Raw genomic sequence first — 56,519 nt, 5'->3', positions numbered from 1 at the left:
GGTGATCATCGTGGACAATTCGACGACACGATATCCCTTGAGCGGAACGGTCATTGCGGGGGTCTCCTTGAGTGGTCGGCCGGGCGGCGGGCGATCATTCCTGGCCGGTGACCAGGGCGATCAGCGCATCCCGCGCCTCGAAAGTGGGAAAATGGCCGATGCCGGGCAGACGCACCGGTTCGACCGAAAGGTGGGACGCCAGCGCCGTGACGGCATCGGGCGGGGCCACGGGATCGGCATCGCATCCCATCACCTGCACGGGGATCGTGCCGGGGGACAGCAACGCGGGCAGGTATGTGGCGCACAGCATCTCCCAGGCCTGAAGATAGGCGCTGGCGGAGATCCCGGCCATCGTGGCGATGATCCGGGACAGATCCCCGGGTGTGGCGTCGGGCCCGACAATGGCGCCGGTCCGGGCCTCCGCAAAGGCGGCCATCCCGCCGTCTCGAATTTCCGTCAGGCGGGCGGTGCGGATTTCCTCCCGCACGGGCGGGGGCAGCTGGCCCGCTCCGATCACCGGGCAGACAAGGCTGAGGCGGGACGCCCGGTCCGGCGCCAACTGCGTCAGCGCCGCGACCACCACGGCCCCCAGCGAATGACCCACCATATGCGCCGGTCCGACGTCGCGCTGATCCAGGAAATCCAGCAGCCGCAGCGCGTAATCCGCCGCCGCCGGGCTGGCAGATGGCAGCGGCGCGGCACCGTCATATCCCGGAAAGCTCCAGGCCAGCACGCGGCGCCCGCGCGCGAGCGGCGCCAGCACCGGGCGCCAGTTGGCCGTCGTTCCGCCGATCCCATGGATCAGTACCAGCGGCGGACCATCGCCGGCCTCCAGCCAGCTATGCCCGCCCCCGGTCTGCAATTCGACATCCTGCATTGTCTTCTCCTACAGCAGCCAGGACCGGTACCAGGTCACATGGATCACCTGGTCGAAGATGCCCCACAACAGCAGCGTCACCCCGGCGGTATAGGCCAGCGCGATCACCGGCTTCGCCCGCGCCTTGATCAGCAGGAACGCCAGGGTAAAGAGTGGCAGCGCGATCATCTGGCCCACGGCCATCGTCACCAGCACGATCCCCGCCATCCAGACCACGAACTCTCCCATCACCCGCACAGGAAACGGATCGGACCGTCCGTCGTCCAGGTCGCGGCGCTTCCAATCCGCGATCCCTGCCAGCACCACGCACAGCAATCCCGGCGCGGCCATCGCAACCGGGAAGGCCGCCAGCGTCGAGGGCCAGTCCCGCGCGCCCCAGAGCGCAAAGCCAAAGACCACCACCATGAACGCCGCGAAGACAACGCCGAACCGTGCAGAGCCGGCCTGCTCCGCGATGGTCATCTGCCGGGCTTCGGCCAGCGGCGCGGCCCGGTCGCGGGCGGTCTGGCGCATCGTCTTGCGTACCGACAGCAGGATCGTGAGGACCGCGACAGCCAGCAGGATCAGCACGATGGGACGCCCCAGCCAGGCATAGCCATAGGATTGGCGGGAAATGTGCAGCGCGTTTTCCAGGATCGGCGCAATGATGAAACCCAGGATCAGCGGCGGGCGCGGCCAGGCGGCGCGCTTCATCGCGATGCCAAGCGCCCCTGCCCCGAACAGCGCGATCCAGTCGCCCAGCTGAAAGGTGCTCATCCACGAGCCCATCAGGGTAAAGACGGTAACGGCGGGCACCAGCAGCAGCGTGGGGATGAAGATCAGCCGGGAGATGTATTTCGACAGGAAGAACAGCAGCCCCGCCGCCACCACATTGGCAATGACCAGCGTCCAGATCAGGCTGAAGGTCAGCGACAGGTTGGTGGTCAGCATCGCCGGGCCCGGCGCGACGCCCTGAATCAGGAAGCCGCCCAGCAACAACGCCATCGGCGGGCTGCCCGGAATGCCGAAGGCGATGGTGGGCACCAGCCCGCCGCCCTTGACCGCGTTGTTCGCCGCCTCCGGCGCGATGACGCCGCGCACGTCGCCCGTGCCGAATTTCGGATCCTTGCGCGTGGTCTGCACCGCATGGCCGTAGGCGATCCAATCCGCGATCCCGGCACCCAGGCCGGGCAACATGCCAATATAGACACCCAGCAGCGAACAGCGCAGGGTCAGCCACCATTCACGGAACGCGTCACGCATACCCTGCATCAGACCACTGCCCTTGCCCGGCGCCGCCGCAACGTTGGAAATACCGCCGCCGCCCTTCATCAGGTCCAGCAGTTCGGGGATGGCAAATAGGCCCAGCACCACGGGCATCAGGGGCAGGCCGTCGATCAGGTACAGCACGTCGAACCAATAGCGCGGGATCGCCACCTGTTCGCCGTAGCCGACGCAGGCGATCAACGTACCCAGGGCCGCGGCTGCGATCCCCTTGGTTATCGACCCGCCGCTGAGCGATCCGACCATGGTCAGCCCGACGACACCCAGCATGAAGAATTCCGGCGAGGAAAACGCCATGATGATCGGTTGCAGGATCGGGATCGACAGGACCACCGCGATGGCGCCGATCACGCCGCCGATGGCCGACACGGTGAAGGCGGCGCCAAAGGCGCGCTCCGCCTCGCCACGCTTGGCCATCGGGTGGCCGTCCAGCACCGTGGCCTGTGAGGCAGCCGTGCCGGGTATCCCCAACAGGACCGATGATATCGTGTCCGCTGTCGATGTGACGGCATACATGCCCAGCAGGAAACACAGGGCCGGCACGGTTTCCATGGTAAAGGTGAACGGCAGCAGGATCGCCATGCCGTTCAGTCCGGACAAGCCGGGGATCACCCCGAAGACGATCCCGATCATGATCCCGAGAAACAGGAACCCGATTGCAGGCCATACCAGCAGCTGGGCCGCGCCCGCCATCGCCTGTTCCAGCATCTTGATCGTCTCCTGTTGGCGTCGAGAAAGCGTGGGGCGCGGCACCGGGACGCCGCGCCCGATGGTCTTACTGGTTCACGTAGGCGGTAAAGCCGTCAACGAATTCCGGCGACAGATCGCCCAGTTCGTTGATGATCTGCTGGCCGGTGGCGCCCACGGTCATGCGCGGTTCGATCCCCACGGTCTTGGCGTAATCGGCGATGAAATCGGGATCTTCGGACAGGGCCTGAAACGCGGCGCGCATCGTCTCGACCGCGCCATCGGGCGAATTCGGCGGCATGAAGACCGAGCGGTACATCGCCTCCATGATGTTGTTGATCAGGCGCAGCGCCTCCCAATTCTCCCCGGCGGGCACCGCATCGGCTCCGTGCTTGGCCCGGTAGAGATCCAGGAAGGTGACAGTGTCGTATTGGTCGAGCAGCGGATCCGCGCTGAACTCACCGTCCTTTTCCACGTCGAAGTGGAACAGCGGCGTGGCGACTTCCGGTTCGATCAGCAGCGGGATGATGGCCGAGGAATAGCTGGTCAGCGATCCGTTTGACAATTGCACCTCGTCCTGAAGGACGGCGGTGGCGATGTCCTTCAGGCCCTTGTAGCCACTGACCAGTGTATACGGCACCTCCAGCAGGTCCAGCGCCAGGCGTGTCCGCACTGTCTGGTGGATCGTCGGCGACAGCGTACCGGCCTTGAAGCCTTCGGTCTTCAGCAGGTCTTCGGGGGCTTCGACACCGGGCGCCACGTCCTTGCGCATATAGAAGATCGTCGGCTGGGAGATCCCGGCGACGAAATCGAAGTCGTTGTATTTGATCATCAGGCCGGGCGCGTCGATGATCTGGTCAATCGGGTTCCAGGTGAAGAAACCAACCGTCATCCCGTCCGCCTTGGCGGAGGTGCCCAGGTAGTTCGACCCGATATTGCCACCACCACCGGGCATGTTCTGCACGATGATGTCCGGGTTGCCGGGAATGTGCTTGCCCAGGTGGTTGGCGATCAGCCGCCCCTCCACATCGGTTGAGCCGCCGGCGCCGTAATTGATCAACAGCGTGACCTGTTCGCCCTCGTAGCTTGTCTGCGCCACCGCCGGGCTGAGGCCGGCGAGCAGCATCGCCGTGCCGGTTGCAAGTGTTTTCAGTACATTCATTTTCTATCCCCTGTTGGCTTGCATGTTCTGTGGGTGTTACTGCGCGTAGTCCTTCAGGATCTTCTGGGCGAGAGAGCCGCGCAGGATCTCCTCGGGTCCTTCGGTGATCATCATGCTGCGCTGGTCGCGCCAGAACTTCTCGATCGGCAGGTCGGTGGTCAGGCCGGAACCGCCGTGCAATTGCATGCACCGGTCCATTGCCTCGAACGCCATGCGGTCGCCCTGCATCTTGACGATATAGGCGTCGTGGCGGACGTCCTCCCCCCGGTCGTAACGCTGTGCGGTCTCATAGACCATCAGGCGCAACGCCTTGAGATCAAGGTAGGAATCAACCAGCTTCCATTGCACCGCTTGGCGCTCCGACAGCGGTTTGCCGAATGTCTTGCGCCGGTGCGCCTGCGCGACGGCCAGTTCAAGGCTGCGTTCGATCACGCCGATGGCGCGGGCGCCGTGGCGGATGCGCCCCTGATTGATCCAATCCTGCGCCAGGGCAAACCCCTTGCCCTCCGCTCCGATCAGATTTGCGGCGGGCACACGCACATTGTCGAACGACAACTCGCAGGGCCGATCGCCCATCATCGTGTGCTGTTCGCGGGCGATGGTCAGACCGGGCGTGTCCATGTCCACCAGGAAGGAGGAAATCCCGCCTTTGCGCCCCTTCACCGGATCTGTCACCGCCATCACCTGCGCAAAATCAGCCGATTGCGCCCCGGTGATGAAGATCTTGTAGCCATTGATGACGTAGTCGTCCCCGTCACGCACGGCGGAGGTGCGGATATTGCCCGGATCGCCCCCCGCATCGGGTTCGGACAGGGCGAAACAGGTGGTCTTCTCCCCCTTCATCACCGGGATCAGGTACTTTTCCTTCTGCTCCGGCGTCAGGTTGAACAGGATGGGCGACACCTCGGGTCCAAAGATGCTCTGCTTGCGCGGGGCACAGGCGATGGTGCGGCCCATCTCCTCCCACAGCAGCACCCGCGCCATCAGCCCAAGGCCCAGCCCGCCCTGTTCCTCGCTCAGCTCCACGAACCAATAGCCCAGCTCGCGGGTCTGCGCCTCGAAACGGGCGCGGTATTCCGGTTTCATGTCGAAGCCGTCGGTAGCTTCGCTTTCCACCGGAATGATCTCCCGGTCGACGAAGCGGCGAACCTGATCCTTCAACATGCGCAGATCGTCGGAAAGGTCCAGTGTCATGAGGTTTGGTCCTGCTCTTTGGTGTCAGTGTCTTCGACAGAGGTGTAGGAGGCCTCCGCCGGGCGGTAGCTTTTCTCGTCGACGAATTTTCGGATCGCGCTGTCCTGCGCGCCGGTTCCGGCGCGCATCCGCAGCTCTCCGATCTTGGCGGCCAGGTAATCCTCCGCCTCGCGGACGGGGATGTTGCGAACATACCGCAGCGCGTGTTTCGTGGCCCGGTAGGCTTCGGGATCCTTGGCCATCAGCAATTCGGCCAGCGCGCGCGTGCGGTTACGAAGATCGGCCAGCGGCACCGCCTCGTTGACCAGGCGCAGGCGCGCGGCCTCGACCCCGTCGAACTTGCGTCCGGTCAGACACAGATCCAGCGCGTCGCGATAGCCCAGGGCCTCCGTCAAGACCCGGGTGACCAGGCCGCCGGGAATCTGGCCCCAGTTGATTTCCGACAGGCAGAAGGTCGCGTCTTCAGCCGCGATGGCAAAGTCGCAGGCGATCATCTGGGTAAACGCGCCGCCAATGCAGACACCTTCGACCATCGCGATGGTCGGCTTGTCAAAGACCTCAAGCCGGTGCCAGCGCCATTCGTTGGCCGCCCGCTGCGCCTGTTTCTGCGCGATCGGATCACCGGACAGATCGCGAAAGAATTCCTTCAGGTCCTGTCCCGCGCTGAACGCGCCACCACGTCCGGCAAGCACCACGCATCCGACGCCGGTATCGGCCTCCAGCGCATCCAGGACATCGCACATCTCCCGATGCAGCGTCGGGTTCATCGCGTTCTTCTTGTCCGGACGGTTCAGGAACACCCATGCGACAGGGCCGTCGCGTTCGACCTCCACGGTGGTCAACTTCTCATACGGCATTGGTGCACCCCCCTTGTGTCCGGCCGGCGCGTCGATCCCGACGGGCGCGCTCCGCCGTCATGTCCGGGTCTGGGCAATCGATCTGGCGCATCGGAAATCTCGCATCATTCTAATATTTCACAAGTGTTACACATCGCGGCTTCTCTACGTCAACAACCTTGTGGGCGAGAGGGCTACTCGCATGAATGATCTGATGAATCCGAAGGCAATTGGCAGGGCAGAGATCTTCAAACCCATATCATGCCTTATAAATCAGTTGGATATGAGCAAATTTAGGCCACCCGCACCATTCAGGCAGGTTTATGGCGAGAAAATCGGGCAATACCCTTGTGAAATTTCACAACCCGCATAAAGATAATGGGGAATGCCTCTATGCGGTGCGCCCGCCCTGCGGTGCTGACCACGACCCATGGGCCCGGCCCAAGAAAGGACAGCTGACATGACCCAACTTTCGGTGCGAATCGACAGCTTGGACGGCACGACTGAAACCGACATCCCGATCGACAAACTGGTCGTCGCCGGCTGGACCGGCCGCCAGAAGGAGGCGATGGAGCACCATATCGCCGAGCTGGAGGCGCTCGGTATCAAGCGCCCGGCCGCCACGCCGATGTTCTACCTGCTGTCGGCCTCCCGCCTGACGCAATCCGACACGATGGAAGTGATCGGCGACGGCTCCAGCGGGGAGGCGGAATTCGTCCTTCTGGGCACGCCCGAGGGGCTTCTGGTCGGCATTGGCTCCGACCATACCGATCGCGAAGCGGAGACGGTCGGCGTCACCCTGTCCAAGCAGATGTGCGACAAGCCCGTCGGCGGCACCTTCTGGCGCTTCGACGATCTGCGCGACCATTGGGACCAGATCATCATCCGCAGCTTTGCCACCATCGACGGCGCGCGGGTGCTCTACCAGGAGGGGACAATCGCCGGGATGCTGGCGCCGCAATCGCTGATCGCGGAATACGAACATGATGCCATCGCGCCGGGCACCGCCATGTTCTGCGGCACCTTGCCGGCCATCGGCGGAATTCGCGGATCCTCGGATTTCACCTGCGAGCTGGAAGACCCGGTCCTAAACCGCAAGATCACCTGCCACTACGCAATCAAGACACTGGAGGTGCGCGGCTAAGCCCGGCACCGGGGAGGTCAGAATGAACCTGCACGAGGTCATCGCCGACGGGCTGGCGCAATTGGGGGTCAGCCATCTGTACGGGCTGATCGGGGACGCCAACCTGTTCATGGTGAACAGCTATGTTGCCACCGGCACCGGCCGCTACATCGCCTGCAATCACGAGGCCAACGCCGTGCTGGCCGCCATCGGTCATGCCCAGGTGACCGGTCGGACCGGCGTGGCGACCATCACGCACGGCCCCGCCCTGACCAACGCCGCCACCGCACTGGCAGAGGCCGCGAAAGGCGGTATCCCGCTGGTGGTCCTCTGCGGTGACACCGCGCCGGGGGATCTGCAACACATCCAGAACATCGACCAGCGCGAGGTCGTGCGCGCGACCGGGGCGGAATTCATCGACCTGCGCGGACCGGATACCGCGCTGACCGATCTGGAGCGCGCGTTTCGCCTGGCCGGCCACAATCGCCGCCCCGTGGTGCTGAACATGCGCGTCGACCAGCAATGGGCGGAGACAGAGCCCCAGACCATCGCCTTTGGCCTGCCGGAGGTCACGTTGGCACCGGCCTCCGGCCCCCTGCTGGAGGAAGCCGTGGGCATGCTGGCCTCCGCCAAGCGTCCGCTGATCCTGGCCGGGCGGGCCTGCATCGATCCGGACGCGCGTGAGGCGCTGATTGCCCTGGCCGACCGGATCGAGGCGCCGTTGGCCACCACGCTGAAGGCACAGGCCCTGTTCGAGGGCCACCCCCACAACATCGGCATCAGCGGCAATCTCAGCCATCCAACCGCGACCGAAGTCATCATGCAGTCCGACTGCATCCTCGCCTTCGGGGCCAGCCTGAGCAAATACACCACGGAAAACGGCACCTATACAAAGGGCAAGCGCGTGGTGCAGGTTTTGCCCGACGCGCTGGAAACCCCGCGCATGGACCCGCCGTCGATCCGACTGATCGGTGATATCGCGGGCACCGCCCAGGCCATGACCGCCCTGCTGGATCTGGCCGAGATCCCGGGCAGCGCCGCCGCCGATACCGCCCTGGCGGAACGGCTGGCGGCAGAGGCCACGGCACAACGCGTCCTGCCCCCGGCCCAGCCGACAGCGCCGGGCACCGTGGATATCGTGCCCGCCCTGCGCCGTTTGCACCAGGCTTTGCCGCGCCGCCGCGTGCTGGTCGCCGACCTGGGTCGGTTCGTCTTTTCCGCCTGGCGCAACCTGCCGGTCACCGATCCGCGCGACCTGGTCTTTACCGCGCATTTCGGCGGCATTGGCTGCGGCATGGGGCAGGCCATCGGTGCCGCCACGGCGGTGGATGACCGGCCCACGGTACTGGTTGCGGGGGATGGCGGCTTTCTTCTGTCAGCGATGGGAGAACTCTCGGCGCTGCGGCGCGAGGGTGCCGACATGGTCATCATCCTGTGCAACGACGGCAGCTACGGTGCGGAGCATGTGCAATTTACGAACCGCCGGATCGCGCCTGACCTGTCGATGATCGCACCGCCCGATTTCGCAGCCGTGGCGCGGGCCAACGGGCTGGAGGCGGTGGCCGTCACCGACGCCAGCAGCCTCGACGCGGCCTGCGCCGCGATCGGGGCCCGGCGCGGCCCGCTGCTGATCGACCTGCGGCTGGACCCGGAAAAGGTGTTCAAGTAGCGGCCCTGCCCGCCCGCTTCCGTTTTCCCGACAGTGACAGGACTGGTTTGCCCGGATGAAGAAACTCACGGATGCGCCCGCCCCGGCCGGTCCACGCCTTTCCCTGCGGGACCAGGCTTACGACACGTTGAAACGGCGCATCCTGAATTGCGAACTGCGCCCCGGAGAGGCGGTGACCGTGGCGGAGCTGGCCGCCGCCCTGGGCATCGGGCGCACCCCGGTGACACAGGCGGTGGATCGGTTGATGCTGGACGGATTGGTGCAGGTCATGCCGCGCAAAGGCGTGGTAGTCAGCCCCGTGTCACTGAATCACCTGGTGGAGATCATCGAGATCCGCCTGCTGAACGAAGTTCAGGCCGCCCGTTGGGCGGCGCGCAACGCAAGCAAGGGACAGATCCGACACCTGCGCGACAATATCCGGCGGATGCACAAGGCCTCCGCCACCCGTGACGTGGCCGAGCTGATCACCCTTGACGGTGCCTTTCACCGCCTGATCGCCGAGGCCGCGCGGAACACCATCCTGATGGAACTTCTGGGCAACCTGCATGACCGATCGCTGCGGTTCTGGACCCTGTCCCTGCGCGTGCCGCACCGCAACGATCGCGTCTGCGAACAGCACGAAGCCATCGTCGATGCCATCGCCACCGGCGATCCCGACCGCGCTGAACAGGCGCTGAGCGATCATATCACCGATTTCCAGGCCAATATCATCGGCCAGATCAGCAGGTTCTGAGGCACGGGTCCGCTCCTCAGCCGTACAGCGCCTCTATCTCGGGTTTGTACTTCTGGGCGATACTGGCGCGGCGAACCTTCATGGTGGCGGTGACTTCGCCGTCGTCGTGGTCCAGCTCCTTGGTGAGCAGGTGGAACTTGCGGATGTTGGAGACCTTGGCCAGCCGGGCGTTGCCGGTGGCGATCTCGGCCTCGACCAGCGCACGGATGCGGGGATGTTCCGCCAGGCTGCGGAAGGTGGTGTAGGCGATGCCTTCGTCCTCGGCCCATTTGGCCGTGGTCTCGTAGTCGATCTGAATCAGGGCCGAGACGAATTTGCGCGCCTCCCCGATGACGATGCATTCCTTGATGTAGGGGCTCGCCTTCACCGTGTTCTCGATCTCCGACGGGCTGAGATTCTTGCCACCCGCCGTGATCATGATGTCCTTCAGCCGGTCGATGACGCGGTATTGGCCCTCCTCCACGGCGAAGACATCGCCGGTGTGCAGCCATCCGTCGCGCAGGGCCTCCTGCGTGGCCTCCGGGTTCTTGTAATAGCCGGCAAAGACCAACCCGCCGCGCAGCAGCAGCTCCCCGCTCTCTGCCAGCCGGACCTCCGCATTGGCCGCAGGCTCCCCGACAGAGCCGGGAACGCGATGCTCCAGTCGCTGGCCGATCACCACGCCCGAGGTTTCGGTGGCGCCGTAGACCTCTACCAGCGGGACGCCGATGGTGCGGAAGTACTGCACGATATCGGGCGGAATCGGCGCGGCGCCGGTCATTGCCATCCGCGCCCGGCGCAGCCCGATGAAATTCTGAAGCGCGCGAAAGACCAGCAGGTACCACATGTAATATCGCAGCCGCGCGCCCAGCGGACGGGCGGCGGGCGCAACATTGGCCAGCGGGCCGCAATCGGCCAGCGCCCGGTCATAGAGGCGCCGCCGCCAGCCGCCGGCCTCGATCATGCCGATATGGATGGCGGCGTGCAGTTTTTCCCAGATCCGGGGCACGCCCAGGAAGACGCTGGGCGCGACCTCCCGCAGATCCTCCTGAACGGTGCGCAGGGATTCCCCGAAATTGACCAGGCTGCCGTGATAGGTCGGCACCATCACCGTCGTCATCTGTTCGGCGACATGGCACAGCGGCAGGTAGGAGAGGTGGCTGTCCTGCGGGCCAAACCCCAGGCGTTCCGTCGCCGCCACCGCCTGGGCGCGCAGGTTGCCATAGCTCAGCATCGCACCCTTGGGTTTGCCGGTGGAGCCCGAGGTATAGATCATCAGCGCGATATCGCTCAGTGTCTGGCGGGACAGGACATCGGTCACCTGGTCGGGATTGGTCTGCCGGTCCGCATGCCCGCGTGCCTCCAGATCGGCAAAGGACAGGACAAAGCCATCCGGCAGCTCCCCCGCGTAGCTGCGCATCCCCTTCGTCTCGATCACCACGATGCGGCGCAGGGCGGGCAGCTGGTCGCGGGTTTCCAGAACCTTGTCCACCTGCTCCTGATCCTCGCAGATCACCAGTTCCGCATCGGAATGACCCAACACATAGGCCACTTCGGAGGCCGGAGAGGTCGGGTAGACCCCCACCGTGATCGCCCCGGCCAGCCCGGCGCCCATCTGGCCCAACACCCACTCGATCCGGTTCTCGCTGAGGATCGCGACATGCCCGGCCGCCGGCACGCCCAGGGTGCGCAGCCCGTGCGCCACGGCACAGGCCCGGTCGTGGTAGCCCTGCCAGGTGGTCACCTGCCAGATGCCGAAATCCTTCTGCCGGATCGCCTTGCGATCGGGATCGTGGCGGGCATGGTGACGCAGCATTTGCGGCAGGGTCAGATCGGGAAATTCGGGTAATCTGGTCATCAGGACAGCCAACGTTTGCGACGTTTGTAATGTTTGATATTGCGGAAACTGCGTTCCGCCCCCCCGCCGGTGCCCAGGTAGAATTCGCGCACGTCCTGGTCGGACATCAACCGCGCGGTTGGGCCGTCCAGCTGGATCTTGCCATTCTCCATCACGTAGCCGTATTGCGACACGGCAAAGGCCACGGCGGCGTTCTGTTCCACCAGCAGCATGGACACGCCGGTCTGGCGGCTGATCTTGCCGATGATGGTGAAAATTTCCTCCACCAGCTGCGGAGACAGACCCAGAGACGGCTCGTCCAGCAGGATCAGCTTGGGATCGGCGACCAGCGCGCGTCCGATGGCCAGCATCTGCTGTTCGCCACCCGACAGGTAACCCGCCAGTGACCGGCGCCGTTCACGCAGGCGCGGGAAATAGTCGTAGACCATGTCGAAATTCGCCGGCGCGGCGCCCGCGCGCCCGGTCAGGGCAAAGGTGGCTGCGGTCAGGTTTTCCTCGACCGTCAGGTCTTCGAAGACACGGCGGCCTTCCATGACGTGGAACAGCCCCCGCCGCACCAGCGCGTGCGGGGACTCCCCCTTTGTGTCGGTCCCGTCAAAGCGGATGCGCCCGGCCGTCACCTCGCCATCCTCCAGCGTCAGAAGGCCGGACACGGCCTTCAACGTCGAGGATTTGCCAGCGCCGTTCGACCCCAGCAGGGCCACCACCTGTCCGCGCGGCACCGTCAGGGACAACCCCCTGAGCACCTGGACAGAGCGGTTGTAGACCAGTTCGATATTCTCGATCTCCAGGATCGCATCCGCTTCCATGGGGATTACTCGTCCAGCTCGATCCAGTCGGAGGTCGCTTCCATCTGTCCGCTCTCGGCGTTGTAGACATAGACCCGTCCGAACGGCACGGCGTTCTCCTTGACCGAAACGGGCACACCGAAGATGCCGCCGGTGTCGAAATCGGTGATCGTGGACAGCGCCGCCTTCAGCGTGTCGCCGGTGATCTCCTCGCCGTTCTTCAGCACGCGTTCCGCCGCCTCCGCCATCAGCATCGCAGTGAAAAAGCCCTGCATGTAGCCTGTCGCCTGGTATTCCGGGCGCATCTCGCGGATGCGCTCCAGCATCGGCGCGGCCTCGTCATCGTAATAATAGCGGTAGGGCATCACCCCCATGAAACCGTCGGCGGCCTCGCCCACGCTTTGCCACAGCGACCCGTCCATGGACCAGAACGTGCCCATGAACTTCGCATCCAGGCCCAGTTCGCGCACCTGGCTCATGAATTCGGGGATCGGCGACAGGACGTAGCCGTGGAAGATGATGTAATCGGGCCGCGCGCGGCGCAGTCGCAGAACCTCGGTCGAGACGTCGGCGGCACCAGGCGGGGTGATGATCTCTTCGGCGATCTCCAGACCCAATTCGGCGGCGCGCGCTTTCGTCGCCTCGATCGGGTCACGGCCGAATTCGGTATCGGAATTCACCAGCGCGATGGAGGCCCCCGGAGATTCCTCGGCGATGTATTCCAGCAGAATGCCGACCTGCTGGATGTAATCCGGCCCGGCGATGAAGGTGTAGGGGAATTCCTCCGCGTTGTTGAGCTCGGACGCAAAGGAGGCGCCGCCCATGATCATTTCCCCCCGGCGGGCCAGTTCGGGCGCGATGGTCTTGGCGAACCCGGTGCTGTCGCCGTAATAGAGGTCGATCTCGTTCTGGCTGGTCAGCTTGTTGAACACGCCGACCGACTGGTTCACCTCATAGCCGGTATCCTCGTAGACGAACCGCAGCTGCCGCCCCTCGATGCCGCCGGCGTCATTGATGATCTGGACGTAATCCGACATCCCCTTTTCCACCGCGACGCCCGCAAAGGCAAAGACCCCGGTCAGCGGCAGAGAGCCCCCGATCACGATCTCCTCCTGTTGGGCGGCGACCGGCGTGGCCAGCAGGCCCACCGCCGTTGCCCCGGCCAGAACGGCCCGGCCGGTCCAGTTTCTCATGTTCATGTCTTCTCCTCCCTTGGTTTTTGTCAGTTCCGGAACGGCCACAGCCGAAAGAACCGGCGCAGTCGCGCCACGATCTCGGCCAGGCCCTGCGGTTCGAATATGAGAAACCCGACGATCAGCGCCCCGAAGACGATGGTCCGCACCGGCGACAGCAACGTCGCCGCATCCGGCACGAAGGGAGAGGCCAGTTCCACGATCACGCGCAGCACCTCTGGCGTGAGGGTCATGAAGACCGCGCCCAGGATGCCGCCCAGGATCGTGCCCATGCCGCCCACGATGATCGCCGCCAACAGGAAGATCGAGGTCAGGAACGGAAAGCTCTCCGGTGTCACCACCCGGAACACATAGGCCCAGAGCCCCCCCGCCACGCCCGCGTAGAAGGACGCGATGGCAAAGCTCATCAGCTTGTACCGCAGCAGCGGAATGCCCAGCACCTCGGCGGAGATGTCGCGGTCGCGGATCGCGATGAAGGCCCGGCCGATACGGCTTCGGAACAGGTTCGCCGCGCCTGTCACCATCAGCACCGCAAATGGCATGATCACCCAGTACAGCCGCCCATAGGTCGCCAGCTCGATGCCAAAGAACGTCGCCGGCGGCACCGTGGCGCCGGAATTTCCGTTGGTCACGGCGGTCCAGTTGACGAATACGAAATGCAGGATGAACGACGCCGCGATGGTGGCGATCGCCAGGTACAGCCCCTTGACCCGCAGGCTGGGCAGCCCGACGACCAGACCGATGGCCGCCGCGATCGCGCCCCCCGCCGCGATGTTCAGCAGAAAGGGCGTGCCCAGCGTGCGCTCCATGTAGGCGACGGTATAGGCCCCCACCGCCATGAACGCCGCCTGCCCCAGGCTGACCTGCCCGGTAAAGCCGGTCAGCACGTTCAGCCCCGTCGCCGCGATCACGTTGATCAGCGCCAGGCATGCCAGGTACAGCCAGTAGTTGGACAGGGCAAATGGCGCGACCAGCAGCCCGGCCAGCAGCAGGACCATCCAGACCCGTTGGGGCCGGGTGGTCAGCAGCGCCTCGTCGGCGGGGTAGGTTTCCTTGGCGGTGCCGATGATCATGGTGTCACAGCCTTTCGATCTCGTGAGTGCCGAACAGGCCATAAGGGCGCAGCATCAGCGCCAGGATCAGGATGCCAAAGGTCACGACGCTGGTGTATTCGCCGCCCAGATAGGTGCTGGTCCAGGATTGGATCATCCCCAGGGCCAGCCCGCCGATCAGCGCGCCCAGCACGGAATCGAGGCCCCCGACAATCACCACGACCAGCGCGGACAGCCCGAACACCCCCATCGACGGCGAAATCCCCCCGATGGCGCCCAGCAGCACCCCTGCCCCGGCCGCCGTCGCGCCGCCGATGATCCATGCGGCGGAAAAGACACCGGGCACGTTGATCCCGCAGGAATAGGCCGCCGCCTGGTCCGTCGCCGTGGCGCGCAAGGCTACGCCGCCGCGCCAGAACCGGAACAGCATCAGGAACACGCCGATCACCGCTGCCGCCACGACAAAGGCCACGGCGATCTTGCGTGAGACATAGGCCTCCCCCAGGAACAGCGGCTTGGTCGAGATGAAGGCCGGCAGGGCACGCGGATCGGTGCCCCAGAACAATTCCACCGTGCCGACAAGGATCGACCCCAGCCCGACGGTCACCATGAAGATGGAGATCGGGTTTTCCCCCAGCATCGGACGGATCATTCCGCGTTCCACCACGGCGCCGACCAGCCCGCCGCCGATCACCGCAAGCGGCAGCGCGATCCAGGCGGTCAGACCCCATCCGGCGGCAACGGAAAAGAAGAAATAGGCGCCCAGCATCAGCATCTCGCCCACCGCCAGATTGACCACCCGCGTCGCCTTGTAGATCAGCACATAGGCCAGTGCGGTCAGCGACAGTAGCGCCCCCGATCCCAGCCCGGCGAGGGTGACCTCCAGAAAGAACAGCCATTCGCTCATGCCGTCATCTCCCGTTCGATCCGGTCCACCAATGCCTGCGGATCGCCACTGCCCAGATAGGCCTCGGCGACAAGCGGATCGTTCTGCACCTGCGCGGGCGCGCCGCTGGCAATCACCTGTCCGAAATTCAGTACGGTCACGTGATCGGAGATATCCATGACCAGTCCCATGTCATGCTCCACCATCACGATGGTGACGCCCCATTCCTCCTTCACGTCGAGGATGAAGCGGGCCATGTCCTCCGTCTCCTCGCGGTTCATGCCGGCGACGGGTTCGTCCAGCAGCAGAACGCGCGGGCGCATGGCCAGGGCGCGGGCCAGCTCCACCCGTTTTTGCAGCCCATAGGACAGGACGGCGACGGGCTGGTTGCGGATGTGGTCGATCTCCAGGAAATCAATGATCCGCTCCTCGACCTCGCGGCGCAGGGCTTCCTCCTCCCGCGCGGCGGGCCCGGCATACAGAAACGCCTGCAACAGGTTGGTGCGCATGTAGGCGTGGCGGCCCAGCTTGATATTGTCCAGCACGGTCATGCCGCGAAACAGCGCGATATTCTGGAACGACCGCGCCAGCCCCAAGGCCGCGCGGGCGGGGGGGCGCATGCGGGTGAGGTCCTGCCCGTCCAGCAGAATGCGCCCGGTGGCGGGCCGATAAAACCCCGATATGCAGTTGAACAACGACGTCTTGCCCGCGCCATTGGGGCCGATCAGGGCGCTGATGCTGCCTTTTTCCGCCTGAAACGACGCATCGCGCAACGCCTTCACCCCGCCGAAGGTCAGGGTGATGCCGTCGACCTCCAGCTTGCCGGCCTCACGCGCGGCCCCGGCGGTATCTGCGACACTGCCCGCACTCATGAGAGTATCCCGCCCAAAGGCGCCGGGCAGACGCATTGCGCCTGTCCGCCAGAAATAGCCATGATGTTCCTCCCTGCGCGGGAAATATCCGCGCCTCCACCTCGACGTTACTCAATGGAATTCGAGCGAAGCAAGGAAAGAATTTCGGCGTATCCTCAATATTTTGCGTAGGAAACTTTTCGGAAGATCCACGATCGTATCATGCCGCTGAATCGTGTAATTCAGTGCAACCTTCCCCTGTCGCATCGACCCGCGGCCTCTGAAACTCCGGGCCCGAATTCACGTCCCGCGAACGGTGCCGCAGGTCGGATTGCACCGGGTCACGACCGGCACAATCCGCGTTGGTTCTCGTCAGACGGCCTCGACAATCGTCACATTTGCAATCCCGCCGCCCTCGCACATGGTCTGCAAACCGTAGCGGCCTCCGGTCTGGCGCAGACCTGACAACAATGTCGTCATCAGCCGCGCGCCGCTCGCGCCGAGAGGGTGCCCAAGCGCGATTGCCCCGCCATTCACGTTCAACCGGGCCGGATCTGCACCCGTTTCCTTGAGCCAGGCCAGTGGCACCGGGGCAAAGGCCTCGTTCACCTCGTAAAGGTCGATATCGTCAATCTTCATCCCGGCCCGGTCCAGCGCGCGGGCGGTGGCGGGGATCGGTTCCTCCAGCATGATGACGGGGTCACCGGCGGTCACGGTCAGGTTCACGATCCGCGCGCGCGGGGTCAGCCCGTGGCGTTTCAGCGCCGCCTCCGACACGATCATCACGCCCGCCGCGCCGTCGCAGATCTGCGAGGCATTGGCGGCCGTGATCATGCCGCCATCTTCAAGCGTGCGAACGGCGGAAATCCCGTCAAGGGACGCATCGGCGCGGATCCCCTCGTCGCGATCATGCAGCCCGTCCCCGACAGCCAGCGGCAGGATTTCTTCGGCAAAGGCGCCCGCCTCGGTCGCGGTCTGGGCGCGGCGATGGCTTTCAAGGGCGAACCGGTCCAGTGTCTCCCGGTCAAGGCCGTGTTTCCGCGCGATCATCTCCGCGCCTTTGAACTGGCTGAACTCCGTGGTGCCATAGCGCGCACCGATCCGATCGCTGAACGGACCGCCCAGGCCCGCCTTCCGGTGCAGCGTCACGTTGGAGAACATCGGCACACGCGTCATGCTTTCGACGCCCATGGCGATCACCACATCCTGCGTGCCGGACATGACGGCCTGCGCGGCGAACTGGATGGATTGTTGCGAGCTGCCGCATTGCCGGTCGATGGTCACCGCCGGCACGCTTTGCGGCAGGTTCGATGCCAGCACGCAATTGCGCCCAAAGGCAAAGGCCTGTTGCCCGGCCTGCGTGACGCATCCCACGATCACGTCATCCACCGCAGCCGGGTCGATGCCGGTGCGATCGACCAGCGCGTTCAGGATCTCTCCGCCCAGATCGGCGGGGTGCCAATCCCTCAGCGCGCCGTCACGGCGGCCACCGGCGGTGCGAATGCTGTCGACGATATAGGCTTCAGTCATGGTCTCCTCCATTCACGAAATCGGGTTTGCGTCCGGCCAGGTAGGCGCTGACGCCTTCGCGCCCTTCTGCACCCGCCCCGGCGGCGGCGATGGCGCGGGTCTCCGCTTCCATCTGCTGGGCAAAGCCGGTGGCGTGGGAGGCATGCAGCAACCGCCGCGCCTGCCCCATCGCGCCCACGGCGCCCCGCGCCATCCGGTCGGCGATGCGGGCGCCCTCCTCCTCCAGCGTGCCGTCGTCGACCACGCGGGAGATCAGGCCGATCCGGGCCGCCTCCTCCGCCCCGACGCGGGTGTTGGTCAGGATCATTTCCTGTGCGCGGCGCATCCCCACAAGGCGCGGCAGCAGCCATGTCATCCCGCCGTCCGGCGTCAGCCCTATACCCAGATAGGCCGGGGTGAAATGCGCATCGGGAGCAGCCAGCACCACGTCGCCGGAAATCGCAAGGCTGAGGCCCGCGCCCGCCGCAGGGCCATTGACCAGCGTGATCAAGGGTTTGTCCATCGTGGCGAAATGGCCCAGGGCCACGTGCACCACACCCGCCAGCCGGGTGAGAAACGCCGACACGTGATCCCCCGCTTCGGCAAAGGTATCGACATCGCCACCGGCACAGAACAGCCGTCCGGCGCCGGTCAGGACCACGGCCCGGACGGCCCGGTCGGTGGCGACGGACAGCGCCGCCTCGGCCAGCGCATCGGCCAGTGGCTGGTCCAGCGCGTTGCCTTTGTCGGGGCGGTTCAGCACCAACCGCGCCACCGCGCCGTCGCGCTCGATCGTCAGGCTGTCGGTCATCTGCAATCCTTTGCGGCGTCCAGTGCCAGTTCCACCAACCGAGGAAACGCCTTGGCCCGTTCCTGCGCATGGGCAGAGGCGGCATTGCCGCGCATGGCCCGCCCCTTGATCCCATGGAAAATCGCCGCCAGGCGGAAGAGGTTGAACGCGATGTAGAAATTGTAATCGGGAATGGCCGCGCGCCCGGTGTTGCGGCAATAGGCGGTCAGGTAGGCGTCTTCGTCCGGCAGGCCAAGCGCGCGGGGATCGCTGCCACCCAGTCCCGCCACGATATCGGGCGGCATCCGATACATCATCGCGTGATAGGCAAAATCCGCGACCGGGTGGCCCAGGGTGGACAATTCCCAATCCAGAACCGCCAGAACGCGCGGCTCCTGCGGGTGAAAGACCAGATTGTCACAGCGGTAATCGCCGTGGATCAAGGCGGTCTCGTCCTCCTGCGGAACGGCACCGGGCAGCCATTCGATCAGCGCGTCCATGCCAGCGTCGCGACCCGCATCGGGATCGGCGTGATAGCTTTTGGTCCAGCGCGCGATCTGGCGGCGGACGAAATCGCCCCGGCGCCCGTAGTCTTCCAGCCCCACAGCATCCAGATCGACCCGGTGCAGACGCGACAGCACGCTGTTCATCTCGTTGTAATAGGCGGTGCGGTCGGTCTGCGGTACCTCGGGCAGGGTCGCATCCCAGAAGATCCGCCCCTCCACCATGTCCATGACGTAGAACCAGCTGCCGATGACGCTGTCGTCGGTGCACAGCGCATGAATGCGCGCGACAGGGAAATCGACGGTGGCCAGTGCCTGCTGCACCCGGGCCTCCCGATCGACGGCATGGGCGCCATGGGCGACCCGGCCCGGCGGCTTGCGCCGCAGGACGTAGGATTTGCCGGGTGTAATCAGCCGATAGGTCGGGTTCGATTGGCCGCCGCGGAACTGCGTCACCTCCAGCGGACCGCGAAACCCGTCCACATGCTGCGCCATCCAATCCGCCAGCCGCCCCTCGTCAAAGTGGAAACCGTCACGCACCGCGCCGGCGCCCTGGTTCGCCGCCGCGCCGGTGGCGGGACTGTCCCCGCCACCCGTGGTCGATCCCGCCGTTGCGCGGTCGGTCATGAGGCCTCCTGCGCCTTGGTCCAGCTGCGCTTGATCCGCTTGGCCAGGCTCCATTTATGGACCTCCGTCGGGCCGTCGTAGATGCGGAAGGCCCGGACCTCCCGGAAGACCTGTTCCACGATGGTGTCGCGGGTGACGCCCTGCCCGCCCATCACCTGCACGCAGCGGTCGGCGATGCGCATCAGCGCCTCGGATACCGCGACCTTGGCCATGGAGCTTTCGGTGGTGCCCTGCGCGCCGGTATCCAGCACGCCCGCGCACCAGTAGATCATCTGTTCGGCCTGCCGCAGGTCGATCTGGTTTTCCGCCAGCATGAAGCCGACGCCCTCGTGGTCGATCAGCGCCTTGCCGAAGGCGTGGCGCCGATTGGCGTAATCGGTGGCGATCTCGTGGGCACGCAGACAGGCGCCCAGCCAGCGCATGCAATGGGTGAGCCGCGCCGGGGCCAGACGGATCTGGGCATAGCGGAAGCCCTCACCGCTTTGCCCCAGCATCTGGTCCGCGGGCACGCGCAGGTTGTCGATGGTGATTTCGGCATGGCCGCCGGGCATGGAGCTGTCGATCGTGTCCATCACCCGGTCGATGCGGATGGCCGGATTCGGCAGGTCGACCAGGAACATGCAGGCGCCGTCATCGGATTTCGCCATGACGATGCCCATGCCCGCCCCCTCGGCCCCGGTGATATAGGTCTTGCGCCCGTTGATCACCCAATGGTTGCCGTCGGGGCGGCAGGTGGTCTGCATCATCATCGGATCGGACCCGGCGCCGTTCTCCGCCGCCGGTTCGGTCATGAAAAAGGCCGAGCGCATGTCGCCCCGGACCAACGGGGTAAGGAACCGTTCCTTCATCTCCGGCGATCCGACATGGCCCAGCAGGAACATGTTGCCCTCGTCCGGCGCAGCGGTATTGACCGCAATCGGACCCAGGGGCGACAGGCCGGACCGCATCAGAACCGCCGCCGTTTCCAGATGCGTCAGGTGATCCCCGTCGGGCAGGATATGCGGCGTCAGCACCCCGGCCTCCCGTGCGAGGCCTCGCAGCTCTGTCACCAGCGCGTCCGAAGGGCCGTGATCGCCGCAGCGTGGGTCGTGCTCATAGGGGGCGACGGTGTCGCGGACGAAGGTTTCCACCCGCGCGGCAATTTCCTGCGCGCGGGGCGAGATCCGGGAATTGTCAAGAAAATCTGTCATTTCGGAGCCATTCGGATCGCGCCGTCCAGGCGGATCGTCTCGCCGTTCAGCATGGGATTGTCGATGATGGCGGCAACCAGGTTCGCGTATTCTCCGGGCGCGCCCAGGCGACTGGGAAACGGCGCCTGTGCGCCCAGGCTGTCCTGGGCCTCCTGCGGCAGGCCCTCCAGCATCGGGGTCAGGAAGAGTCCCGGCGCGATGGTCATCACGCGGATGCCATGGCGGGCAAGTTCCCGCGCGATGGGCAGAGTCATGCCCGCGACACCGCCCTTGGACGCGGCATAGGCCGCCTGCCCGATCTGCCCGTCGAAGGCCGCGACGGAGGCGGTGTTGATGATCACCCCGGCCTCTTCGCCCGGTCTTTCGGTGCCATGCAGAGCGGCGGCGAATTTCGACAGAACGTTGAACGTTCCGATCAGGTTGATCTGAACCACCTTGGCGAACGCCGCCAGCGGCAGAGCCTCTCCCTCGCGGGAGACGACCTTGGCCGGCGGGGCGATGCCGGCGCAATTGACCAGGATGCGGGCCTTGCCGTGCAGCCCCTCCGCCTGGGCGATAGCCTCCTCCACCGCGCTTTCGTCAGTGACATCGACCTTGAAGAACACGGCGCCGGTGGCCCTGGCCCTGGCCTCTCCGGCCTCGGCGTTCATGTCGAAAATCGCGACCTTGGCCCCGGCGCCGGTCAGCATCTCCACCGTCGCGCCGCCCAGGCCCGAGGCCCCGCCAGTCACGATTGCGGCCAGTCCGTTCACTTCCATCTCAGTCTCCTCATTCCGTTGCGGCCAGGCCGCGAAGTGCATGTCATCTCTCTTGTCCCGCATGGGCTGCGAATGCCGGTAGGGCCGGCCCGCCGGAAACCGGGCCGAGCCCGGTTCAGCTGTCGGGCTCATAGGTGATCGTCGGGTCGATGCGGGCGTCGGGCTGCATACCGGCCAACGCCCAGCCGCGTTCGAAATCCTTCAGGTGCCGCTCCATCCACCGGCGCGCGCCGGGCGCATCGCCGGCCTTCACCAGATCCACGATGTGCCGATGTGCCGTCAGGTTCCGGGCGGAGGCTTGGGCGATCCGGGGGCGGATGACCTCGAAGGAGCGGAACAGCAGCAGGCTGACCGGCTCCCGCGACAGGAACAGCACGCGGTTATGGGTGCATTCAGCCAGCAACGCGTGAAAGCGCAGGTCCACCTCCACCGTGTCGCCCCCGGAGGCGATCGCCTGTTCCAGTTCGATCAGATTATCCTCCAGCGCGGAGATCTCCGCCGGGGTGGCGCGGTGGGCGGCCATTTCCGCGGCCATCGGTTCCAGGACCATCGCCACGTCCACCAGTTCCTGGAACGTGACCTCGTTCATCACCATGGCGCGGGTGACACGCGGCGCAAGGTCGCCCGAGCTGGGCACCGACACGACCAGCCGTTTGCGGCTTTCACGGACCACCAGCCCTTCGGCTTCCAGCTGCCGGATGCTCTCCCGGACGGTGGAGCGGTTGACCGCGAACCGCTCTGCCAGGTCGGTTTCGGTGGGCAACGGGTCACCCGGCTTCAGGATCCCCGACATGATATAGCGCTGCAATTCCGCAAAGATCGCCTGATAGGCCGGTCGCGGCTTGAACGGCTGGATGGCGAGGTCGGGCAAGGGTCACTGCTCCTGCGACTGCGGACGACGCGGAGCGCCGGAAATTATTTGTCGGACAATCCGGCAGACCGACAGGCTTGTCAAGCGGCCAGCCCAGAAGCTCCGCCAGGAAAGCAGGCGCCACGCGTCGCACGGCGTTCGCCGCGATTCTCTGAAACCGGGGGATCCATGCCGGAACGCGGCACGATCCCTCACGCCTCGCTTCGGATCAGCAATTTTCCGGGGTGACTGGTCAGCCGTGATCGACAGCCGCCATGCGGTGAACGCTGGCATGGCCCGCAACCGCGTCAGCCATGGTGCGACCGGTCGGGGCTATGCCCCTTCCAGCACCTGTCCGATGTCGTCCAGTTCCCGTTGCAGGGAAATCCGGGAAAGCGACGCGAAAGGCAGCGAGACAAAGGCCTTCAACCGGCGCTCCATCGTGGCATAGGCTTGCAGAAAGGCCAGCGCGCGCTCCGCCTCTCCGCCCGTGGTCCTGCTGGGGTCCGGCATTCCCCAATGGGCGGTGACCGGCTGGCCCGACAAGGGCGGGCATTCCTCGTTTGCGGCGTGATCGCAGACGGTAAAGACGAAATCCATGCGCGGGGCCGTGCCGTCATGAAAGATGTCGAGACCCTTCGGGTGGAATTGCGCCGCGTCATGCCCCTTGGAAAGCAGCACCTCGACAGCCATCGGCTTGAGTGTCTCACGCGGGTTCGTCCCGCAGGAGAAGGCCTGAAACCTGTCACCGCCCTCGGCTTTCAGAATAGCCTCGGCAAAGATCGAGCGCGTGGAATTTCCGGTGCAGACAAACAGGACGTTGAATGTCTTCGACCGGGTGGCGGGAATGTCCTTCTGGCCCTCGGACAACAGGGCGGTCAGAAGTTCCGGCCGACCCCGGCAACAATCGTTCACAAGATATTCGATCAGGGAAGCCGTGAGGGCAAGATCAATGCCGTAGTGGAGCGACCGTCCCCGGCGTGTCTGCTGGATCAGCCCGGCCCGCGTCAGAATGCCCAGATAGACCGAAAGCGTGCTGGGCTTGAGGTCCAGCGCGGCGGTCATCTCTCCGGCCGGGACCGTATCGGGGGTACGCCGCGCCAGAAGGCGAAAGACCGACATGCGGCCGGGGTGCGCAAGGGCAGCAAGCGCCGCGATGTTCGCCTTTTCGTTCACGTCTTACCGGTTTCGTGCCTGAATGATGCCGCAGGATCAGGGCTATCTGACGACCGACCGTGGCCGCCGCACCCTGCCCGATGCGTCTAGCACTTTTTGCAACGCCCCGCCAGCCGCGCGCCACGGTGACAAGCAGCCCCCCGGATCAGCCCAGGGCGTAGCCCACACCGCGGACCGTACGGATAGGGTACTTGTTGTCCGTCTGGCCCAGGGCCTTGCGCAGACGCGCCACGTGGACATCCACGGTCCGGCGATCGATCTCGGCGTCCTGTCCCCAGATCCGGTGGACCAGGGCCGTGCGGTGCCAGACCGTGCCGGGGCATTCGATCAACGTGGCCAGCAACTGAAACTCGGTCGAGGCGACATGAACGGCCACCCCTCCGCGCCGAATGCGCAGGCAATCGACCTCCAGCAGGATGTCGTCGAATTCCAGCAAGCTGACGCTGGGACCGGTCTTCAGCGCCCAGCTCATGACAGATCCTGCCCCGAGCGCGTCGCGCCCGGGGGCATGCCGCGCGACACGAACAGCACTTCTTCGGCCAGGTTGGTCGCATGGTCCCCGATCCGTTCCAGTGCCGTGGCCACGAACAGGCGCCCGACATGCTGCCGTGCCTGCGCCGGATGCTGGCGCAGGGTCACCATCACCCCGTCCAGGATCGCATCCTTGTAGGCGTCCACGCGTGTATCGGTGGTGATCACCTGCTTGGCGGCTTCGGTGGCGTGCTCCACCATCGCGATCACGGCCTGGTCCAGCGTACGCACGACAAGACCGGCCATATCCGCGATCTGCCGGGCCTCTTCGGGGCGGAGTGTCAGGCCCGGGGCCGCGATCACATGCCGGGCGATGTTCTTGGCGTGGTCGCCCGCCCGCTCAAGGTTCCCCACCGCGTGTTCGATGCCCATCACCAGCCGCAGATCACGGGCCATGGGCTGAAACCGCAGCAGCAAGTCGAAACAATCGGCGCGCAGCTGTTCAAAGGCCGCGTCGATGTCGAGGTCGCGGTTGACCGCCTCCAGCGCGCGTATCTCGTCGGCGTCGAGATAGGCGTTGGTGGCCAACGTGCAATTCTCGGCCGTCAGCTTGCCCATGCGACGAAAGGCGTCAAGCAGGTCGGCAAAGGCCGCGTCGAAGGATTTCAACAGGTGGGGATTGGACGTCATTGGCGCCACTCACCCGTAGCGCCCGGTGATGTAACTTTCGGTCCGGGGATGTTTCGGGCTGGTGAAGATCTGGTTGGTGTCCCCGAATTCCATCGCCTCCCCCATGTACATGAAGGCCGTCCGGTGCGAGATCCGCGCCGCCTGCTGCATGTTGTGGGTCACGATGACGATGGTCACTGTCTCGGACAGCTCCTGCACCAGGTCCTCGACCTTGGCCGTCGCGATGGGGTCCAGCGCCGAGGTCGGCTCGTCCAGCAGCAGGATTTCCGGGTTCGGCGCCAGGCCACGGGCGATGCACAGCCGTTGTTGCTGTCCCCCCGACAGGTCATAGGCAGAACCGTGCAGCTTGTCCTTCACCTCGTCCCAGATGGCCGCGCGGCGCAGGGCGGTTTCCACCGCCTCGTCAATCACCGCGCGCTTGCGGATACCGCGCACCCGCAGTCCGGCGGCAACGTTCTCGTAGATCGACTTGGGGAACGGGTTCGGCTTCTGGAACACCATGCCCACACGCAGACGCACCAGCACCGGGTCGGCCTCCGGGCCGATCAGGTTCTCTCCCTCCGGTTCCAGGATCACCCGGCCCTCGTAACGGTTGCCGGGATAGAGATCATGCATCCGGTTCAGGCTGCGCAGCAAGGTGGACTTGCCGCAGCCGGACGGGCCGATGATCGCGGTGATCTTGCGGTCCAGGATCGGCATGTCGACATGTTTGATCGCCTGGAAGCCGTTGCTGTAGAAAAAGCTGAAATCTTCGATCCGGGCGCGCAGCGGGTCGCGTTCGGCTGCCGGTCTGATCGCGGGGGGCGCTTCCGATTCCGTGGTGGTCCGTGCTTCGGCCGGGGTCTTGTCTTTGGATATCTCGTCCATGAAAATGTTCGTCTCGGTCATGGGTCAGTTCCTGTAGCCTTGGCGCAGCCGGTACCGGATCCAGATGGCGATCCCGTTGAGCGTGAATGTCAACGCGATCAGCACCACGCCCGTGGCGGCGGCGGCGATGTGAAAGTCTGCCTGCGGCCGGGACAGCCAGTTGAACATCTGGATCGGCAGCACGGTGAAGCCGTCGTTCAGCCAGGCAAAGGAGATGAAGGGGAACTCTGCGCTGACCGGCGGCGGCGGCAGAAAGGCGATGAAGGTCAGCGCGCCGATGGTGATGATCGGGGCCGTCTCGCCGATCGCGCGGCTCAGCCCCACGATGGCACCGGTCAGGATGCCGGGGCGGGCGGCGGGAATGATGTAGGACCACATCACCTGCCATTGATCCGCACCCAGCCCATAGGCGCCTTCCTTGATGATGCGGGGAATGGCCCGAACCGCCTCCCGAGTGGAGACGATGACGATCGGCAGGATCAACAGCGCAAGCGTCATGCCCGCGACCAGGATCGTCTTGCCGAAACTGAAGCCGTAAACGAACAGGCCAAGCGCCAGCAGCCCGTAGATGATCGACGGCACGCCCGCCAGGTTGGATACGTTGATCTCGATGAAGTTCGACAACCATCCCTTGCGGGCGTATTCCTCCAGGTAGAGGCCGGCGCCGATGCCGATGGGGATCGCCAGGACCGCTGTCACCAGGATCACGAGGAGAGAGCCGACCCAGGCCGACAGGATCCCCGCGCGCTGCGGCAACCGGGAGGGGTAGCTGGTCATGAAGTCGTAGGAGATCCGCCCGGCGCCTCGGATGACCAGATCCCCGATCAGCGTCAGCAGCAGCGTCATCGCGATGGCCATGACCACCAGCCCGCCGGTCGCGAACAGGATGTCCTTGCGCTTGGCCCGGCGGACAGCGTCAAAGGCCTGCTGGTCGGTCTTCACGGCGGTGCCGAGGGTTCCCTGTGTCGTGGTGGTCATCTCAATAGGCCTCGCGGAATTTGCGGCGCAGGTAGAAACCGATGATGTTGAACCCCAGCGTGATCACGAACAGCACCAGCCCGACGGCAAAGATCGACTGGTATGCGACAGAGCCATGCGAGACGTCGCCCAGGCTCATCTGCACGATGTAGGCGGTGATCGTGGCCGCGCCCTCGCGCGGGTCCCAGGTCAGGTTCGGGTTCTGACCTGCGGCGACCGCCAGTACCATGGTCTCCCCCACCGCGCGGGACATGCCCAGGATGAAGGCTGCGGTGATACCGGAAAAGGCGCCCGGAATGACGATGCGGGTGGCGACCTGCCATTTGGCCATGCCCAGCCCGTAGCCGCCTTCGCGCAGGCTGTTGGGCACCGCGCGCATCGCGTCCTCGCTGACGGAAACGACATAGGGCAGGATCATGATGCCCAGGATGATGCCCGGGACCAGCAGGTTGATCCCCTTCAGGCCGGGGATGATCCCTTGCAGGAATGGCGTCATGACCAGAAGCGCGAAATAGCCGTAGACCACGGTTGGCACGGCCTCCAGCATCTCCAGCGCGGGTTTGATTGTTTCGCGTACGGCGGGGCGCGCATATTCGCTGAGGTAGACCGCCATGATCAGGCCGAAGGGGACGGCGATGATCATGGCGAGCCCGGCGGTCTGCAACGTCGCCGTCAGCAATGGCAGGACGCCGAATTGGGGATTGGCGAACACCGGGGTCCACATCGTACCGAAGAGGAAGTCGAACAACGGCACGTTGACGAAAAAGCCCCAGGAGTCGCGCAGCAGGACAAAGACGATGGCGGTGGTCACAAAGACCGACAGCGCCGCGCAAAGGAACAGGAAGATCTTCATGCCACGCGCGATCCAGCGCCTGCGGCGGACAAAGCCGCTGCGGATCAGCTCTGCCGAAGTTGGAATGGAAGTGTCGGACACGATGACCTCGCTTGGCCGAAAAGGGGGCGGTGGGTCCGAAGTCCCACCGCCAGTTCGCAGGGGGGGCTTAGTTTGCGGCCAGCAGGTCGGCAGGCGTCACGCCAACCTTGGAGCCACCATCAAAGAAGGAGCCGGTCTTGCGCGCGGCAATCTTCTCTTCCGCAGCGGTGAAAGCCGCTTCGGGCAGTGCCAGGTAGCCGGTGGAGGCGACCAGATCGATGGCATGGGCCGGGTCGAAGAAGAACTTGGCGAAGTCTTCGACGTTCTGCTTCTCGTCCAGGTGCGCCTTGTTGACATACATGAACAGGGGGCGGGTCAGCGGCTGGTAGGTGCCGGATGCGGCATTGTCGGTGGAGGGTTCGACGCATTCGCCGCCGTTGTAGGAAATCTCCAGCGGCTTCACGCGGCCACGGTTCTCCTCCACATAGGCCAGGCCCAGAAAGCCGATGGCGTCGGGGTCGGTGGACACGCCCTGGATGGTGATGTTGTCGTCTTCGGTCGCGGTGAAATCGCCGCGCGATGCGCCCTCTTCGCCGATCACGGCAAAGGTGAAGTAGTCATAGGTGCCGGAATCCGTGCCCGCGCCGAACAGGGTCAGCGTCTGGTCGGGGTAATCGGCGTTCAACTGGTTCCAGTTGTCGATCTTGCCTTGCGCCTCGGTCTCATAAGCGGTCTTCAGCTCTTCGACGCTCATGCAGGTCAGCGGATTTTCCGGGTTCACAATGACAGCCAGAGCGTCCATCGCGACGGGCATCTCAAGGAACTCGATGCCGTTTTCGGCGCAAAGCTCGGCCTCTTCGGTCTTGATCGGGCGGGACGCGCCGGAGAAGCTGGTTTCGCCGCGGCAGAATTTCTTGAACCCGCCGCCGGTGCCGGACACACCCACCACGACACGGTTGCCGGTGGCAATCTGGTATTCTTCGGCAAAGGCTTCGGAGACGGGGAAGACGGTGGACGAACCGTCGACCTGAACGGCGTCCTGCGCGAGGGCAAGACCGGGCAGAACCAGCGCAAGAGCGGTAAGGGCGGGGGTACGCATGAGCAGATATCCTTCTGTCAATGTGGGTAGCTCGCGCCCCTGTTAGTCGCTCAATGTAAAAGATTCGTGACTTCATGAAATGATAAATTGAATGGCGCCCACCGGTTCCGGCCACCTGTCGGACTACTGCTGCCGAAGGGGTCTGTGCCTTCGGGATACAGGTTCCGCCACCCGGCGCGCCGCGCAGATCGCAATCTGCGCGGTCACGCATCGGTCTTCTGTAGGTGCCGGCTGTCTGGCCCGTCCCGCAATGGCCCTGGCGCAGCCTGGCCCCCGTGCGCCAAAGCCGCGCCACGCGGGTCCGCGACAGGCATTCCGCGCAACCGGCGCAGGGCGCGGCGATTGGGTTACGCCGCCGCCTCGGCCCGGCGCCACGCCGGGAACGGGTCCGGCAGATCCGGCAGGGCATCAGGCCCGGAGGCCGCCACCTGCGGCAGCAGCGCCGCATCCAGCCGGGCCTTCAACGCAGGCCAGTCGATACCCGCCCCGATAAAGACGATCTCCTGCCGCCGATCGCCCCAGGGCTCCTGCCAATGCGATTTCAGATAGCTCCGGGCGCCGTCGTGATCCGGCCAGCGTGCCTTCGGGACCGCAGCCCACCACGTCCCCAGCGGCGTGACCGAGGACAGCGCCCCGGCAAGCGAGAATTCCGCCACCCATTCGGAGCGGGTGGCGATCCAGAAATGCCCCTTGGCCCGGATCACACCGGGCAGGTCACCGTTCAGCACCGCCATGATCTGTTCCGGCACAAAGGGCCGCCGCGCCCGGTAGACATAGCTGGCGACGCCGTATTCCTCTGTCTCCGGGACATGTTCGGCAAATCCGTACAGCTCCTTGGCCCACATCGGATGCTCATGCGCCTTCTCGAAGTCGAACAACCCGGTGTCGAGGATCTCTGCGCTGGCAACGTCGGAATGGTTGGTTTCCACGATGCGCGCATCCGCGTTCAGGCTGCGGATGATCTTGCGCGCCGCATCCGTGCGGTCCGGCCCGGCATCCGCGACCTTGTTCAGAACCACCACGTCGGCGAACTCGATCTGCTCCACCAGCAAGTTGACCAGGGTGCGCTCGTCGTCCTCGCCCTGGGTTTCGCCCCGGTCGCGCAGGAAATCGTGACTGGAATAATCGTTCAGCAGGTTTACCGCGTCGACCACCGTCACCATGGTGTCGAGGCGCGAGACATCCGACAGGCTGGCCCCGGATTCGTCGCGGAAATCGAAGGTGGCGGCAACTGGCAGTGGCTCGGAAATGCCGGTCGATTCGATCAGCAGGTAATCGAAGCGCCCCTGGTCGGCGAGGCTGCGCACCTCCTCCAGCAGATCATCGCGCAGGGTGCAGCAGATGCAGCCGTTGGACATCTCCACCAATGTCTCGTCCGTGCGCGACAGCTCGGTATCGGCGCGCACCAGGTCGGCGTCGATGTTCACTTCGGACATGTCGTTGACGATCACAGCGACGCGACGCCCCTCGCGGTTGTTCAACACGCGATTGAGCAGCGTCGTCTTTCCCGCCCCGAGAAAGCCGGACAGGACGGTGACGGGAAGGCGGGTGTCTTTCATGGGATGGATACCTTTCGTTGCATGGGCTTACGGTGGCGCAGTGGCAGTTTGCACGGTCTCCCGCCTGGCTGAGCTGCGCGATGGCTCTTTGGGAGCTGGAGGCTTGTTATGTTATAACATAACCAAATGCAAGCTTCCCGTTGGCCCTCCCGCGTTCCTCTCGCGCGGTTCGGCGCATTCGCTGTCGGCGCCAACCACGGGCCTCTCCACCCCTACCCCACGGAAAATTCCTTGTGGTGCAACAGCAGATCCCCTACACCTACCCCACGGATTTATTTTCGTGGGGTAGTTCTGTGAATCATCTGTCGCAAGTCGCACGCAGCGCCTGGATCGACCTGTTGCGCAACCTGAAGGACGGCACCGTCTCGGGCGTGATCGGAACGCCCAAGCGCAAGACCGTCGGCGCGCGGCAATATTGGTACGATCACTACCGCATGGGCAGCCGCACCATCGACCGCTACATCGGCGAAGACAGCGCAGAGCTGCGCCAGCGGTTGGACCGCCAGAAAGAACTGGCCGCCCAGGACAAGGCACGCGAAAGGGAGCGCGCCCGCCTGATGCGCATCCTGCGGGCCGAAGGGCTGCGCACGGCGGATGTAAACACCGGCCAGATCGTCACTGCCATGGCCCGCACCGGGGTGTTCCGGCTGGGCGGGACGCTGGTCGGGACCAACGCCTTCTTGTGCTACGAAGGGGAATTGGGGACGCGCATCGGCTTCGACGCCGCCGCCCTGACCGACGATATCGACATCGCCAGTTTCGAACGGCTGTCCATCGTTCTGGAGGATCGCGTGGACACGCCGCTGGCCGATGTATTCCACGACCTGAAATTTGCGCCGGTCCCCTCGCTGGACGCACGGCATGTCTGGCGTTGGCGGCAGACGGACCGGCAGACCATGGTCGAATTCCTGACCCCGTCGTTCGACGCGCAGGAGGGGCTGCGCCCCCTGCCCGCCCTGGGGGTCAGCGCCCAGGGGCTGCACCATCTGAACTACCTGATCGCCGAACCGATCCAGGTGCCGTTCCTCTATCGCTACGGCGCGCTGGTGCAAGTGCCGCGCCCCGAACGGTTCGCGATTCACAAGCTGATCGTCGCCGACCGCCGCCGCGACGGTGCCGATAGCGCCAAGGCCGAGAAAGACCGCGCGCAGGCCGCCTTCCTGATCCGGGTTTTGGCGGAGGAACGCCCGATCGAGTTGGCCGACGCCTATGCCGCAGCACAGGAAAAAGGTCCAATCTGGCGCCGTCGCATCGCCGCCAGCCTGGACCGGATGCCCACGACCCGCGCACTGTTGGAGGGGCTGTAGACCTGCGTCAGGGCCGCGGCGGCATGTCAGGATGACGTACCGCCAGTCGCCTCCCCCCCATCTGCCGCCCGACGCGCCGCGATGGTGGCATGGTTTCGGGCGGCCCAGTCTGCAAGGTGTTTCAAGAGGTTCATCAATTCTCGCCCGATGTCAGTCAGGGTGTAGAACACCGCCAGCGGCGGCCCGGCCTCCACTGTCCGGGTCAGGTAGCCGTCCCGCTCCAGCCCGCGCAGATTGTCGGTCAGGACGCGTTGCGTGATATCCCCGATGGTCCGTTTCAGCGCGCCGAATCGCAGTGCGCCGTCCTCCAGCGCGAACAGGATCAGCATTTGCCATTTACCGGTCACCTTGGACAAAACCTGACGGATCGGGCAATGCGCCGCGTCTTCGGCCGACAGGGCGGTGAGGTTCAGCATATCTGGTTCCTTTTAAGTGCGTAATTGATACTTGGTATCCATTGTATACGTATTGCGCCACAAGTCCCCCAGGAACGGAGCCTCTCATGACCCTCACCGCCCCGACCCCCGAAGAGAACACAGCCAACGCGCGCGCCTTCTACGACATGATGTTCAACCAATGCCGCCCACGAGAGGCAATCGCGCGATATGCGGGTGCGGAGTACATCCAGCACAACCCCCATGTTGGCGACGGAAAACAGGCCTTTATCGACTATTTCGACCGAATGGCGGCGGATTATCCCGGCAAATCCGTAACGTTCAAACGGACCGTCGCACAGGATGATCTGGTCGTCCTGCATTGCCATCAGGTCTGGCCGGGCAGCAATGATTATGCCGGGATCGACATCTTTCGGTTCGATGCGGCGGGCAAGATCGTCGAACATTGGGATGTGTTACAGGTGATCACCGAGGGGTCCGCCAATGACAACGGCCTGTTCTGAGATCAATCACATATGGTTATACCTCTTAAGGTAATATGTATTGATATATGATCCCTGCTCCTCGAGATTGCCTGCCACGTCAGGGGAGCAGACCGAAGTGACCGAAACGCCGCAGGATTTCCACGAACTCTACCGCAGCAGCCGCACGGCCTTCCGCGCGGCGGCGCAGGCACAGGGCTGGACACTGGACCACCTGCCGCATCCGCTGACTGGCGCGGCGGGGCTGGAATTCGGCGTGGATGTCGCGCGACTGGGACCGGATCGGCCGCGCCATGTCCTGTTCGTGCTGGCCGGCGTCCACGGGACCGAACTGGAGGCCGGGGCCATCGCCCAGTTGGACCTGATGCAGACCCTGCCCGGGGCGCGGCCTGCGGATTGCGCGATCGTGTTGATCCACGCGGTCAATGCCCATGGCGGCGCGCATCTTTCGCGCACCGATGAAAACAACATAGACCCCAACCGCAACGTCCGCCGCGATCTCGCCCTTGCCCCGCGCAACACCGCCTATGACGCGCTGCATTCGGCCCTGTGCCCGGCGGATTGGGACGGCCCCGCCCGTGCCCGCGCCGAGGCCGAAATCGCCGATTTCATTGCCCGCAATGGCCTGCGCGCCCTCACCCAGGAGGTGCTGAAAGGCCAGTACGATCATCCCGAAGGGTTGTTCTATGGCGGCCGGACGGTGGGCTGGACAGTGCAGACCCTGCAAGAGCTGCTCAGCCAACACGGCGCGGGGGCAACGCGGCTGGCGGTGCTGGACATCCACACCGGCGTCGGGCCGAAAGGCTGGGGAGAGTTGATCCGCCTGGACCGCCCGGCGGTCGAAGGTGCGGAATGGGCCGGGATCGGCGGCTGCGTCTGCGATCTGGCCGACCACGTGCCCGCGACCGATCCGGCGATCAAGATCATCCTGGAATTCGGCACCCGCGAATTCCCCCAGGTTCTGACCGCCCTGCGCGGGGACAATTGGCTGCGCCATCACGACGCGACGCCCGCGCAGGCGGCTGCGATCAAGGCCGATCTCTACCGCGCGCTGATCTGCCGGAACCCGGAATGGCGCGCCGGGGTGATCACCCAGACCCGCGCCGCCGCATGCGCGATGCTGCGCGAACTCGACGGCGCGCGCAGCGATACCGACATCGCAGTCGATGCATTTGGACAGAGGCTCAGCCGGGTGACCGCGCCCGGACAGGCCTATGCGGCATTGCAGGCGCTGGCCCAGCAGGTCATCGGGGCGCGGCTGTTCACGGTGATGGAGCTGGTGGACCAGAGCCGCGCCGGACAGCGCATCCATTCCAACATGCCGCAGGCCTATCCTGTCTCCGGCGTCATCGCGCTGCGCGACAACCTTTGGTACGACACCGCCGTGCGGCGACAGGTGCCCTTTGTCGCCAATGACGCCGCCGGGCTGGCGGAGGTCTTTGCCGATCACGCGCTGATCGCCTCGTTGGGCTGTGCCTCGGTGCTGAACCTGCCGATCACGCTGGATGGCACGCTGCGCGCCACGATCAACCTGCTGGACGTGGCCGGCCATTACACGCCCGACCGCGTGGCGCTGGCGCAGGAGATCCTGACCGAACCCGCCCGCGCCGCGCTGCGCACCGAATTGACCCTCCGGTCCGGGGCCATGCCCCAACCCGACCGCAACAACGAACCCGCCTGAACAGGAGAGACCCACATGACCCTTGCCCCCCGTACCACTCTTGGCGCCCTGGCCCTTGCCACTCTGGCCGGCCCGGCGCTGGCCCAGACCACGCTGAACCTGGCCAATGAATACCAGGCAACGACCTTCGCTGCCGTGGCCGATGAGTTCTTCATCGACCGCGTGGCCGAGCTGACGGAAGGATCGGTGACGATCAACTACTACCCCGGCGGGTCCCTGGGGTTCAAATCCATCGACCATTTCGACGCCGTCACCGATGGCGCCATCGACATCGCCGACACCTATATCGGGCAGCTGTCGGGGATCGATCCGGTGTTCTCCATGCCCTCCCTGCCCTTCCTGACCACGTCCAAGGACGAGGCGCTGAAACTGGAAACCGTGCTGCGCCCCGCCTATGACGAGATCTTCGCCAAGGCCGATCAGGTCTATCTGTTCACCCTGCCCTGGCCGCCGTCGGGCATCTGGACCAACGAGGCGCTGACCGGCGCCGCCGACCTGGCGGAGATGAAGGTGCGCGTGCCCGACGTGACCGCGATGCAGGCGTTCAAGGCCGCGGGTGCCAACCCGCTTCAGGTCAGCTGGGCCGATATCGTGCCGCAGCTGTCCACCAATGCGCTGGATGCCGTCATCTCCTCCGCCGAGGGCGGGACCAACATTTCGCTGGGGGATTTCCTGCCGCAATACACGGCGCTGGATTACGTGATCCCCGTCAACGTCGTGCACATGAACGCCATGGCGCTGGAAAATCTGACCGAGGAAGAGCAGGCCGCCATTCGCCAGGCCGCCGCCGAGACGTCGGACTTCATCTGGGGCAAGCTGGAGGAACGTCTGGCCAGCACCTATGACGACCTGGCCGAACTGGGTGTGAAGGTGGATCGCGACGTCTCCCCCGAGGTGATGGAGACGCTGAAAGCCTCCTCCGGTACCGCGATGCAGGATTGGCTGGAGAAATCCGGCGACCAGGGCCAGGCCCTGCTGGACGCCTACCGCGCCGCCGAGTAATCCCCGGCCCGCCTGCCCCCACCCCGGGGGCAGGCGCAGACAGGAGAGACGATGCACACCGCCCTGACCCGTTACACCCGTCTGACCAGCGCCCTGTCCTGGGTGGCGGCGCAGATTGCCATGCTGGCCGTACTGGCGATGGCGCTTCATATCCTGCTGGAAATCCTGTTGCGGGCGGTCTTCCAGACCTCGACCTTCGTGATGGATGAATTCGTCGGCTACGAAGTCGCGGCAATGACATTCCTTGGCCTCGGCTCCGCGTTGGATCACAAGGTGCTGCTGCGGCTGAACCTGCTGCTGGTGCGCCTGTCGGGCCGGGCAAGGGCTGCGGTGGAAATCGTGAACGCCACGCTGACCCTGACGATCTTCGGCTTTCTGCTGTATTATCTGGCCAAGCTGGCGCTGCGCAATCATGCGCGCGGCACCACCTCCATCTCCGTGCTGGAGGTGCCGGTGTGGATCCCGCAGGCGGTGATCATCGCCGGGATCGGGATCTTCTGCCTGCAACTCACCGGGGTGATCGCCAAGGCCCTCACCGCCCCCGAGACATTGGATTGACCCCCGCATGAGCCATATCGAAATTACGCTGATCGTCTTCGGCCTGCTGCTGCTGTCGTTGGGGGGCGGGCTGTGGATCATGTCCTCGCTGCTGCTGGTGGGGTTGGCCTCTCAGGTCATCATCGCCGATTTCCCGCTGTCCAAGATCGGGTCCATCGCCGCCACTGTCGTGGCACGCAACGGCATGGGCTGGGAGTTGTCGGCCATTCCGTTGTTCATCTGGATGGGTGAATTGCTGATCCACACCCGCCTGTCGCGCATGATCTTCGAGGGGCTGTCGCCTTTCGTCGCCTGGATCCCCGGACGGTTGCTGCATACCTCGGTTCTGGGCTCGACGATGTTCGCTGCCGTCTCCGGGTCCAGCGCGGCCACCACAACCACCGTGGGCCGGATCACGGTGAACGAGCTGATCGGCCGGGGCTATGACAAGTCTCTGACCATGGGTTCGCTGGCCGGCGCGGGGACGCTGGGGCTGATGATCCCGCCATCGATCATCCTGATCATCTACGGCGTCATGGCCGAGGTTTCGATCATTCGCCTGTTTGCCGCCGGCATCATCCCCGGCCTGCTGATGGCCTTTCTCTACAGCAGCTACATCGCGGCGCGGACCATTGCGAACCCTGCCCTCGCCCCGGCAGAGCCCGTGACCTATACCGCCCGCGATTACCTGCGCGCACTGGTCAAGCTACTGCCGATCATCGCGCTGATGGCGATCATTCTGGGTGCGATCTACTCCGGCCTGGCCACCCCGTCCGAGGCGGCGGCAATCGGGCTGGCGGCGACCATGGTCATCACCCTGCTGATGGGTCAGCTGTCGCCGGGCGTGATCTACAATTCGCTTCAGAACGCTGTGCGCATGTCGGCGATGATCGTGTCGCTGATCGTCTGCGCGGCGGTCCTCGCGTCCTCCATGAGCTATGTGCGCCTGCCCCAGTCGATTGCCGAGATCATCACCGCGCTGGACCCCACCAGCCTGCAACTGATCCTGATGCTGGCCGGGTTCTACATCTTCCTCGGGTTGTTTCTTGACGGGACGTCGATCACGGTGATGAGCTTGCCGATCACCATGCCGGTGGTGCTGGCCAGCGGGATCGACCCGATCTGGTTCGGCATCTTTCTGGTGGTGATGATCGAACTGGGCCAGATCACCCCGCCCGTGGGGTTCAACCTCTACCTGCTGCAAAGCCTGACGGGTGCGTCGCTGGGTCGGGTGGCGGCGGCGGCGTTCCCGTTCTTCCTGCTGCTGTGCCTGGGGGTGGTGATCCTGTACCTGTTCCCGGCGCTGGTGACGTGGTTGCCCGATCTGATCTACGGCTGACCCGGCGGGGTTTCCGACCTGCCCCGCCGGACCCGGTCAGTCCTGCGCCAGTTCGGGACAGCGCCGGGCCTCCTCGATCAGGCATTTCTCGAAATATTCGAGTTCGGGTCGAAAGCTGCTGCGCATCACCGTGGCGGAGTGGAAAGTGGTTTCCACCGCCGGCAGGAATGGCCGGATCTCGATCCCCTGGTAGCGCCAGATGCGCGCGGCAAAGGGTTCGATGATGGCCAGCGCCAGCCCCTCGCGCACCACGGCATAGGCGGCCAGCGACGTGTCGATCTGATAGGATTGCCGCGTTGTCACCCCGGCGGTGCGCAGCATCTCGGTAGGTGTGTTCCATTGCGCCGGACCGTCCGGCAGGATGGAGACGATATCCTCTCCTTCCAGATCCTCGGGCCGGATGACCGCGCGGGCACAGAGCGGATGGCCACGCGGCAGCGCGCAGACCTGCCGGGCAGTGCCGATATGACGGCGGCGGACATTGTTCATCGCGGGCAATTGCGCGGCCACAGCTATATCCACTGCCATGCTTTGCACCCGCACGACAACCTGCGCCAGACGGTGCGAATGCAGCAGCACGCGGCAATCGGGATGGCGCTTGCGAAACCGCGCCAGCACCGGTGGGATCAGCGTCGCGGCCAGAGTATGCGTCGCCACCAACCGCAGGCCCAGCCCCTCGTCCCGGATCTGCTGGGCGGCGTTTTCCAACCGCTCCAGCCCCAGGAACTGCTCCTCCACATTGTCAAAGAATTGCAGGCCCTGGCGGGTCGGTTTCAACGTGCCTTTCTGCCGGTCGAACACCCGGAACCCCAGATGGGTTTCCAGATCGGCAATCAGGCGGCTGACGGCAGGCTGGGTGACATGCATCATGTCCGCAGCCGCCTTCATGGAGCCGGCGGCCATCACGCAACGGAATGCCTCCAATTGTCTGAACTTCACCGCGCGCCTCTTCTGACAGATCATAACATTCTGCTATAGAATACCATGAATTGAAACTGGAGATGAAGCGCCCAGCGGCGGCGGGACCGGCCCGAAAGGCCAAACCGCGCCGCTACCTGCCCGACACCCGCGCCCGGAATCCGGAGGGGGTCTCTCCCATCCGCATCCGGAACCGGCGGGAAAAATAGGACGGATCCGCATAGCCCAGCCGGTAGCCGACCTCCGCCAGCGGCAGCCGCGTAAAGGCGATCAGACGGCAGGCCTCGGTCATCTGCACCGTTTCGATATGCGCGCCCAGACTGGCGCCGGTGGCGCGGCGCACGATCCGGTTCAGGTGTCCCGGCGTGATCCGCAGGGCATCCGCATAGTCGCGCGCACGCCATCCGGCGGCGCCGTGCCGCGCGATCAGATTGTCCAGCTTCCGCATCTGGTGCAGGGGGCCGGGACTGGCGGCGTCGCGGCTGGCGCCGTCCTCCGCCAGGGCGGCCAGCAACGCATGGGTCAGCGCCACCAGCATCTGTGCCCGAAAGGTGCCAGCCCCGGCATAGGCCTGCGCGATCTCGCCGATCAGGCGCGCCAGCGCGGGTGTGACCGCGCCACGTCGCACCCCTGCCAGCCAGCCCGACAGCGCCCCGGATTTCGGCCCCAGCCGCGCCACCACCGGACCGGGCAGCGACAGCACACCGCCCTCCGTCCCGCGCGAGAACTCGAAGCCATGCACCACCTGCGGCGGCACGAACAGGTAGTCCCCTGCACCCAACCGGGCCTCCGCCCCGTCCAGGACCACGCGCGCCGTGCCGTGCTCGATGTGGAACACCTGGGACATCTGCGCATGACGATGCGGAGAAATCACCCAATCGTGCAGCCCGGCCCGGTCCAGGATCCGCTCCACATGGATGACATCGGGAAACACGCCGGTTTCGCCGAACAGGTTGAAGACGGGGATATGACCGGGCGCGCGCATGCCCGAAAAGTACCAGCCAAAGCCCCGCCCGTCCATTCGCGCCCCCCGCGCCGGGCGCTAGGATAGGTCCACCAGACCGGAGACCCGCCATGCCCCCCATCCGCACCCAGGTTGCCATCATCGGCGGCGGCCCGTCGGGGTTGCTGCTGTCGCAATTGCTGAACCGCGCCGGGGTGGAGACGGTGATCCTGGAACGGGCCAGCCGCGCCCATGTGCTGGCGCGCGTCCGGGCCGGAATCCTGGAATGGGGCAGCGTCGAGCTGCTGCGCCAGGCCGGGGTGGGCGACCGGATGGCGGCGCAGGGCATCCCTCATGAGGGCTGTTATCTCGCCGACGAAGATCTGGTGATCCGAATGGATTTCCAGGCGCTGACCGGGCGGCGGGTGATGGTCTATGGCCAAACGGAGGTGACCGCCGATCTCTATGCAGCACAGGACGCGGCGGGCACGACGATCCTGCACCAGGTGTCGGACGTGGCGATCACCGATCTGGACCAGCCACGCAGCCGAGTCAGCTTTAGCCAGGCTGGCGCGCGCCGGGAACTGATCTGCCATTACGTCGTCGGCTGCGACGGCTTTCACGGGGTCTCGCGCCAGACGATCCCCGCCGAGATCCGGCGAGAGGTCGCACGGACCTATCCCTTTGGTTGGCTGGGCCTTCTGTCGGAAACGCCCCCGGTGCAGGAGGAGCTGATCTATTCCAGTTCCCGCCACGGCTTTGCCCTCGCCTCCATGAGAAACCCGGCGCTGTCGCGATATTACGTCCAGGTGCCCCTGACCGACCGCGTGGAGGATTGGCCGGATCACAGGTTCTGGGACGCCCTTGCCCGGCGCTTGCCGGCGGAGGCCGCCGCCCGGCTGATCACCGGTCCCGGTATCGAGAAATCCATCGCACCGCTGCGGTCCTTCGTCTCCGAGCCGCTGCGGTGGGGCAACCTGTTCCTCGTCGGGGACGCGGCGCATATCGTGCCGCCGACGGGGGCCAAGGGGCTGAACCTCGCGATATCCGACGTGTTCTACCTGCATTCCGCCCTGATCGACGCGGTGCAAGGGCGCGGGACCGCGGGGATTGATGAATATTCCGACCGCGCGCTGGCCCGGATCTGGAAGGCGATGCGGTTCAGTTGGCAGATGACCACCATGCTGCACCGGTTCGACGACGAGGATGCCTTTGCCGCGCGGATGCGCCGGGCGGCGCTGGCACATCTGGCGCAATCCGAAACCGCCCGGCGCGAGCTGGCGGAGAACTACATCGGCCTGCCGTTCTGATCCCGCACTCTCAGAGGTCGAGGAACACGGTCTCCCCCGCACCCTGCAAGCGGATGTCAAAGCGGTAGCGCCCCGGCCCCAGCTTCTGCGCGATCAACGTGTCGACGCGCGGGCGCTGTTCGATGCGGGCCAGCAAGGGGTCGGCGCTGTTGTCCTCATCCGGGAAATAGATCCGGGTGTTCAGCCCGATATTGATCCCCCGCGCCACGATCCACAAGGACACATGCGGCGCCGAAACCGTGCCGCCGCGCCCGGCGGAGGCGCCGGGTTTGACTGTGCGCAGGGTAAAATCGCCCGTCTCGCCATCAATGGCGAACCGGCAATGGCCGGAGACCCCCGGATCGGCGCCGGGCTGACCGGGAAAAAGCCCTGCACCATCGCATTGCCAGCTTTCAATCATGGCGTCGCGGATTGCCCAGCCGGTGCCGTCGAACACCGCGCCCGTGATCTCGATCACCTCGCCGCTGACCGGACCGGTGATCGGATCGGTGGCGATTTCGGTGGCAAAGCTGCCGGGATTGCCCGCATGGGTCGGCATCAGACCGATATGCACATAGGGTCCGGCGGTCTGCGACGGCGTCTCGGCCAGGTTGTCAAGTTTCTGCACCATGACAGTCACATCCCCTCGATCTTGTTTTCGAACATGGTCTGGCGGCGCCCGCGCAGCACGATATCGAACTTGTATGCCAGAAAATCCAGCGGCCGCGCGCGGGCGAAATCCAGCGGCGCGACCAGCCGGTCCAACTGGGCGCGGTCACGGATGGTGGCGGCGATCGGGCAATGGTCGATCAGCGGGTCGCCCTGGAAATACATCTGCGTGATCAGCCGCTGGCCAAAACTGTGGCCATAGACGGAAAAGTGGATATGCATGGGCCGCCAGTCATTGGCACGGTTCGGCCAGGGATAGGCGCCGGGACGGATGGTCAGGAATTCGTAACTGCCGTCCGCTCCTGTGAGCACCCGGCCACAGCCGCCGAAATTCGGATCCAGCGGGGCGAAATAGCTGTCCTTGACATGGCGGTAGCGGCCGCCGGCATTGGCCTGCCAGATCTCCACCAGCGTGTCGGGCACCGGGCGCCCCGTCTCGTCCAGAATGCGGCCATGGACCAGAATGCGTTCGCCCACGGCGGGCGCCGCCCCCCGGGACCAGTTCAGGATCAGGTTATTGTCCAGTACGCCGATGGGGGTGTGCCCGAAGGTCGGGCCGGTTTCCTCTGACGGGGTGGATTCCATCGACAGCAGCGGCAAGGCTGGGGCGCGGGTCACACTGGTCTTGTAGTCGGGATCCAGCGGCACGGGATGCAGCGCAGGGTTGCGCGGGATCAACGGGCCCTGGGGCGCGGGTGATTTGGCCGCCGGATCAGTCATCGGCCCGGACCTCTTCGTGCCCGGTGCCGTCCTGTGGCGCGGCGGCGTCCTGCGCCATCTCCGCAAGGGTCTGCCGCACCAGTTTCAGGGCATGGTTGGCGCGCGGCACCCCGGCATAGATCGCGACATGTTGCAGGGCTTCGGCCACATCACGGGCACTGGCGCCGGTGCGGGCGGTGGCGCGGACATGCATCGGGATCTCATCGAAATTGCCGGTCGCGGCCAGCAGCGCGATGGTCAGCATCGAGCGTTCGCGGCGGCTGATCGCATCCGAGGCCCAGACCCGGCCCCAGGCGCCTTCGGTGATCAGGGTCTGAAACGGCTGGTCCAGATCCGTCGCGGTAGCTGCCGCGCGCTCCACATGGGCCGCGCCCAGAACCGCGCGCCGGACCTGAAGGCCCCTGTCGTATGTCTCACTCATCCTCTGTCCTTTCGCTCGCCTCGGGACCGCACCCGCGCGGTGGTCGGGCGGGGATGGCCCGTCGCCGCCGTTCCAATGGCATAGCGCCACCAACCCGCCGGGGGCGAGAGAAAACATGCCCCGCGCCGGCTATTCTCTGGTCCGCGCGGAGCAGGTCAGGACAGGCTGTCATCCGGGCCGGCCCTGCCAACGGGCCGGCCCCGTCCCGTCAATCGGTCAGCGCGCCATAGCGGGCATCGCGGAAATTCAGCGCCTCACGCAGGCCTTTGGTCCGCACAAGTTCCTGAAACTGGGCTTTCTCGGGGGCCTCTGCCGCGTTCAGCGTGGCGGCCAGATCCAGATTGACGTTGACGGCATTGCGCAGACCCATCGCCTCATAGGCGCGCACCAGCGCGGTCTTGGTCAGCCGCAGGATCACCAGCGGGGTAAGCGCGATCTTCTGCGCCAGCTTGGTCACCGTTTCCTCCAGTTCCTCGGGGGTGACGACGCGGTTGATCAGCCCGACGTCCAGCGCGGTTTCCGCATCAATCGTATCGCCGGTCAGCAACAGCTCCATCGTCTTTTTCTGGCCCAGCACAAAGGGCATCAACAGCGTCACCGGGCCCGAGCCGAAGCGGATTTCCGGCTCCCCGAACTTGGCGCGGTCGGTGGCGATGATCATGTCGCAGGCCATCGCCAGTTCGCAGGCGCCCGCCAGGCACCAGCCATCGACCGCGCCGATGGTCGGCTTGGTACAGGAGAACACCGCCATGCTGAGACCCACGTTATTGGTCAAGGCGCCGTGCCAATCCTCCGGCCGGGACAGGCCCATCTCCACTTCCTGGGCGATATCGTAGCCGACGGAGAAGTTGTTGTTCGCGCCGGTCAGCACGATGACCTTGACGTCGTCATCCTTTTCCATCGCCTTCACGGCGTCATGGGCGGCTGCGACGACTTCGCCTGCCAGCGCGTTCAGCTTCTTCGGGCGGTTCAGGGTGATCCAGCCGATGCCGTCTTCGATCCGGGTCAGCACGATGTTCTGTTCGTCGGTCATGTTGGTCTCCTCACTCATGATACGGGGGTCGCCGGTTCGGGCCGGGGACCGGTTTGGTCGTCGAATGCCCCGGCGGCCAGCAGGGCGCGCAGGGCGATCTTGTCGGGTTTGCCCAGGGTGGTGCGGGGCAGCGCGTCCAGCACCGCCCAGCCTTCGGGCAGCCACCAGCCCGGCACCGCGGCGCGCAGCCGGTTTTCTGCGCCGTCACGGTCAAAAACAGCGCCGGGGCGCAGAACGACCACGGCAAAGGGGCGTTCCTGGAACCGTTCATGCGGGCAGGCGATGATGGCGGCGTCGGCGATGCCCGGCACATTGCGGATCGCGTCTTCGAGCAGGGGGGCGGGGATCCATTCGCCGCCCGATTTCACCGCGTCCTTCAGCCGGTCGGTCAAGACCAGCGCACCGTCGGATGCGATGCGGCCGATATCGCCGGTGGCGAACCAGCCGTCCGGGTCTGTGGCGGCCTCCGTTGCGCCCAGGTAGCCGTCGATGACACAGGCGCCGCGCACCTGAACCTCGCCCGTGACGGTTTCGCCGGGGGCGATGGCCTGACCGGTGGTATCGACCACCCGCAGCTCCAGCCCCGGCCAGGGATGTCCGACAGGGGCCGGGCCGGAGGTGGCATCGCCGGGCGCGCCGATCACCGACATGGAGGCGGTTTCGGTCATCCCCCAGGCCTGCAACACGCCGACCCCGCGCCGGGACAGACCCTCGATCAGCGCGGCGGGCACCATCGACCCGCCGGTGGCGATACGCATCAGCGGAGCCGGCAGATCGACGCCCGCGCCGTCGAGATGGCCCAGAAGATCGGTCCAGATCGTCGGCACGCCGGCGGCGATCGTGACGTCGCAATCCTGCATCATCCCGTGCAGGATTTCGGCCCGGAAACTTCCGCCCGGCAGCGCCAGCCCGGCGCCCGACATGGCGGCGGCATAGGGCAGGCCCCAGCCGTTGACATGGTAGAACGGCACCGCCAGAAGCGCGACATCGTCGCGACCGATGGCCAGCCCGTCCGCCAGGCACAGGCTGAGCGCCTGAAGCCACACGGCGCGGTGGGAATAGGCCACCGCCTTGGGCCGGCCGGTGGTGCCGCCGGTGTGGCAGATGGCGGCGGCGCTGGTCTCTGCCGGATCGGGCAGGGCCAGCACGTCGGGCACAGGGACCGAGGCCAGCAGATCCTCGTGACAGCGGATCGGCAGGTCCAGGCCGGGGAACGCGGGCAACGCCGCCCCCCCTGCCCCGGCGACCACCACCAGTTCCAACGTGCTGTCGGCCAGCAACGGCGCCAGCGTGGCGAAGCGCGCCGCCAGGTCGTGATCGAGGATCAGCACCCGGTCGCCGTGGTCATGGATCATCCGCGCCAGGTCCGCATCCCCCATGCGGATGTTGAGCGCGTGCAGGACCATCCCGTGGGACGGCACCGCCAGGTAGGCCTCCAGATGGGTCAGGGTGGCGGCGCAGAAGGTCGCCACCCGGTCGCCGGGGCCCAGCCCCAGCCCCGCCAGCGCGGCGCCCAGGCGGGCGGCACGGCCGGCGGTGTGGTGCATGTCCGTGGTCGCGGTCGCCGTCCCGTCGCGGTAATGCACCGGACGGGAGGCGCCGAACCTCCAGGCATGACGAAGGATGCGGGCAACGCCGAGGTCGCCCATTTGCATGGTGCTTTGCATGTGATGTTCCGGCTGTTGCGCGGGCGAACCCGCGGGTCAGTCGACCTTGATCAGAAGACGGCCGCGGATCTGCCCGTCCAGAAGTTTCGGCGCCAGCGCCTCGACCTCGGACAGGGGTGCTTCCTGCGTGATCCGGGCCAGCGCGTCGCGGTCCAGGGTTCGGGACACCAGATCCCACGCCCGTTCACGCAGCGGCAGCGGGGCCATCACGCTGTCCACCCCGGCCAGCGTGACGCCGCGCAGGATGAAAGGCATCACCGTTGCCGGCAGGTCAGGCCCCTGCGCCAGGCCGCAGGCCGCGACCGTGCCGCCATAGCGAACCTTGGACAGAACGTTGGCCAAGGTCTGGCTGCCGACGCTGTCGATGGCCCCGGCGTAGATTTCCTTGTCCAGCGGACGGCCCCTTTCGGACAGGGTGTTGCGGTCCACGACCTCGCTGGCCCCGAGCGCGCGGAGGTACGCCTCCTCCTCCATCCGGCCGGTGGACGCGGCGACGCTGTAGCCAAGCGCCGCCAGCAGCGACACCGCGAAGGAACCGACGCCTCCTGACGCACCGGTTACCAGAATCGGCCCGTCCTCGGGCGTGACGCCCAGATCCTGCAACCGCAAGACACAGAGCGCGGCCGTATATCCGGCGGTGCCGACGGCCATGCAATCCGCGCCGCTCAGCCCCTGGGGCTGGTGCAGCAGCCAATCGGATTTCACCCGCGCCACCGGGGCATAGCCGCCCATATGCGTCTCTCCCACGCCCCAGCCGTTCAGGATGACAGCATCGCCGACGGCGAAACGCGGACTGTCCGAGGCCGTGACCTCCCCCGCGATGTCGATCCCCGGCACCATGGGAAAGCGGCGCACGACCGGACTTTTGCCCGTGATCGCCAGCGCGTCCTTGTAATTCATCGTGGTGTGGCGGACGCGCAGGGTCACGTCGCCCTCCATCAGGTCGTCGTTGGACAGGGTCGTCCAGCCGCGCGATTGCTCTTTCGTGTCCGCGTCGCGGTCGATCACGTAGGCGTTGAATGTGTCGCTCATGCGGGTCTCCTCCTTTGAACTAATGATGGTGGGCGGTGCTGCGGGACAGGCGATGCAGACGGCGCATCGCCTCCACGCCCAGCAGCGGGCCTATACCGAAAACGGCCAGCGTGACGGGCCAGCCGATCGCCGCCGCCAGAAGCGGTGCGGTCTGGATGGTAAACGCCGTCAGCAGGAAACCGAGGGCGGTCTGAAAGGTCATCAGGCTGCCCGCCCGGTCGGCGGGCGCGTGATCGGCCACAAGGGCCGAGAATTGCGCACTGTCGGGGATCACGCAGATGCCCCAGCCGATCACCAGCGCGATGATCAGCGCGGGCGGTCCGCCAAAGGCCGCCGCCGTGGCCAGCGCAAAGGCGCCCGACAGGCCCATGGCGGCGCCGGCGACGCGCGCCTTGCCGATCCGGTCGGCCAGCGCACCGGCGGGCACGCAGACCAGCCCGCCCAGCCCGATGGCCACGAAGGTGGTCAGCCGCGCGGTGGTCGCGGGATCAACGGCACCCGACAGCGTCAGCGAGGCGGTCAACGCCACACCGATCCAGGCCCAGAAGGCGTAAAGCTCCCACATGTGGCAAAGGTATCCGGCATAGGCCAACCGCAGCGGCCGATCCGTCCAGGCCAGACGCAGGGTGGCGGGATCAAAGCGCGGTGCGGTGGCGTGATGCGGGCCCAGTCGCGCCATCAGGACCAGCCCGGCGGCCAGCGCCGACAACAGCGCGGCCAGCGTCACGGTGATGCGCCAATCGGCACCGCCCAGCAGGGCCAGCCCGTGCGGGGCCGCCGATCCCAGCGTCAGCGCCGCGACCAGAAGGCCCACGACAAGCCCGCGCCGGCGCAATGTCCAGCCCACGGCGATTTTCATGCCCACCGGATAGACCCCGGCAAGGCACAGCCCCGTCAGCCCGCGCAGAAGGATCTGCACAATGCCGCCCGGCGGCGTGACCAACAATCCCATGGTCGCGGCCGAGGCGACCAGCGCGCTGGCGGCAAAGACCCGGCGCGGGTCGAACCGGTCCGAGGTGCCGTGTAGTGCCAGCGCCACGGCACCCAGTACAAAGCCCAGCTGAACGGCGGTGGACAACAACCCCGCCCGCCACGGGCCGATCTGTGCCTCTCGGGTCAGTTCCGGCAGGATCGCCGCCGATACGAACCAGAGGGACATCGCCCCGATCTCTGCCAGAAGCAGCAGGAGCAGGCTGCGGGTGCGGCCGGGGCGGGGCAGCTTGGGGGTCATTGCGGGATCTGCCCTTCTGCCTGGCCACGGGCAGGGGCGGCGGGGGCCGTGGCCGCCTGCCCCATGATCTGGCGACGCAGGGCGGCCCGATCGGCCTTGCCGGTATTGCCCAGCGGCAGGCTGGTCCCGAAATGAACGGCATCGGGCAATTTGAACCTGTCCGTCCGACCCCGTGCCCAGTCAAGCAGTGCCGCCGCGTCGGGCGCCCGTCCGGCACGGGGCACGACCAGCAGATGGATCGCCTCGCCCATACGGGGATCGGGCAGACCGGTGGCCAGCACCGCGCCGACATCGGGATGGGTGGCAAAGGTGGCCTCAACCTCCAGCGGAGAGACCTTGTTGCCGCCGCGATTGATCAGCTCCTTTATGCGGCCGCGCAGGCGGACACTGCCGTCCTGTGCGATCTCACCCACATCGCCTGTGGACAGCCAACCGTCGCGCAGGGTCTGCGCGGTCAGATCCGGCTGGTCGAGATATCCCAGCATGGCAAATGGGCTGCGCAGGCGCAATTCGCCGGTCTGCGGATCGGTGGCAACCTGAACGCCCGGCGTGGGATGGCCGAGACTGTCGCCGGTATCGCCCGCCCGGTCACGGCGCAGCAGATCGCAGGTGCCGCTTTCGGTCAGGCCATAGATGGCGTCGATCACCGCGTCGGGCCACCGGGCGAACAGCGCATCGCGCAGATCGGCAGGCACCGGTTCGCCGCCCGTCAGAATGGTGAATGCCCCCCCCGTCCGGCCGCGCCCCTCCTGCGCCAGACGACGCAGCATCGTGGGCACAGCGGCCAGATGGGTCACGGGGCGTGCCTCCATGACGCGCAGAACCGTCGCCGGATCGAACCGGGCCGTCATGTGCACGATGCCACCCTGCATCAGCGGCACAAACGTCGCCCATTGGCCAAAGCTGAACGGCAGTTGCAAGGGCACGATGGCCTCCGGCGCGGGGGGCATGTCCAGCATGGTGCGGATCGCCTGCATCTTGGCCGAAATCCGGTCGCGCGACAGCACCACGCCCTTGGCCCGTCCGGTGGACCCGGAGGTAAAGGTGATCATCCCCGCCCCGTCCAGCAGCGGCCGATGCGGCGGCGCCTGCTCTGCGATGCGTTCGATGGCGGGACGATGGCGTCCCGGCACATCCACGGGCACCACGGCGAACCGGGCACCGGTGGCGTCCTGCAAATCGGCCTGGGTGCGGGCATGGGCCTTGCGATGCACCGGCACGGCGGTGCCGCGCGCGCCCAGCACGGCCATGATCGCAGCGACATCCTCTGCCCGGCCACTCACCGGAACCATCACCGGCTCCGCCGGGGTCAGCCCTGCGGCAAGCAAGGCGCATTGCGTCTCCTCCGCCAATTGCTGAAGCCCGGCGATGGGCAACCAGCCGTGATCGTCCTGAATACCGCCGCCGCGCACCGCCATGAGCGTGGCGTGCAGGTCGGGGGCCTGTCCAGGATCAAAATCGACCGCCTCGCGCGCCATGGTCATGTGCCAAACCTCCGGTCCCGCCACGCCAGTGCCCCGCGCAGACCGCCCTGCCGCAGGGCGTCGAGAAATCCACGCTTGTCCACGCTGCCCTCGCCCTCCAGCTCCAGGTCGATGTCCAGCGACCGCTCCAGTGCGCGATCCATTCCGGCGATCTGCATCGTCTCGTTGATCTGCTGTTTGGTGCGGCGCATCACCATCGGATCGACCACGGCAATGGCGCGCGCCATGTCCATCGCCGTATCCAGAACCGCATCATCCGCGACAACGCGATTGATCATGCCGATCTCCAGCGCCTGCTGCGCGGTCAGGGTGTCGATCCCGAGAAAGGCGATCTCCTTGGCCTTCTTGGGTCCGACGATCCAGGGCAGCAGCATGACCACGATCCCGGCGCCGAACTTCACCTCCGGCTCGCCAAAGATGGCGGTCTCGCCCGCGATGGTGATGTCACAGGCCATCGCCAGTTCGCAGCCCCCCGCCAGCGCCGGGCCGTTGACCGCCGCTATGGTGGGTTTGGACAGCGACCAGAACCGCATCACATTGTCGAAATCCCGCCGCAGCACCGGGCGCCATTCCGCGACCCCCTGCGGGGTGTTGGCCGCCTGGTCCTGAAGGTCAAAGCCCGGCGTGAACGCCTTGCCCGCGCCGGTGACGACGACGGCGCGGCAATCCGGATCAGCCTCGAACCCGTCGCAGGCCTGTCGGACCTCTTCCAGCATCTGCTGGCTCATGGCGTTCAACCGCTCCGGCCGGTTCAGGCGCAGCAGGTGCACCGGGCCCTGCCGGTCGATCTGAATGGTCTGGTAGGTCATCTCTGTCCCCCGCTGCTGCCGTGCTGACCCGCGCGCATGGTGCCGATGGACTGGATACCGCCCACGACGAAGGGGATCAGGATCTGCTGGTAGCTGTCGTAATCGTCCGCCGGGCTGTCATCTCCCAGCAGGGCGTTGATCCGCGCGTCATTGGCGGTGGAGCCATAAAGCCCCGCCAGCAGAAACTGGAAGGCGCGGGCGCCGTCGGCCTCCGACAGCGCGGGCACGGCGTTGCGGATGGCCCCGATGAAGCGCATCGCGGTGGGGTTGAACCCTTCCGCGATGACAGAGGCCAGGGTTCCGTCCCAGACATTGCGCCCGATGAACAACGCATAGCAGCGCCAACCCGGATCGTCGTCCTTGAGGCGGGCGAAATACGGATCGAGAAAGGCCCGCACCACGGGTTCCAGCGCCACGCCGCCCGTCCCCACCAGCCGCTCGTAGGAATCCAGCAACTGCAACCGGTCATCGCTGATCACCCCGGCGCGGCGCAGAATCACCTCGCGGATCAGCTCTTCCTTCTGGCCGAAGTGATAGACGATCTGGCCCACATTGGCGCCGGCCTGCGCCGCGATCTCCTTCAGCGTGACGGATTCGTGACCCCGTTCGGCGAACAAGCGTTCAGCCGCATCCAGCAGCCGACCGCGTGTCGCAACATTATAGGATCCGCCTCTTTTCGTGCTGGCTGACACCTCGGTTCCTCCGCCTGACCCGATGAAAATCGTTACGCTCTATCTAATTTGGATTGAAATTTTATGTTTGACAAGTGGTTTGTTTTCCAAAACCATCATGCCCATACGGAATTCAACGCCGAAGAAGATATAAACACTCGGTTTTGGATGGGGAGGAAACATGATTATTCTGAATTGGATCGACAGGGTGAACCTGTGGGTCGGGCGGCTGGTGAGTTACGGCATCTGGATCGGCGCGGCCGTGCTGGTCTGGGAGGTGGTCTCTCGCTACGTGTTCGGCCAGCCGACCATCTGGGCGCATGGCTACACGCAGCGCATCTTTGCCGCCTATTTCATCCTGATCGGCGCCTACACGCTACTGCGTGAGGGCCATGTGCGCGTCGACATCCTGATCGCCAACCGAACGCCGCGCGTCCGTGCCATGTTCGACGTGTTGTGTTTCGGCATGTTGCTGATCTGGTGCCTGGCGCTGGCCTGGGAGGGCTGGAACTTCTTCCAGGAGGCCCTGCTGTGGAACGAGAAGGACGACAGCGCGCTGGCCCATCCTCTCTGGCCGGTCAAGCTGTGCATGGTCGTGGCGGCGGTCCTGTTCTCGCTTCAGGCGGCCTCGGCCTTCATCCGGGCGCTGGTGACCGCGCTCTCCCCTGCCCCGTCGCAGACCCAGACCCAGCCCGAGGATCGCGCCCAATGACACCTGAACTTCTGACGATCGGCATGTTCGGCGGGCTGATCCTGGCCATCATGCTGGGCGTGTCGCTGTCCTTTGCCATGGGCGGGATCGCGGTGATCTTTTCCCTGATCCTGAACGGGCCGCAGGGGCTGTATTCCGTGGTCTCCAGCACTTTTGGCAACATGTGGTCGATCCTGCTGTCGGCGATCCCGCTGTTCATCGCCATCGGCATCGCCCTGGGCCGGTCAAAGATCGCCGATGATCTTTACCGCGCGTTCTACCTGTGGTCCGGCCGGGTCAATGGCGGGTTGCTGATCGGCACCTCGGGCTTTGCCGCCGTGCTGTCGGCGATGACGGGCAATTGCTCTGCCTCGACGATCACCACGGGGCTGGTCGGCATCCCTGCGATGAAACGCCATGGCTACGACGATCGGTTCGTGCTGGGCACGATCGGGGCCTCGGGCACGCTGGGGATCCTGATCCCGCCCTCCATCACCCTGATCATCATCGGCATGATGACCGGCCTGTCGGTGGGCAAGCTGTTCTTTGGCGGGTTGATCGCGGGGCTGTTCATCCTGGCGGCCTTCATCGTCTACGTGGCGCTGCGCGCCTGGCGTCACCCCGAACTTGCCCCCGCCGCCGAGGTCGCAGCCCCCCTGCGGGAAAAGGTGGCGGCGCTGAAATCGGTGATCCTGCCGCTGCTGATCGTGCTGTCGGTTCTGGTGTCGATCTTCCTGGGCATCGCCACCCCGACAGAGGCCGCGGCGGTGGGCGTGGCGGCGGTCCTCGTCTCCGTCTGGCTGCGCGGGGAATTGTCCCTGCGGTTCCTGCGCGAGGTCAGCCACGACACCGCGTCGGTCACCGGCATGGTGGTCTGGATCATCTTCGGCGCCGGGGCCTTCGTGTCGATCTATTCCAGCGGCGGCGGCATCGCCTTCATGCTGGAGCTGCTGCGCGATACCGGGATGAGCCCCTGGATGCTGATCATCCTGATGCAGGTCGCCGCGCTGGTGTTGGGCATGTTCCTGGACCCGGTGGGGATCATCCTGCTGACGCTGCCGATCTTCTTTCCCATCGTCGTGGAATTGGGATTTGATCCCGTCTGGTTCTGCGTGATCTTTCAGCTGAACCTGTGCATCGGCTACATCACGCCGCCCTTCGGCTACAACCTGTTCTACCTCAAGAGCCTGAGCCCGCAGACACCGATCTCCCAGATCTACGGATCGGTGATGCCCTTTCTCGTGATCATGTTGTTGACCGGCGCCTTCCTGATGGCGGTGCCTGACGTGCTGATCACCCTGACCGCATTCATGAACTGACCGCCGCCCCGCCGGAGAGGAGCCGGCGGGGCCCCGGCGGAACGATTTCAACAAGGAGGAGAAGACCATGACAAATCCCGTGATCAACCGGCGCCGCGTACTGACCGGCGGCGCGCTGGCCGCCGGCGCCACCGCCCTGTCCGCCCCCGCCGTCCTGGCGCAGGAGCAGATCAAGTGGCGCATCCAAAGCCACTGGACCCCCGGTGTCGAATATTATGACAGTATCTATGTCGAATTCGCCCGCCGCATCACCGAGGCCACCAACGGCGAAATCCAGATCGAGGCGTTGCAAGCCAACACCGTCGCGCCCACGAACGAGGTTCTGGGCGCCCTGCGGCGCGGACTGCTGGACGCGGCCTTCATCTTTCCCGCCTACTGGATCGGGCGCATCCCCGTCGCCGGCCACCTGAACGGCAACATGGGCACCTGGGAAAACCACGAGGAGATGCAGCTGTTCTTCTACGAGATGGGCGCGCTGGACGTCATCCGCGAGGCCTATGCCCAATACGGTATCTACCAGGCCGGGCCGATCTCCTTTGCCGGGCTCGCCGTCTTTGCCAAGAAGGCGATCGAGACGGCAGAGGATTTCAAGGGGTTCAAGGTCCGCTCCACCGGTACTGCCGGCCGGGTGTTCGAGAAGATGGGCGCCACGCCGGTCTTCATCCCCGGCGGGGAGCTATACCAGAGCCTTCAGACCGGCGTGGTGGACGGTGCGCATTGGGGCTGTGTCTCCACCGGTTGGGGCATGAACCTGCAAGAGGTCACCAGCCATATCATCACCCCCGATTTCCTCAGCCATTCCAACGGTGAATTCGTCATCGGGATGGAGCAGTGGAACCGCTTGGGCGATGATCACAAGCGCATCATCAACGACGGTGTCCGTGCCATGAGCGCCGATGCCAGTGCCCATTTCCGTCATCTGGACTACCTGCGGATGAAGGAATTCACCGACGACATGGGCAAGAGCATCTCGACCGTCGGGCCCGATGTGATGGCCCAGTTGCGCGACATGTCGATGGAAGTGGTCGATGAATATTCGGCCGAGGATCCCGAATATAGCGGCCGCGTCGGCGCCATGCTGCACGAGTTCATGGCCCTGACCGGCAAGGCCTGACGCCGCTCCCCTCCCATTGCCAGATACCGGCCCGGTCGCGGGCCGGTTCCGCGCCGCCGCGACGATTGATCCCGGCGGCGCCCCCTCCCCTGCTGCCTATGGGCAGCATCAGAAAGAAGCCAAGGAGTTAAGAATGCTGAACAAGGTCGATGTCGATGCGTTGGACGGTGCCCGTCAGGCCATCCGTCAGGATCCCGCCGCAGGTCAGGCCCGCTATGGCGTGAACCTGGCGTGGCAAAGCGGCGTGCGCGCCCGCGTCACCGCCCTGCCCATGACCCTGGGAGACGACGTGATCGAGCGCGATTTCGAATGGATCGTGGACGAGCCGCCCCAGCTGCTGGGTGAAAGCGCGGGCCCGACGCCGCAGGAATACCTGATGTCCGGCGTGGGGGCCTGCATCATGGTGGGTTTCGTGGTCAATGCCAGCGTGCGGGGGATCGAGATCCGCAACCTGGACGTCAAGGTTACCAGCGGGCTGGACCTGGCCGGGTTCCTGAACCTGCGCGATGACGCCAAGGTCGAGATGTCCGGCCTGGAGTACCAGATCACCGTGGACACTGACGCCGATGCCGAAACCCTGGCGGAGGTGGAGAAGGCGGCGGTGGAATTCAGCCCCAATGCCATGAGTGTCAATCGGGGCATCCCGCTGAGCGGCGCGGTGATCAAGGCCGCCGCCTGATCCCTGTCGGCGGCCGCGTGTCCTCCCCGCGTGGCCGCCGATCCAGTGGCGAGGCGCCGCCCCGGCGTTCGGCGGCGCCCCTTTTGGTCCGAGATCAGATCACGCCACCGGCGCGCAATTGCGCCAACCGGTCAGCCGGAACACCCAGCTCCCCCAGAACCGCATCGGTATCCGCACCCAAGCGCGCGGGTGGCTGCGAAGGCGCGGTGTTGATGCCGTTGGCCTTGAACGTCATGGCGGGGACATGGACCGGATCTGCCACCCCCTCCACCCGCATTTCGCTGATCAGAGCTCGGGCGCGGACCTGGTCTTCGGCCATTACTTCGTCCAGACGCCTGATCCGGGCGGCGGGGACGGCGGCCGCGCTCAACACGTCTTCCCATTCGGCGGCGGGACGGGTCAGGAACACGGCCTCCAGCGTGGCGCGCAGCGCGGCTGCGTTCTCCTTGGCGGACTCGGGCGTGGACCATCGCGGATCCTGCAACAGATCCGCCCGCCCGATCGCCTGGGCCATGTTGCGGAACTGGACCGCATGATTTGCCGCCAGCATCAGGATGCCATCGGCGGTTTCGAATGCCCCGGACGACGGGCTCTGGCTCCAGGCTTCGTTTCCGTTCTGCTCCGGCACCCAGCCGGCGGACAGGTGGTTGGTCATCAGGCTGGCCATCATCGCCAGCGCGGTGTCCAGCATGGCAACGTCCACATGCACCCCCTGCCCCGTCCGCCGCACTTCCATCAGCGCGGCCATGATCGCGGTGGCTGCGTTCAGCCCGGTCGCATAATCGATATAGGGCGCGCCGACCTTCGTGGGGCCATCGCCGGGCCTGCCCGTGGTCAACATGATCCCGCACATGCCCTGGATCACATGATCATAGGCCGGTCGCGTGCGCATCGGGCCGTCCTGCCCATAGGCCGAGATGGAACAATAGACGATATCGGGCCGCACCGCGCGCACCGCGTCCAGCCCCAGGCCCAACCGTTCGGCCACGCCGGGTTTGAAATTCTCCACGAACACATCGCATTCCGCGATCAGCTTCCGCGCCAGTTCAAGCCCGTCGGGCGTTTTCAGATCCAGCGTCACCGACTTCTTGCAGGCGTTGTGGGCCAGGTATCCCAGGGCCATCTTCTGCGCGGCCAGTTCGGGGCGCGGTCCGCCGATCCGGGTCCAATCGCCTTCGCCGGGTTTCTCGATCTTGATGATTTCCGCGCCCATGAGCGCCAGTTGATAGGTGGCATAGGGTCCGGCCAGAACCTGCGTCAGGTCAAGAACCTTCACGCCTTCGAGCGGCTTGAACATCGGGGGCCTCGCTGTGTGGAGAAAACGGGGGGCCGCGCACGCCGCAACGCGCGCGGCGTTGGGTCACTTCGGCGTCACGCCGGCATTTTCGAAGATCACCTTGTTGGCGGTATAGGTCTGCTCCATCTCCGCACGGGCGGCGTCGACACCCTTGTACATGATCGGGATGAAGACGGCGCTGACCACCTGGTTGAACTTCTCGTCCTCGACCGCCGCTTCCAGTGCGCCGGCAAGACGGTCCAGAACCGGGCGCGGCGTGCCCTTGGGCAGGATCAGCGCAGTACGCGAATCCATCGCCAGCGCATAGCCGGCCTCGTCGATGGTCTCGACCTCCGGGTCGCTGGGATGGCGAAAGGTGGTAAGCGCGGCGATCATCTTCATCTGATCGGGATATTTCTTGTGAATGCCCCCTGACAGCGCCAACACGACCTGCTCGCCCAGGATGGCGTTGATCATGTCGCCCCCGCCCTTGAGCGGGACGATATTGGCATCCAGATCGTTCTGGCGCGCGATCTCCTCCATGTACATCCGCGACGCGGGCGACAATGCGCCATAGCTGAAGCCGGGGTTTTCCCGCGCCCAATCCACGAATTCCGCCAGAGTATCGAACGGCGCATCCTTTTGCGTGGCCAGCCCGACCTGGTAGGCGGTGATCATCCCGGCATATTCAAAATCGTCGGGGGTGAAGGACACGCGCTTCATCAGATGCGGTTCCGTGTTGATCACGCTGTTGGACTGGAACAGCACGGTGTAGCCGTCAGCTGCGTCCTTTTGCAGGGTACGGGCCGCGACCGCCCCCCCTGCCCCGGGTTTGTTGACCACGTTGACCGGCACGCCCAGCTGTTCCGACAGCACCCGTGCCGTGGCCCGGCCCACCAGGTCGGTCTGGCCACCGGCCTTGTACCCGACATACATGGTGATCGGCTTGGAGGGGTAATCCGTCTCCTGCGCGGTGGCCGGCATCGTGCCCAAAAGCGTCATGGCCACCGCGAATACGGCTCCAACTAATTGAACTTGTTTTATTTTACTCATCTTATCCTCCCTGGAATGTCTGCGATTCATTGTCGGCCGCAGGGCTATCGCGCCTGTTCGGCCTGTTGCTGCGCGCGATCCAGGCCAGCGTGACACAAGTCAGCACGATGGCCCCGATGGCGATCGGGTGACGGGTCAGGTTCGTCCAGTCGCCATCCAGAATCTGGATCGACTGGCGAAAGGTCAGTTCAACGCTGGGACCAATGACAAAGCCGATCAGGAACGTGACGAAGGAAAAGTCGAGCTTGCGCAAAAAGAACCCGAACAGCGCGAAAAACAGCATCACGTAGATCGAGAAGATATTGGACGTCTCCATGTAGGCGCCCACGCAGCCCAGGAAAAGCACACCGGGAATGATCAGCCGGATCGGAACCCGGATGATCTGCGAAAACAACCGCTGCCCCGCCATCCCGATGATCAGCAACAGCCCGCTGGCGCAGATCATCGCCGCATAGACCGAGGCGACCATCGCCGGCTGTTGCTGGAACATCAACGGCCCCGGCGTCAGCCCATGCAGCACGAAAGCGGCAATCAGGATGGCGGCGATGACACTTCCCGGAATGCCAAGCGCAAACAGAGGCACAAGGCTGGACGGCACCACCGCGTTATCCGCGCTTTCGGCGGCGGCGATCCCCTCGATCCGGCCGGTGCCGAAACTCTCGGGG

At 65.5% G+C, this 56,519-nt stretch carries 56 protein-coding genes (1 of these 56 running past the window's edge); 14 read left to right on the top strand and 42 right to left on the bottom strand.

The window, feature by feature from the left end:
* The 6 genes from G5A46_RS17755 to G5A46_RS17730 all read right to left on the bottom strand — a co-directional run.
* A protein-coding gene (locus G5A46_RS17755) for a CaiB/BaiF CoA transferase family protein (protein ID WP_163851757.1) crosses the window boundary here: on the bottom strand, positions 1–54 show its beginning. The gene continues 1,095 nt to the left of window position 1, outside the view; the window shows 54 of its 1,149 coding nt (coding positions 1–54); it begins with the start codon at positions 52–54; its stop codon lies beyond the left edge, outside the window.
* A 40-nt stretch (positions 55–94) separates the two neighbouring features.
* Positions 95–877: an alpha/beta fold hydrolase gene (locus tag G5A46_RS17750; protein WP_163851755.1), complete on the bottom strand. Its 783-nt coding sequence runs from the start codon at positions 875–877 to the stop codon at positions 95–97.
* A gap of 9 nt (positions 878–886) precedes the next feature.
* Positions 887–2,848 (bottom strand): tripartite tricarboxylate transporter permease, encoded by a 1,962-nt coding sequence (locus G5A46_RS17745; protein ID WP_163851753.1) that lies wholly within the window; start codon positions 2,846–2,848, stop codon positions 887–889.
* A 67-nt stretch (positions 2,849–2,915) separates the two neighbouring features.
* Positions 2,916–3,989 carry a Bug family tripartite tricarboxylate transporter substrate binding protein gene (locus tag G5A46_RS17740; RefSeq protein WP_163851751.1) on the bottom strand — a complete coding sequence of 358 codons (1,074 nt, stop codon included), beginning with the start codon at positions 3,987–3,989 and terminating at the stop codon, positions 2,916–2,918.
* A 36-nt stretch (positions 3,990–4,025) separates the two neighbouring features.
* A complete protein-coding gene (locus tag G5A46_RS17735) occupies positions 4,026–5,183 on the bottom strand; it encodes an acyl-CoA dehydrogenase family protein (protein WP_163851750.1) in 1,158 nt (385 codons plus the stop codon).
* Positions 5,180–6,040: a p-hydroxycinnamoyl CoA hydratase/lyase gene (locus G5A46_RS17730; protein ID WP_163851748.1), complete on the bottom strand. Its 861-nt coding sequence runs from the start codon at positions 6,038–6,040 to the stop codon at positions 5,180–5,182. Before G5A46_RS17730 ends, G5A46_RS17735 begins: the two co-directional genes overlap by 4 nt.
* A gap of 439 nt (positions 6,041–6,479) precedes the next feature.
* On the opposite strand from G5A46_RS17730, the gene G5A46_RS17725 reads away from it, so the two are divergent.
* Genes G5A46_RS17725 through G5A46_RS17715 form a run of 3 tightly spaced genes read left to right on the top strand, consistent with a single transcriptional unit; the run spans position 6,480 to position 9,544 of the window.
* The gene (locus G5A46_RS17725) at positions 6,480–7,163 is read left to right on the top strand and encodes a DUF2848 domain-containing protein (RefSeq protein WP_163851746.1); all 684 of its coding nucleotides are present in this window, start codon (positions 6,480–6,482) and stop codon (positions 7,161–7,163) included.
* Positions 7,164–7,185: 22 nt separating this feature from the next.
* Positions 7,186–8,811, top strand: a complete 1,626-nt coding sequence (locus G5A46_RS17720) for a thiamine pyrophosphate-binding protein (RefSeq protein ID WP_163851744.1) — start codon at positions 7,186–7,188, stop codon at positions 8,809–8,811.
* Between the two features lie 55 nt (positions 8,812–8,866).
* A complete protein-coding gene (locus G5A46_RS17715; protein ID WP_163851742.1) occupies positions 8,867–9,544 on the top strand; it encodes a GntR family transcriptional regulator in 678 nt (225 codons plus the stop codon).
* Positions 9,545–9,560: 16 nt separating this feature from the next.
* On the opposite strand, the gene G5A46_RS17710 is transcribed toward G5A46_RS17715, so the two are convergent.
* The 20 genes from G5A46_RS17710 to G5A46_RS17615 form a co-directional block, all read right to left on the bottom strand.
* A complete protein-coding gene (locus tag G5A46_RS17710) occupies positions 9,561–11,381 on the bottom strand; it encodes an AMP-dependent synthetase/ligase (protein WP_163851741.1) in 1,821 nt (606 codons plus the stop codon).
* Positions 11,381–12,190: an ABC transporter ATP-binding protein gene (locus tag G5A46_RS17705; protein WP_163851739.1), complete on the bottom strand. Its 810-nt coding sequence runs from the start codon at positions 12,188–12,190 to the stop codon at positions 11,381–11,383. The genes G5A46_RS17710 and G5A46_RS17705 overlap by 1 nt, the downstream gene beginning before the upstream one ends.
* 5 nt (positions 12,191–12,195) lie before the next feature.
* The gene (locus G5A46_RS17700; RefSeq protein ID WP_204318797.1) at positions 12,196–13,368 is read right to left on the bottom strand and encodes an ABC transporter substrate-binding protein; all 1,173 of its coding nucleotides are present in this window, start codon (positions 13,366–13,368) and stop codon (positions 12,196–12,198) included.
* 23 nt (positions 13,369–13,391) lie between these two features.
* Positions 13,392–14,435 (bottom strand): branched-chain amino acid ABC transporter permease, encoded by a 1,044-nt coding sequence (locus G5A46_RS17695; protein WP_163851737.1) that lies wholly within the window; start codon positions 14,433–14,435, stop codon positions 13,392–13,394.
* A 4-nt stretch (positions 14,436–14,439) separates the two neighbouring features.
* Entirely contained in the window at positions 14,440–15,321 is an 882-nt protein-coding gene (locus tag G5A46_RS17690) for a branched-chain amino acid ABC transporter permease (protein WP_163851735.1), read from the bottom strand.
* A complete protein-coding gene (locus G5A46_RS17685) occupies positions 15,318–16,172 on the bottom strand; it encodes an ABC transporter ATP-binding protein (RefSeq protein WP_163851733.1) in 855 nt (284 codons plus the stop codon). Before G5A46_RS17685 ends, G5A46_RS17690 begins: the two co-directional genes overlap by 4 nt.
* 351 nt (positions 16,173–16,523) lie before the next feature.
* Positions 16,524–17,681 (bottom strand): acetyl-CoA C-acetyltransferase, encoded by a 1,158-nt coding sequence (locus G5A46_RS17680; protein ID WP_204318796.1) that lies wholly within the window; start codon positions 17,679–17,681, stop codon positions 16,524–16,526.
* On the bottom strand, positions 17,674–18,471 hold the full coding sequence (locus tag G5A46_RS17675; RefSeq protein WP_163851730.1) for an enoyl-CoA hydratase/isomerase family protein: 798 nt from the start codon (positions 18,469–18,471) through the stop codon (positions 17,674–17,676). The genes G5A46_RS17680 and G5A46_RS17675 overlap by 8 nt, the downstream gene beginning before the upstream one ends.
* Positions 18,468–19,580 (bottom strand): phosphotransferase, encoded by a 1,113-nt coding sequence (locus G5A46_RS17670; RefSeq protein WP_163851728.1) that lies wholly within the window; start codon positions 19,578–19,580, stop codon positions 18,468–18,470. The genes G5A46_RS17675 and G5A46_RS17670 overlap by 4 nt, the downstream gene beginning before the upstream one ends.
* Positions 19,577–20,770, bottom strand: coding sequence for an acyl-CoA dehydrogenase family protein (locus G5A46_RS17665; RefSeq protein WP_163851726.1), 1,194 nt, complete (start codon positions 20,768–20,770; stop codon positions 19,577–19,579). Before G5A46_RS17665 ends, G5A46_RS17670 begins: the two co-directional genes overlap by 4 nt.
* Positions 20,767–21,528 (bottom strand): SDR family NAD(P)-dependent oxidoreductase, encoded by a 762-nt coding sequence (locus G5A46_RS17660; protein WP_163851723.1) that lies wholly within the window; start codon positions 21,526–21,528, stop codon positions 20,767–20,769. Before G5A46_RS17660 ends, G5A46_RS17665 begins: the two co-directional genes overlap by 4 nt.
* A gap of 115 nt (positions 21,529–21,643) precedes the next feature.
* A complete protein-coding gene (locus G5A46_RS19880) occupies positions 21,644–22,399 on the bottom strand; it encodes a FadR/GntR family transcriptional regulator (protein WP_204318795.1) in 756 nt (251 codons plus the stop codon).
* A gap of 312 nt (positions 22,400–22,711) precedes the next feature.
* A complete protein-coding gene (locus G5A46_RS17650) occupies positions 22,712–23,554 on the bottom strand; it encodes an arsenate reductase/protein-tyrosine-phosphatase family protein (protein ID WP_239521078.1) in 843 nt (280 codons plus the stop codon).
* Between the two features lie 145 nt (positions 23,555–23,699).
* On the bottom strand, positions 23,700–24,026 hold the full coding sequence (locus tag G5A46_RS17645; protein ID WP_163851722.1) for a winged helix-turn-helix domain-containing protein: 327 nt from the start codon (positions 24,024–24,026) through the stop codon (positions 23,700–23,702).
* Complete coding sequence (phoU, locus tag G5A46_RS17640) at positions 24,023–24,715, bottom strand: phosphate signaling complex protein PhoU (protein ID WP_163851720.1); 693 nt, start codon at positions 24,713–24,715, stop codon at positions 24,023–24,025. The genes G5A46_RS17645 and phoU overlap by 4 nt, the downstream gene beginning before the upstream one ends.
* Positions 24,716–24,724: 9 nt before the next feature.
* Positions 24,725–25,603, bottom strand: a complete 879-nt coding sequence (gene pstB / locus G5A46_RS17635; protein ID WP_239521077.1) for a phosphate ABC transporter ATP-binding protein PstB — start codon at positions 25,601–25,603, stop codon at positions 24,725–24,727.
* A gap of 3 nt (positions 25,604–25,606) precedes the next feature.
* The gene (pstA, locus tag G5A46_RS17630; protein WP_163851718.1) at positions 25,607–26,560 is read right to left on the bottom strand and encodes a phosphate ABC transporter permease PstA; all 954 of its coding nucleotides are present in this window, start codon (positions 26,558–26,560) and stop codon (positions 25,607–25,609) included.
* Between the two features lies 1 nt (position 26,561).
* Complete coding sequence (gene pstC, locus G5A46_RS17625; RefSeq protein WP_204318794.1) at positions 26,562–27,494, bottom strand: phosphate ABC transporter permease subunit PstC; 933 nt, start codon at positions 27,492–27,494, stop codon at positions 26,562–26,564.
* 67 nt (positions 27,495–27,561) lie between these two features.
* On the bottom strand, positions 27,562–28,533 hold the full coding sequence (locus tag G5A46_RS17620) for a PstS family phosphate ABC transporter substrate-binding protein (protein ID WP_163851716.1): 972 nt from the start codon (positions 28,531–28,533) through the stop codon (positions 27,562–27,564).
* A gap of 347 nt (positions 28,534–28,880) precedes the next feature.
* Complete coding sequence (locus G5A46_RS17615; protein WP_163851714.1) at positions 28,881–30,092, bottom strand: GTP-binding protein; 1,212 nt, start codon at positions 30,090–30,092, stop codon at positions 28,881–28,883.
* A gap of 293 nt (positions 30,093–30,385) precedes the next feature.
* Here G5A46_RS17615 and G5A46_RS17610 point away from each other — a divergent pair, with 293 nt between their 5' ends.
* Positions 30,386–31,399: a nucleotidyltransferase family protein gene (locus G5A46_RS17610; protein ID WP_163851712.1), complete on the top strand. Its 1,014-nt coding sequence runs from the start codon at positions 30,386–30,388 to the stop codon at positions 31,397–31,399.
* 26 nt (positions 31,400–31,425) lie between these two features.
* On the opposite strand, the gene G5A46_RS17605 is transcribed toward G5A46_RS17610, so the two are convergent.
* On the bottom strand, positions 31,426–31,815 hold the full coding sequence (locus G5A46_RS17605) for a winged helix-turn-helix transcriptional regulator (RefSeq protein WP_163851710.1): 390 nt from the start codon (positions 31,813–31,815) through the stop codon (positions 31,426–31,428).
* A gap of 86 nt (positions 31,816–31,901) precedes the next feature.
* Here G5A46_RS17605 and G5A46_RS17600 point away from each other — a divergent pair, with 86 nt between their 5' ends.
* The 5 genes from G5A46_RS17600 (at position 31,902) to G5A46_RS17580 (ending at position 36,835) form a co-directional block, all read left to right on the top strand.
* Positions 31,902–32,297, top strand: coding sequence for a nuclear transport factor 2 family protein (locus G5A46_RS17600; RefSeq protein ID WP_163851709.1), 396 nt, complete (start codon positions 31,902–31,904; stop codon positions 32,295–32,297).
* A 97-nt stretch (positions 32,298–32,394) separates the two neighbouring features.
* Positions 32,395–33,957, top strand: a complete 1,563-nt coding sequence (locus G5A46_RS17595; RefSeq protein WP_163851707.1) for a DUF2817 domain-containing protein — start codon at positions 32,395–32,397, stop codon at positions 33,955–33,957.
* 15 nt (positions 33,958–33,972) lie between these two features.
* Positions 33,973–34,959 (top strand): TRAP transporter substrate-binding protein, encoded by a 987-nt coding sequence (locus G5A46_RS17590; protein WP_163851705.1) that lies wholly within the window; start codon positions 33,973–33,975, stop codon positions 34,957–34,959.
* Positions 34,960–35,010: 51 nt separating this feature from the next.
* A complete protein-coding gene (locus tag G5A46_RS17585) occupies positions 35,011–35,517 on the top strand; it encodes a TRAP transporter small permease subunit (RefSeq protein ID WP_163851703.1) in 507 nt (168 codons plus the stop codon).
* Between the two features lie 7 nt (positions 35,518–35,524).
* Positions 35,525–36,835, top strand: coding sequence for a TRAP transporter large permease (locus G5A46_RS17580; protein WP_163851701.1), 1,311 nt, complete (start codon positions 35,525–35,527; stop codon positions 36,833–36,835).
* 36 nt (positions 36,836–36,871) lie between these two features.
* Here G5A46_RS17580 and G5A46_RS17575 read toward each other — a convergent pair whose 3' ends face one another.
* Together G5A46_RS17575 and G5A46_RS17570 are read right to left on the bottom strand one after the other, a co-directional pair.
* Positions 36,872–37,774 carry a LysR substrate-binding domain-containing protein gene (locus G5A46_RS17575; protein ID WP_163851698.1) on the bottom strand — a complete coding sequence of 301 codons (903 nt, stop codon included), beginning with the start codon at positions 37,772–37,774 and terminating at the stop codon, positions 36,872–36,874.
* A gap of 112 nt (positions 37,775–37,886) precedes the next feature.
* On the bottom strand, positions 37,887–38,774 hold the full coding sequence (locus tag G5A46_RS17570; protein ID WP_239521076.1) for a helix-turn-helix domain-containing protein: 888 nt from the start codon (positions 38,772–38,774) through the stop codon (positions 37,887–37,889).
* Between the two features lie 53 nt (positions 38,775–38,827).
* Here G5A46_RS17570 and pobA point away from each other — a divergent pair, with 53 nt between their 5' ends.
* On the top strand, positions 38,828–40,006 hold the full coding sequence (gene pobA / locus G5A46_RS17565; RefSeq protein ID WP_163851696.1) for a 4-hydroxybenzoate 3-monooxygenase: 1,179 nt from the start codon (positions 38,828–38,830) through the stop codon (positions 40,004–40,006).
* 10 nt (positions 40,007–40,016) lie between these two features.
* Here pobA and pcaG read toward each other — a convergent pair whose 3' ends face one another.
* The 10 genes from pcaG to G5A46_RS17515 all read right to left on the bottom strand — a co-directional run bounded on the left by pcaG (position 40,017) and on the right by G5A46_RS17515 (position 49,743).
* Positions 40,017–40,616 carry a protocatechuate 3,4-dioxygenase subunit alpha gene (pcaG, locus tag G5A46_RS17560; protein ID WP_163851694.1) on the bottom strand — a complete coding sequence of 200 codons (600 nt, stop codon included), beginning with the start codon at positions 40,614–40,616 and terminating at the stop codon, positions 40,017–40,019.
* 5 nt (positions 40,617–40,621) lie between these two features.
* On the bottom strand, positions 40,622–41,374 hold the full coding sequence (gene pcaH, locus G5A46_RS17555) for a protocatechuate 3,4-dioxygenase subunit beta (RefSeq protein WP_163851691.1): 753 nt from the start codon (positions 41,372–41,374) through the stop codon (positions 40,622–40,624).
* Complete coding sequence (pcaC, locus tag G5A46_RS17550; protein ID WP_163851689.1) at positions 41,367–41,795, bottom strand: 4-carboxymuconolactone decarboxylase; 429 nt, start codon at positions 41,793–41,795, stop codon at positions 41,367–41,369. Before pcaC ends, pcaH begins: the two co-directional genes overlap by 8 nt.
* Before the next feature lie 208 nt (positions 41,796–42,003).
* Entirely contained in the window at positions 42,004–42,828 is an 825-nt protein-coding gene (locus tag G5A46_RS17545) for an enoyl-CoA hydratase/isomerase family protein (RefSeq protein WP_163851687.1), read from the bottom strand.
* A 14-nt stretch (positions 42,829–42,842) separates the two neighbouring features.
* Complete coding sequence (locus tag G5A46_RS17540) at positions 42,843–44,495, bottom strand: AMP-binding protein (protein ID WP_163851686.1); 1,653 nt, start codon at positions 44,493–44,495, stop codon at positions 42,843–42,845.
* Between the two features lie 36 nt (positions 44,496–44,531).
* Positions 44,532–45,527: an acrylyl-CoA reductase (NADPH) gene (acuI, locus tag G5A46_RS17535; RefSeq protein ID WP_163851683.1), complete on the bottom strand. Its 996-nt coding sequence runs from the start codon at positions 45,525–45,527 to the stop codon at positions 44,532–44,534.
* Between the two features lie 19 nt (positions 45,528–45,546).
* Positions 45,547–46,758, bottom strand: coding sequence for an MFS transporter (locus tag G5A46_RS17530; RefSeq protein ID WP_163851682.1), 1,212 nt, complete (start codon positions 46,756–46,758; stop codon positions 45,547–45,549).
* On the bottom strand, positions 46,755–48,242 hold the full coding sequence (locus G5A46_RS17525) for a class I adenylate-forming enzyme family protein (protein WP_163851680.1): 1,488 nt from the start codon (positions 48,240–48,242) through the stop codon (positions 46,755–46,757). Before G5A46_RS17525 ends, G5A46_RS17530 begins: the two co-directional genes overlap by 4 nt.
* Complete coding sequence (locus G5A46_RS17520; RefSeq protein WP_163851678.1) at positions 48,239–49,051, bottom strand: enoyl-CoA hydratase/isomerase family protein; 813 nt, start codon at positions 49,049–49,051, stop codon at positions 48,239–48,241. The genes G5A46_RS17525 and G5A46_RS17520 overlap by 4 nt, the downstream gene beginning before the upstream one ends.
* Entirely contained in the window at positions 49,048–49,743 is a 696-nt protein-coding gene (locus G5A46_RS17515; RefSeq protein ID WP_163851676.1) for a TetR/AcrR family transcriptional regulator, read from the bottom strand. The genes G5A46_RS17520 and G5A46_RS17515 overlap by 4 nt, the downstream gene beginning before the upstream one ends.
* Before the next feature lie 160 nt (positions 49,744–49,903).
* On the opposite strand from G5A46_RS17515, the gene G5A46_RS17510 reads away from it, so the two are divergent.
* From G5A46_RS17510 to G5A46_RS17495, 4 genes are all read left to right on the top strand, one after another.
* Positions 49,904–50,434: a TRAP transporter small permease subunit gene (locus tag G5A46_RS17510; protein WP_163851674.1), complete on the top strand. Its 531-nt coding sequence runs from the start codon at positions 49,904–49,906 to the stop codon at positions 50,432–50,434.
* A complete protein-coding gene (locus G5A46_RS17505; RefSeq protein WP_163851672.1) occupies positions 50,431–51,732 on the top strand; it encodes a TRAP transporter large permease in 1,302 nt (433 codons plus the stop codon). Before G5A46_RS17510 ends, G5A46_RS17505 begins: the two co-directional genes overlap by 4 nt.
* Before the next feature lie 67 nt (positions 51,733–51,799).
* The gene (locus G5A46_RS17500) at positions 51,800–52,846 is read left to right on the top strand and encodes a TRAP transporter substrate-binding protein (protein WP_163851670.1); all 1,047 of its coding nucleotides are present in this window, start codon (positions 51,800–51,802) and stop codon (positions 52,844–52,846) included.
* 133 nt (positions 52,847–52,979) lie between these two features.
* A complete protein-coding gene (locus G5A46_RS17495; protein WP_163851668.1) occupies positions 52,980–53,525 on the top strand; it encodes an OsmC family protein in 546 nt (181 codons plus the stop codon).
* Positions 53,526–53,619: 94 nt separating this feature from the next.
* Here G5A46_RS17495 and G5A46_RS17490 read toward each other — a convergent pair whose 3' ends face one another.
* The 3 genes from G5A46_RS17490 to G5A46_RS17480 form a co-directional block, all read right to left on the bottom strand.
* Positions 53,620–54,822 carry a CaiB/BaiF CoA transferase family protein gene (locus G5A46_RS17490; RefSeq protein ID WP_163851666.1) on the bottom strand — a complete coding sequence of 401 codons (1,203 nt, stop codon included), beginning with the start codon at positions 54,820–54,822 and terminating at the stop codon, positions 53,620–53,622.
* 63 nt (positions 54,823–54,885) lie between these two features.
* Entirely contained in the window at positions 54,886–55,854 is a 969-nt protein-coding gene (locus G5A46_RS17485) for a Bug family tripartite tricarboxylate transporter substrate binding protein (protein ID WP_163851664.1), read from the bottom strand.
* Position 55,855: 1 nt separating this feature from the next.
* Positions 55,856–56,519: tripartite tricarboxylate transporter permease (locus G5A46_RS17480; protein WP_204318793.1), on the bottom strand; the 664-nt coding region annotated here is incomplete at its 5' end.

This window comes from Pseudooceanicola aestuarii, from assembly GCF_010614805.1.
Lineage (GTDB): Bacteria > Pseudomonadota > Alphaproteobacteria > Rhodobacterales > Rhodobacteraceae > Pseudooceanicola > Pseudooceanicola aestuarii.
The sequence above is the reverse complement of the archived record's forward strand: the minus strand, read 5'-3'. Positions and strand labels throughout refer to the sequence as shown.

Bases quoted from the DNA above. Each gene is read 5' to 3' on its own strand.
- G5A46_RS17750 (WP_163851755.1), bottom strand. From the start codon at position 877: ATGCAGGATGTCGAATTGCAGACCGGGGGCGGGCATAGCTGGCTGGAG.
- G5A46_RS17745 (WP_163851753.1), bottom strand. From the start codon at position 2,848: ATGCTGGAACAGGCGATGGCGGGCGCGGCCCAGCTGCTGGTATGGCCT.
- G5A46_RS17740 (WP_163851751.1), bottom strand. From the start codon at position 3,989: ATGAATGTACTGAAAACACTTGCAACCGGCACGGCGATGCTGCTCGCC.
- G5A46_RS17735 (WP_163851750.1), bottom strand. From the start codon at position 5,183: ATGACACTGGACCTTTCCGACGATCTGCGCATGTTGAAGGATCAGGTT.
- G5A46_RS17730 (WP_163851748.1), bottom strand. From the start codon at position 6,040: ATGCCGTATGAGAAGTTGACCACCGTGGAGGTCGAACGCGACGGCCCT.
- G5A46_RS17725 (WP_163851746.1), top strand. From the start codon at position 6,480: ATGACCCAACTTTCGGTGCGAATCGACAGCTTGGACGGCACGACTGAA.
- G5A46_RS17720 (WP_163851744.1), top strand. From the start codon at position 7,186: ATGAACCTGCACGAGGTCATCGCCGACGGGCTGGCGCAATTGGGGGTC.
- G5A46_RS17715 (WP_163851742.1), top strand. From the start codon at position 8,867: ATGAAGAAACTCACGGATGCGCCCGCCCCGGCCGGTCCACGCCTTTCC.
- G5A46_RS17710 (WP_163851741.1), bottom strand. From the start codon at position 11,381: ATGACCAGATTACCCGAATTTCCCGATCTGACCCTGCCGCAAATGCTG.
- G5A46_RS17705 (WP_163851739.1), bottom strand. From the start codon at position 12,190: ATGGAAGCGGATGCGATCCTGGAGATCGAGAATATCGAACTGGTCTAC.
- G5A46_RS17700 (WP_204318797.1), bottom strand. From the start codon at position 13,368: ATGAACATGAGAAACTGGACCGGCCGGGCCGTTCTGGCCGGGGCAACG.
- G5A46_RS17695 (WP_163851737.1), bottom strand. From the start codon at position 14,435: ATGATCATCGGCACCGCCAAGGAAACCTACCCCGCCGACGAGGCGCTG.
- G5A46_RS17690 (WP_163851735.1), bottom strand. From the start codon at position 15,321: ATGAGCGAATGGCTGTTCTTTCTGGAGGTCACCCTCGCCGGGCTGGGA.
- G5A46_RS17685 (WP_163851733.1), bottom strand. From the start codon at position 16,172: ATGAGTGCGGGCAGTGTCGCAGATACCGCCGGGGCCGCGCGTGAGGCC.
- G5A46_RS17680 (WP_204318796.1), bottom strand. From the start codon at position 17,681: ATGACTGAAGCCTATATCGTCGACAGCATTCGCACCGCCGGTGGCCGC.
- G5A46_RS17675 (WP_163851730.1), bottom strand. From the start codon at position 18,471: ATGACCGACAGCCTGACGATCGAGCGCGACGGCGCGGTGGCGCGGTTG.
- G5A46_RS17670 (WP_163851728.1), bottom strand. From the start codon at position 19,580: ATGACCGACCGCGCAACGGCGGGATCGACCACGGGTGGCGGGGACAGT.
- G5A46_RS17665 (WP_163851726.1), bottom strand. From the start codon at position 20,770: ATGACAGATTTTCTTGACAATTCCCGGATCTCGCCCCGCGCGCAGGAA.
- G5A46_RS17660 (WP_163851723.1), bottom strand. From the start codon at position 21,528: ATGGAAGTGAACGGACTGGCCGCAATCGTGACTGGCGGGGCCTCGGGC.
- G5A46_RS17645 (WP_163851722.1), bottom strand. From the start codon at position 24,026: ATGAGCTGGGCGCTGAAGACCGGTCCCAGCGTCAGCTTGCTGGAATTC.
- phoU (WP_163851720.1), bottom strand. From the start codon at position 24,715: ATGACGTCCAATCCCCACCTGTTGAAATCCTTCGACGCGGCCTTTGCC.
- pstB (WP_239521077.1), bottom strand. From the start codon at position 25,603: ATGACCGAGACGAACATTTTCATGGACGAGATATCCAAAGACAAGACC.
- pstA (WP_163851718.1), bottom strand. From the start codon at position 26,560: ATGACCACCACGACACAGGGAACCCTCGGCACCGCCGTGAAGACCGAC.
- G5A46_RS17620 (WP_163851716.1), bottom strand. From the start codon at position 28,533: ATGCGTACCCCCGCCCTTACCGCTCTTGCGCTGGTTCTGCCCGGTCTT.
- G5A46_RS17615 (WP_163851714.1), bottom strand. From the start codon at position 30,092: ATGAAAGACACCCGCCTTCCCGTCACCGTCCTGTCCGGCTTTCTCGGG.
- G5A46_RS17605 (WP_163851710.1), bottom strand. From the start codon at position 31,815: ATGCTGAACCTCACCGCCCTGTCGGCCGAAGACGCGGCGCATTGCCCG.
- G5A46_RS17600 (WP_163851709.1), top strand. From the start codon at position 31,902: ATGACCCTCACCGCCCCGACCCCCGAAGAGAACACAGCCAACGCGCGC.
- G5A46_RS17590 (WP_163851705.1), top strand. From the start codon at position 33,973: ATGACCCTTGCCCCCCGTACCACTCTTGGCGCCCTGGCCCTTGCCACT.
- G5A46_RS17585 (WP_163851703.1), top strand. From the start codon at position 35,011: ATGCACACCGCCCTGACCCGTTACACCCGTCTGACCAGCGCCCTGTCC.
- G5A46_RS17580 (WP_163851701.1), top strand. From the start codon at position 35,525: ATGAGCCATATCGAAATTACGCTGATCGTCTTCGGCCTGCTGCTGCTG.
- G5A46_RS17570 (WP_239521076.1), bottom strand. From the start codon at position 38,774: ATGGACGGGCGGGGCTTTGGCTGGTACTTTTCGGGCATGCGCGCGCCC.
- pobA (WP_163851696.1), top strand. From the start codon at position 38,828: ATGCCCCCCATCCGCACCCAGGTTGCCATCATCGGCGGCGGCCCGTCG.
- pcaG (WP_163851694.1), bottom strand. From the start codon at position 40,616: ATGGTGCAGAAACTTGACAACCTGGCCGAGACGCCGTCGCAGACCGCC.
- pcaH (WP_163851691.1), bottom strand. From the start codon at position 41,374: ATGACTGATCCGGCGGCCAAATCACCCGCGCCCCAGGGCCCGTTGATC.
- pcaC (WP_163851689.1), bottom strand. From the start codon at position 41,795: ATGAGTGAGACATACGACAGGGGCCTTCAGGTCCGGCGCGCGGTTCTG.
- G5A46_RS17545 (WP_163851687.1), bottom strand. From the start codon at position 42,828: ATGACCGACGAACAGAACATCGTGCTGACCCGGATCGAAGACGGCATC.
- G5A46_RS17540 (WP_163851686.1), bottom strand. From the start codon at position 44,495: ATGCAAAGCACCATGCAAATGGGCGACCTCGGCGTTGCCCGCATCCTT.
- acuI (WP_163851683.1), bottom strand. From the start codon at position 45,527: ATGAGCGACACATTCAACGCCTACGTGATCGACCGCGACGCGGACACG.
- G5A46_RS17530 (WP_163851682.1), bottom strand. From the start codon at position 46,758: ATGACCCCCAAGCTGCCCCGCCCCGGCCGCACCCGCAGCCTGCTCCTG.
- G5A46_RS17525 (WP_163851680.1), bottom strand. From the start codon at position 48,242: ATGACCATGGCGCGCGAGGCGGTCGATTTTGATCCTGGACAGGCCCCC.
- G5A46_RS17520 (WP_163851678.1), bottom strand. From the start codon at position 49,051: ATGACCTACCAGACCATTCAGATCGACCGGCAGGGCCCGGTGCACCTG.
- G5A46_RS17510 (WP_163851674.1), top strand. From the start codon at position 49,904: ATGATTATTCTGAATTGGATCGACAGGGTGAACCTGTGGGTCGGGCGG.
- G5A46_RS17505 (WP_163851672.1), top strand. From the start codon at position 50,431: ATGACACCTGAACTTCTGACGATCGGCATGTTCGGCGGGCTGATCCTG.
- G5A46_RS17500 (WP_163851670.1), top strand. From the start codon at position 51,800: ATGACAAATCCCGTGATCAACCGGCGCCGCGTACTGACCGGCGGCGCG.
- G5A46_RS17495 (WP_163851668.1), top strand. From the start codon at position 52,980: ATGCTGAACAAGGTCGATGTCGATGCGTTGGACGGTGCCCGTCAGGCC.
- G5A46_RS17490 (WP_163851666.1), bottom strand. From the start codon at position 54,822: ATGTTCAAGCCGCTCGAAGGCGTGAAGGTTCTTGACCTGACGCAGGTT.
- G5A46_RS17485 (WP_163851664.1), bottom strand. From the start codon at position 55,854: ATGAGTAAAATAAAACAAGTTCAATTAGTTGGAGCCGTATTCGCGGTG.